Here is a 56998-nt window from a genome sequence, read left to right as displayed (position 1 = left end):
GCAAAGTTACGCAGCTGGGGGTTCGAGCCGCCGGTGGAATTCACGTCTGCGCTCCGGGAGTTTGCTGAGGCTTATATGAAGAATCGCGCCCGATGAAGGTCTTGCACGTGGCTGACGGCATTGATCCTTCTTCGGGAGGTGGCACTGCCGAGCGAACCTTTCAGCTCGCCAAGGCGCTTCAACGAGCAGGTGTCAGCTGCACGGTACTTTGCACTTCCGAAGGATTGGGCGCTAAACGCCATGCCGAGCTTGAGGGCATTCGCGTGGTGGCCGTGCGCTCACTCCTGCGTCGCTTTTTATTGCCCGCTATCTCCGGCAGACGCATCGCCGCGCTGGTGGCGGAGGCTGATGTCATTCATTTCACCGGTCATTGGAGCGTTCTGGGCGCTCGGGTTTGTCTGGCGGCGCTGCGGTTGAATAAGCCCTATGTGTATTGCCCGGCAGGCGCTTTACGCATCTTTGGCCGGTCGGTTTGGATCAAGCGGATTTATAACCGGGTCGTGGGCCGGCGCATCGTGAAAGGGGCGTCGCGGTGTTTTGCCGTGACGGAGTTGGAGCGCGAGCAGTTTCACGAGTACGGCGTGACTGATGAGCGCATCGTGCTTCTGCCCAATGGCGTCGATCCCGACAGCACCGCGGTGCCGGATGTCGTTTCTTTCAGGGCGCGATATGAATTGGATGGTAAGCAGGTCGTGCTGTTTCTAGGGCGGCTGAGTCCCATAAAAGGGCCTGATCTGTTGCTTGAGGCGTTCGCGGCGATTGCCGAACGTCATCCTGATGCGGTGTTGGTTTTTGCCGGCCCGGACGATTCGCTGGGTCTGCAACTCAGGGCGCAGGCCCGTGAAGTAGGGCTGTCCGAACGGGTGCGCTTTGTCGGTTTTCTAGCCGGTCAGGCGAAGCAGGATGCCCTGGCTGCAGCCGACTTGTTGGCCGTGCCCTCGCGCCGTGAAGCCATGTCGTTGGTGGCGTTGGAGGCGGGCCTGCAAGGCACGCCGGTCATGCTTACCGACCAATGTGGTTTTGACGAAGTGCAAGGCGCTGGCGGCGGTTTGGTAGTGGCTGCCCAGGTCGATGCGTTAGCAGCGGGGCTCGATCAACTGCTTGGCGAGCCACAAGCATTGCCCGTTTACGGCGAAAAATTGCGACAGCTGGTGTTGGCTCATTACACCTGGGATGTGCTGCTCGGTAGGGCTGGCCAGGTTTACGAACAACTCTCGGGCGTACCGTTTCAGCCGGCTTCGGCTCCAGTGAATAAGCAAAAGTGAGCCTGGCTTGAAAATCCTTATTTTGAGCCAGTACTTCTGGCCGGAAAGTTTCATCATCAACGACATCGTGCGCACGCTCGACGAGCAGGGGCACCAAGTGACCGTGGCCACGGGCAAGCCAAACTACCCGGACGGAAATGTGTTCGAGGGCTACCGCGCTTGGGGGCTTCAGCGCGAACGCTACCTCGACCGAGTCGATGTAGTGCGTGTGCCTCTCTGGCCGCGCGGGCAGGGCGGGGCGAAAAATCTGATACTCAACTACCTGTCTTTTGTCGTCGCCGGCTTGTTTTGCCTGCCCTGGATGCTGCGCAAGCTCGAGTTTGACGCCATCGTGGTATTCGCTCCGTCCCCGGTCACCCAAACGATTCCGGCGATTGCCTTGAAATGGATTAAAAAAGCCAAGCTGGCGTTATGGGTGCAAGACCTTTGGCCGGAAAGTCTCGCGGCGACTGGCTTCGTTAAAAACCCACACGCACTCAAAGCCGTTGGTTGGGTGGTGAAGCGTATTTATCACCATTGTGACTTGCTGCTCGTGCAATCCCGGTCGTTTATCGACTCGGTTGCGCACTACGCCGCTCGGGAAAAAATTCACTACTACCCCAACTCTATCGACGGCCAGCCGTCGACAGCCGAGGTCGCGCTAGCTCCTGAGCTGACGGAACTACTCGATTCGCATTTTTGCGTCGTGTTCGCCGGCAATCTCGGTACTGCGCAGGCGCTGGATACCTTAGTGCAGGCCGCCGTGCAGTTGCAGGACGATCCGCAAATTCGCTTGGTTCTGGTTGGCAGTGGCAGTCGCTTGGGTTGGTTACAGGCGCAAAAGCAGCTGCTCAATCTCGATAACTTGGCACTGCCGGGACGCTTTCCGATGGAGGCTATGCCGGCAATATTCGCGCGGTCTTCAGCGTTATTGGTCTCGCTCACCAACGAAGACATTTTTTCCAAGACTATTCCCAGTAAAGTTCAGTCCTATCTGGCCTCGGGGCGGCCGATTATTGCGTCGCTTAATGGCGAAGGCGCCCAGGTCGTGGAAGAAGCGAGCGCGGGATTCACCTCGGCAGCGGAACAGGTATTGCCTTTGGTCGCCAATATTCGGCGAATGAAAGCGCTCACGAAGGGCGAGCAAGACGCGATGGGACAATCAGGGAGAGAGTATTTTGAAGCAAATTTCAAAATGGATATGCAGGTGTCCCGTTTGGTTAACCTCCTTGGAGCGTAAGTTCTCGCTCCGCCGTTTTCTCGGGCCAAGCCGAGCAGCGAGCGTATGAGCCTGATCGTGTTTCCATTCGCCTTCATGGCCAATACGTTTGCCATGATGTTGGTGATGATTGGCTTGAGTGTGTTTGGCAAGCCGGAGCTGGCTGCTGATTTTGGTCTGATTCATGGCGCTACCGTGGCCATGTTTTATGCCTTTTCGGGCAATGCCCGAAGCCTGATATTGGGCGAGTCGGGGAAGATAAACGCGGCGCAGATTCTTCGTCTGCGCTTGATCATGCTCGTGCCCCTCGCGGTGTTGGCTTTTGTATTAAGCATCGGCGTTGTCGCCTTGAGCTGGGGGTTTGTTTTACTCCTCGTGTTGCGCCGGGCGTGCGAATGGGTGGCTGAGATCTTTCTCGGTGAACAGGAGTTACATCATCACCGGCGCGCCGCCGCGCTGTTCGCGCTGGTGCAAGGCGCGCTGAGCGCACTGCTGCTGTTGGCCCTGGTCCACGGCGGGCTAGAGGTGTTTCCGGTTCTGCTGATCTGGGCTATCTCGCCGCTATTCGGCAGTTTTGATGCCCAATTGGCCAAACGCTGCTTGGCTCGGACGGTAAGTCTGGTAGGCGCGGTGAAAGTGTTGATGCCACATGTGGGCTCGACGGCCATCATCGGCGTATCGGTGTATGTGTTTCGCTTATTTATCCTGTTAATTGCCGGCAAAGAAGAAACCGGTGATTTGTTCGCCAGTTTCGCAATGGGCGGAATTTTAGGCGCCGTTTTTTCTCAAGCACTTGGACCGACGATGGTTCGCCGCACCAACAATATGGGCGGTGGGCGTCTTAACCGGGTGTTTGGCAAGATCATGATTGGCTCCGCGCTGTTAGGACTCGTGCTGATCGTTGCTGTGAGCATTGCGCCCACGTCGCTGCAATGGACAAATAAAAGCCCGTTGTTCTGGCTCGCGGTAGGCTGTTCGCTCCTGGGCGGGCTGGTGATGGTACTGGCGCAGCGAATTCGTCTGGAGATCCTACAGAGCAGTGGGGGAGACGACGTCTTCGGTTCAGATATGCTTGCCAATTTGCTGCTGGTTTCAAGCATTCCGTTTTTCTATTACATTGCCGGGCCAACGTCGTTGGCGGCGCTGTATCTATTTGGAGCTGTACTTTCCCTAGGCTTTTACATGAGCGAACGGGAAGGATTATTAGGGAAGATAAAAATGTTCAAGGCGCATGAGCACCGCGTGCTGATTGTGTTGGCGATGTTGCTGTTTGTTCCGGTGTTTTTTCAGTTAAGCGCCGGACTGTACAGGACGGACATGCTTGGCGGCTCCGGGGGCAGCTTGGCGCTCCTGCCTATCCCGATATCGGTGTTTGCTTGTTACGGTGGCATCGTACTGCTAGGGAAATATTCCCAGGCCAGACTTTCCCTCACTTTCCTGTTTTTTGTTTTCATCTCCATGCTGCTGACGACCGCACTGTTAGTCGGCAGTGAGGGCAGCTATCAGGGCGCGAAGTTCATCTTGCTCGTGCAATTCATGCTGCCAATGTTCGCCTTGGTGTTAGGTCAACAATTTAGTGCGCGAGCGGGGGCCGCCAAGGCGATCCCAGACGTTATCTTTGTGACGCTAATGGTCTTTGTTTCATTGCAGCTGCTAGCCACTTATCTCAGCGGTGCCTTTACACTTTCGTCTTCAGTGTTTGTTTTTAAGATCTATCAGCATCTCCAGTATGTGTCCGTTATGTTTGCGGCCTTGTTTCTGGTCGCACTGTTTTCGCTTTTTGACAACGATAAACGTCGGCCCTGGCTTCTGCTGCTCGCTGCGGCGATGTCGATATATACACTGTTGTCAACTTCAATGCTCGGCACTGCCTTGCTGTTTGCGGGGCTCTTGGTCTTCTGCGTGCGTAACGTACTGTTGAAGCGCCATATTAAAACGTCGTTGTTCCTCGTGGTTCTCTCGTTGGGAAGTGCATTTGCGAGCTTCTTGTTTATTATCAAGGCCGAGTTTGTCCAATCCAAGCTGGGCGTATCCAGCGCAGGTGCATGGGAACACGCTCCGGCTAATGCTGTAGAACGACTCTCGTACTTACGTTTTTATCTAAGCGGTGTAGTAGAAAACGGGCAAAACTTCTTGCTGGGACACATGCAAGCCCCTGATCGGACGTTGTACCCCAGCGCGCATAACTATTATCTGGATCTGGTCTACAACTTCGGCTTTGTCGCCTTGCTGCCTTTTCTGGCGCTTATCGGCTTTACCGTTTATTCCGTATTGCGGAACTTCGCAATGTTATGGCGGCGCCCCTATGTATTGAGCGTGGCAGGTGTCGTGCTGTTCCTGGTGCTGGTTGACAATGTATTCAAGGTCGGGATGCGTCAGCCTTATCCGGGCATTGTCACGTTCTTCTTTTGGGGCGTTTTACTAACAGCATTAAACTCGTTGCCTAAGGTAGATAAAAAGGTGGAGGCGCGCGAGCTACCGCATCAGTGAATGCCGAAATTGCTTGGGCGGCATCGCTGTTTGTTTAGGCAAAATTATAACTATTAATTAATAAATGTAACCGTGGATAGATATGAACTGGAACGTTGTTGTAAGAACAATATGGTTGCTCGTGATGCTGGGTATTTCTGTAATCGGTGCTGTTGCGACAGCCGAATATCAAGGTAATGCCTGGATTTATCTTCTTTTTACAGCCCTCTCCTCGATGGTTTTGTTTTTTGGTTTTGGTCCGAAGGCGATTTTCTTCGATGGTTTCATCGGCGTGCTGCTCTGGATTGGTTTCTGGTTGAAGTTCAGCGTGCGGACAGCTTTTTTTGACGGGCAATTTGCCATTCCTGTGGGTGCCTTCGATGGCTCCCCGGCGTCTTTAGATCAGACGTTGATAACGGTGTCTTTTGCGCTCGCGGCGATTTTGCTTGCGCGTTTTATCCGTCAACTTTTTTTCAGTTATCCGAACGCATTGCCGGATATCGCATACACAGGGTTGTACGCGTTTTACCGGCGCCACCGTGTGCTCGTGTTGGTGGCGTTTGTGCTGGGCGTGCTGGGCATTTGCGTCTCGAACGCCTGGTTCGGTATCTATCAGCGGGGGCTGGTCGCGAAAGTGAACCTGCCGTTCGGCTTGAATGGCGTGTATGCCTGGCTGCTGATGTTCGGGATGGCATCGGTTTCGGCGGTGCTATTGCGCTTTGAGTTTGAGCTGAACCGTGACCGTTATTGGATTGCCGTCACCATTGCCTTGCTGGAGACCACGCTGTCCAACATATCGTTGTGGAGCCGAGGCATGATTCTGAATGGCTCATCGCTGCTCTATGGTGCGATCTCTCAGTTCCGCCGAAGCGAACCGCGCATGCGCCTAGGATTGACGACGTTTGTAGGTATCGCGTTTGTAGTCTTTTTTGCAGCTTCAGTGCTCACTGTTAACTATCTGCGTGCGAACGCCTTTTATGCGGGCGCCTCAGAGGAACTGAGAAAGAACGCTGTTATGGAGCAGACATCGGCGCTTTTTCTGGACCGCTGGGTGGGTATTGAGGGGGTGATGTCGGTCGTAGGCGCTCCGGATAAAGGCTGGGCGGTTTTTCGTGAGGCTCTGCAGGAACGCTTCGATGAGGGCGCCAACGCGTTCTATGACCAAAAATTCATAGCCTCTCCCTACGATAATTCCCGCAACGATGCGCTGCATTTCGTTTCCTTGCCGGGCTATCTCGCGTTCCTCTACTATCCGGGGTCGATTTTATTTCTGGTCTGCGCGGTTTTCGCATTTTCCATCGTGGCCTCGATTTTCGAGTTTCTCGTCTATAAATTGGGCGGCAAGAATCTGGTTCTCTGTGCGCTTATTGCGCAGGTAATAGCATTTCGCTACACCAGTTTTGGTTATGTTCCGATCCAGAGTTACATGCTGTTTGGCTCGATTGTATTGAATGTTTTAATTCTTTTTTGCTTGGACAGAGTTTTGCGTTCGTTCTACAAAGTTTGAAACTTAAAGGGTAGTAAGTCATGGCTCGAGTTTTAGTATTGGGCGTTACCGGCATGCTCGGTAATGCAGTGTTCCGGGTGTTCAACGCAGATGCTCGGTTCGAAGTGTGGGGCACGCTGCGTAGCGGGGCGGCCCGTAGCCACTTTCCCGAGGCGAGCCATGCGCGACTGCGCACAGGTGTCGACGTGCTCGACCAGGACTCGCTCGTTGCGGCGCTGGCTGCCATCAAGCCGGATGTGGTGATCAACTGCGTCGGCCTGATCAAACAGTTGGCCGATGCCAAAGACCCGCTGACCGCGCTGCCTATCAACGCCATGCTCCCGCACCGCCTGGCGAAACTGTGCCAACTGGTCGGCGCGCGGCTTATCCACGTCAGTACTGATTGCGTATTTTCGGGCAGCAAGGGCGGGTATCTGGAGAGTGACGTTTCAGACGCTGAAGACCTTTATGGCAAATCCAAGTACATCGGTGAGCTGACCGATATGCCGCATGCCGTCACTTTGCGCACGTCGATCATTGGTCATGAACTGAACTCGAACTACGCGCTGATCGATTGGTTCTTGTCTCAGGAAGGCAGCGTAAAAGGTTTTTCGCGGGCGATTTTCTCCGGCCTGCCTACCGTCGAGTTGGCGCGCGTGATGAAAGACTTTGTTATTCCGCACACTCAGCTCAGCGGCTTGTATCATGTCGCCGCTGCGCCGATCGCCAAGCTGGATTTGCTGCGTTTGGTGGCCTCGCAGTATGAAAAGCAGATTGAGATCCGCGCCGACGATTCGTTGGTAATCGACCGGTCGCTAAATGGTTCGCGCTTTAGCGCCGCCACTGGCTACGTCGCACCTGCTTGGCCCGAGCTTATTCGGGTGATGCACGCCGACAGCTAACTCATTTTAGGTTGCGCCTCGCTCCCGGCATTTAACGCGTCGGGAGCGGGGCCGTATTGATCGTTTATTCGCGTGTTCGTTTGGCGACACGCTCATGCTCTGGAAGGTTTTATGTTCGACGACAAGGTGTTGATGATTACCGGGGGAACGGGTTCTTTCGGCCACACGGTACTCAAACGGTTTCTCAATACCAACGTGCGCGAAATCCGGATTTTCAGCCGCGACGAGAAAAAACAGGAAGACATGCGCATCGCCCTGGCCAACGACAAGGTCAAGTTCTACATCGGTGATGTGCGCAACTACGACAGCCTGGCCCAGGCCATGGTAGGCGTCGATTACATCTTCCACGCCGCCGCTCTGAAGCAAGTGCCCTCGTGCGAGTTCTACCCGATGGAAGCGGTGCGCACCAACGTCCTTGGCACTGAGAACGTGCTGAACGCGGCCATCGCCACGGGCGTGAAAAGGGTCGTGGTGCTGAGTACCGACAAAGCGGTTTACCCCATCAATGCCATGGGTATTTCCAAGGCCATGGCGGAAAAACTCATGGTCGCCAAGTCGCGCATGATCCCGGCGAACGGCCCGGTGATTTGCGCGACGCGTTACGGCAACGTCATGGCCTCACGCGGCTCGGTTATCCCGCTGTTTGTGGAGCAGATGCGTTCGGACGAACCGCTCACCGTTACCGACCCCGACATGACGCGATTCCTGATGTCCCTCGAAGACTCGGTTGATTTGGTGCTGCACGCCTTCGAACACGGTCAGCAAGGCGATCTGTTTATCCAGAAGGCGCCGGCGTCCACGGTGGGTGATCTGGCCCAGGCGCTGAAAGAGCTGTTCGGCAAAACCAATACCGTCAAAGTCATCGGCACCCGTCACGGCGAAAAACTGTACGAGTCGCTGGTTTCGCGCGAAGAAATGGCCAAGGCCGAAGACATGGGCCGCTACTACCGCATTCCGGCTGATAACCGCGACCTGAACTACAAGAAGTATTTCGTCGAGGGCGAGCAGCGAATCTCCGAGCTGGACGATTACACCTCGCATAACACCGAGCGCCTGGATGTGGCGGGCATCAAGACGTTGCTGCTGAAACTGGATTACATCAAGGACGAACTCAATGCTTAAGGTTATGACCCTGGTCGGCACGCGCCCTGAGCTGATCAAAATGAGCCGGGTGATCGCCGAGTTGGACCGGCAGGTTCAGCATGTGCTCGTGCATTCCGGCCAGAACTACGATTACGAACTCAACCAGGTCTTTTTCGATGACCTGGAAATTCGCAAGCCGGACCACTTTCTGGGTGCGGCAGGCGAAACAGCGGCTCAGACCATCGCCGAGGTGATCGCCAAATCCGACGCCATCTTCGAACTCGAAAAACCTGATGCATTGCTGCTCTACGGCGACACCAATACCTGCTTGGCGGTGATTGCCGCCAAGCGTCGCAAGATTCCGGTGTTCCACATGGAAGCGGGCAATCGCTGTTTCGATCAGCGCGTGCCGGAAGAGCTGAACCGTAAGGTTCTGGATCACCTCAGCGACATCAACATGGTGCTCACCGAGCACGCGCGCCGCTATTTGATCGCCGAAGGCATTCGCCCGGAAACCATCATCAAAACCGGCTCGCACATGCAGGAAGTGCTGGAGTACTACAAGCCCAAGATCGACCAGTCCGATGTGCTGGCCCGTACCGGTCTGGAGCAGGACAAGTTTTTTGTCGTCAGCGCCCATCGTGAAGAAAACGTCGATACGCCGGATAACCTGCGAGACCTGCTCGGCAGCTTGCGCGCCCTGGCTGATCAGTACGGTTTCCCGTTGATCGTCTCGACTCACCCGCGCACGCGCAAACGCCTTGAAGCCCTGGGTGAGTCGCTGGATCACCCGTTGATTCGCTTTGTGAAGCCGTTCGGCTTGCTGGATTACATCAAGCTTCAGCAGTCCGCGTTCTGTGTGCTCTCGGACAGCGGCACTATTACTGAGGAAGCTTCGCTGCTGAATCTTCCGGCCGTCACCTTGCGTAATGCCCACGAGCGTCCTGAGGGCATGGACCAAGGCACGCTGATCATGAGCGGTCTCAAGCACGACTCGGTGCTCGATGCCGTGCGCGTGGTGACCAGCCAGCATTCGCGTGAGCGTCGGGCGATTCCGGTGGTGGCCGATTATGAAGGCGGCCCGGTGTCGCTGCAGGTTGTGCGCGTGGTGCTCAGTTACACCGATTACATCAACCGCACCGTGTGGCGCAAAGACTAAGCCTGGTTATGAATGTCTTATTAACCGGAGCAAGCGGCTTTGTGGGACGCGCGGTGCAGGAGCGCTTGTTGGCTGACGGCGTTCACCAGGTTCGCGCGGCATTTCGCGTGCTTCCTACGTCAACTCCGGATCGGCTTCAGGTGTGCCATGCGCCTGACCTCGGTCCGCAAGGCGACTGGCGTGAGGCGTTGTCGGGTATCGATGCGGTGATTCACTGTGCGGCCCGCGTGCACGTGATGCATGAGCAGAACGACGATCCGTTGGAAGCGTTTCGCCGCGTTAACGTGGCCGGCACCTTGCAGCTCGCTCGCCAAGCGGTAGAGGCGGGCGTTCGGCGCTTTATCTACCTCAGCTCCATCAAAGTGAACGGCGAGATGACCCGACCGGGCCAGCCTTTCCGTGCCGATGATCCTGCCACCGCAACCGACCCCTACGGCATTTCCAAATGGGAAGCCGAGGAGGGCCTTTTCGCGCTCGCCCGTGACACAGGGTTAGAAGTGGTGGTGGTTCGACCGCCCTTGGTTTACGGCCCGGATGTGCGCGCGAATTTTCTGAGCATGATGAATTGGCTCAAAAAGGGCGTGCCGTTGCCGTTCGGTGCAATCCGAAATCAGCGCAGTTTGGTCGCCTTGGGCAATTTGGCGGACTTGCTGCGCGTGTGCCTGGATCATCCTGCTGCTGCGGGCCAACGGTTTCTGGTCAGTGATGGCGACGACCTTTCCACGTCTGAGTTGCTGCGCCAGTTGGGCGTTGCGCTGCGACGTCCAGCCAGGCTCGTGCCGGTGCCTCAGGCTTGGCTTGAAATGGCGGCTCGGGTTCTTGAGCGTGACGATATCGGCCGTCGGCTGTGCGGATCGCTGCAAGTGGATATCGCAAAAACCCGTACGCTGTTGAATTGGACTCCACCGTTAACCGTGGAGCAGGCCCTGGCGCTGACCGCCACGCGCTTTTTGGATAGCCAAAGCCGATGAATATTTCTGTTGTATTGGTGGTGGTGGCTATCGCCTCGTTGTCACTGACCTGGGCGGTTCGCCGTTATGCCCTAGCCGCCAGCGTATTGGATATTCCCAACGCGCGAAGCTCCCACACCCAACCGACCCCACGCGGTGGCGGCGTGGCGATAGTGCTGAGTTTTCTCGTCGCGCTGCCACTGTTGGCGTGGCTCGCCGGCCTCGGTTGGTCGGCGGTTTGGGCCATGGTCGGCGGCGGTGGTTTGATTGCACTGGTAGGTTTTCTGGACGACCACGGGCACATCGCGGCGCGCTGGCGATTGCTTGCCCATTTCAGTGGGGCCGTCTGGGCCCTGGCCTGGCTCGGTGGCGCGGCGCCCTTTACGGTGTTTGGCGCCACCTTCGACCTCGGCTGGATCGGCCATGGCCTGGCGGTTTTCTACCTGGTGTGGCTGCTCAATCTATTCAATTTCATGGATGGCATCGACGGCATCGCCGGGGTGGAAGCGGTCACCACGTGTGCCTCGGGGGCATTGTTGTATGCGGTGCTAGGGCGCTCCGACCAAGCGCTGATTCCGCTGCTGCTGGCCATCGCCAGCGCCGGTTTCCTGTACTGGAATTTCCCGCCGGCAAAAATTTTCATGGGCGATGCCGGTAGCGGTTTTCTAGGGTTGATGCTGGGCGTTTTGTCGCTGCAGGCCGCCTGGGTATCGCCGCCGTTGTTTTGGGCTTGGCTGATTCTGATGGCGGTATTCATTGTCGACGCCACCTGGACACTGCTGCGACGCCTGGTTCGCGGCGACAAAGTGTACGAGGCGCACCGCAGTCACGCGTATCAATACGCCGCGCGCCTTCATGGTCGGCACTTGCCCATCACGCTGGCGGTGCTGGTGATTAACCTGGCTTGGTTGCTGCCATTGGCCCTTCTGGTGACCACGGGCGCGCTGGATGGCGTGCTGGGCTTTGCGCTGGCGAGCGCACCGTTAATCTATCTGGCGATTCGCTACCATGCCGGGAAGCAAGAGTAATGAATACTATGGACGCAAGTGATCAGGGACGGACGTAACGTGGTGAGTCGCGAAGTAAAAAAACATATTCCGATGCGTGATCGCCTGGTAGGGCTGCGGCGTCGCTACAAGCGCCTTTTGCAAATAGCGGCCGACATCGTGCTGGTATGGGCGTCCCTGTGGCTGGCCTTTGTCGTGCGCCTGGGCATCGAGCGCCCAATCGACCCGTTCGGTGACTATGCGTGGTTGTTCTTGATCGCACCGATCATTGCCATCCCCGTTTTTATTCGGCTCGGTATGTACCGGGCGGTGATGCGTTATTTCGGTAACGAAGCGCTTGTCGCGATCTTCAAGGCGGTGTCGTTGTCGGCGCTGGTGTTGGGCGTTTACATCTACCTGTATCGCGCCGAGGTCTTGGTTCCGCGTTCGCTGGTCTTCAACTATTGGTGGCTTAGCCTGCTGATGATCGGCGGCCTACGTTTGTTCATGCGCCAGTATTTCCTTGGCGATTGGTTGCTGGCCGGGCAGCACGTGCCGTTTCTGCGCCAGGACGATGGCCTGTCGAAAGTCGCCGTGTATGGCGGCGGTGCGGCGGGCAATCAGCTGGTTGCGGCGTTGCGCATGGGCAAGGGCATGCGCCCGGTGGCTTTTATCGATGACGACGAGGGCATCGCCAACCGTGTGGTTGCCGGCCTCAAGGTTTACACCTCGCGCAATATTCAGTTGATGATCGAGGAAACCGGCGCGCAAGAGGTGCTGCTGGCGATTCCGTCGGCGTCACGTTCGCGGCGCCGCGAGATTTTGGCGGCATTGGAAGCCTACCCGGTGCATGTGCGCACAGTGCCGGGCTTTATGGACTTGGCCAGCGGGCGCGTGAATGTCAGTGACTTGCAGGAGGTGGATATCGCCGACCTGCTGGGACGCGACCCTGTGCCGCCGCGCGCGGATTTGTTTGAGCGCTGCATCCGCAATCAGGTGGTCATGGTCACCGGAGCGGGTGGTTCCATTGGGTCGGAGTTGTGCCGTCAGATTCTGGTCTCCGCGCCCATGGCATTGGTGCTGTTTGAGCACAGCGAGTACAACCTTTACAGCATCCAGAGCGAGCTTGAAGGGCGTATTCGCCACGAGGGATTGAGCATCAAGCTCATACCGATTCTGGGCTCAGTGCGCAGTCCGGAGCGCTTGCTCGACGTGATGCGTACGTGGAGCGTGAACACGGTTTACCACGCTGCGGCGTACAAACATGTGCCGATCGTTGAGCACAACGTGGCCGAGGGCGTATTGAACAATGTGTTCGGCACGCTGCAAACGGCCCAGGCGGCAATGCAGGCGGGCGTGGAACATTTTGTGCTGATTTCCACTGACAAGGCGGTGCGTCCTACCAATGTGATGGGCAGTACCAAACGCCTGGCGGAAATGACACTGCAGGCCCTCAGTGCTGAAAAGCAGCCGGTGTTGCTGGGCTCGAAAAACGCTCAGGCCAACAGAACGCGTTTCACCATGGTTCGTTTCGGCAATGTGCTGGGCTCGTCCGGCTCGGTGATTCCATTATTCCGCGAGCAGATAAAACGCGGCGGGCCCATCACGGTGACCCACCCCAACATCACCCGCTATTTCATGACCATCCCCGAGGCCGCGCAGTTGGTTATTCAGGCGGGCTCAATGGGGCAGGGCGGTGACGTGTTTGTGCTGGATATGGGCTCGCCGGTGAAGATCGCCGAACTGGCGGAAAAGATGGTGCATTTGTCCGGGCTGACGGTGCGCAATGAGGGCAATCCCCACGGCGACATCGAGATTGAGTTCACGGGCCTGCGCTCGGGTGAAAAGCTGTATGAAGAGCTGCTGATTGGCGACAACGTCAGCCCAACCGAGCACTCGATGATCATGCGAGCCAACGAAGAACACCTGCCCTGGGTGGTTTTCAAAGACGTGTTGGATGCGATCTTTCTGGCGGTCGAGCGTGACGATTATGAGCGAGTGCGAGAATTGCTCCGCGAGCACGTTAGCGGTTACCTACCAGAATGCGAAATCGTTGATTTGATTCATAAAAAGCGCCTGGAAACGCCCGCGCCGGGTGATTTGACACTCCACTGAGGCTGCCTCTAAGTTGGCCACCGCAGGGCGTATCGCGCCCTGCGTTACCCACTTAAGGAGCTTGATTATGCGTATCGGATACGTCTCTTCTCTGCTGTTTGCCACCCTCACGTTGTTCTCTGCCGGCACCTTTGCCGCTGAGCCAGTCAAAACCGAGCCCACCCAACCTGTTGCTTCTCAGCCGCTCAAAGCGCCTGAGGCGGGAACCGTCAACCTGAATACGGCCGACGCGGAAACGTTGCAGCAAGACCTCATCGGTATTGGTCAGGTCAAGGCGAAAGCGATCATCGACTATCGCGACGCCAACGGACCGTTTACGTCGGTAGACGAGTTGCTGGAAGTGAAGGGAATTGGCGCAGCAACCCTGGAGAAGAATCGCGCGAAGTTGAGCGTCGCCAACTAAGCGTTAAGCGGGAAATAAAAGAAGGCCGATCTCAGATCGGCCTTCTTTGTTTTCGGAGATAAAAAAGGGCGGCTTATAGCCGCCCTTTTTTGCGCCGTGGCGATTAACCGCGAGCTTGCAAGGCCGCGATGCGATCTTCCAGCGGCGGGTGGGTCATGAACAGGGCTTTCAGGCCGCCTTTCACGCCACCGTTGATACCGAACGCGGTCAGGGTCTCAGACATGTGCACCGGCACGCCCTGTTCGGAGCGCAGACGCTGCAGGGCGCCGATCATCGCGCTGGTGCCGGCCAAGCGAGCACCGGCTTCGTCGGCGCGAAATTCCCGGCGACGCGAGAACCACATAACGATGACGCTGGCCAGAATGCCCAAGACCATTTCGGCGAAGAACGTGGCGATATAAAAACCGATGCCGTTGCCTTCTTCGTTCTTGAGCAGAACCTTGTCGACGAAGTTGCCGAAGATCCGCGCGAAGAACATGACGAAGGTGTTCACCACGCCCTGAATCAGTGCCAGGGTCACCATGTCGCCGTTGGCAACGTGGCCAATTTCGTGGGCCAGTACGGCTTTCACTTCATCTGGCGAGAAACGCTCCAGCAGGCCCTGGCTAACGGCGACCAAAGCGTCGTTGCGGTTCCAGCCGGTGGCGAAGGCGTTGGATTCGTACGCCGGGAAAATGCCCACTTCCGGCATTTTGATACCGGCGTTGCGCGACAGCTCTTCCACGGTTTGCAGCAGCCACTGTTCGTGACGGGTGCGCGGTTGGCTGATGATTTGAGTGCCGGTGCTCATCTTCGCCATCCATTTGGACAGGAACAACGAGACCAGGGAACCGGCAAAACCGAACACGGCGCAGAAGACCAGCAGGCTGGTGTAATTCTGGCCAGTGAAGCGGTCCACCCCGAGCAGTTTGAGGGTGATGCTGGCGATTAACAGAACCGCCAGGTTGGTGGCCATGAACAACAGAATGCGCATCATGGTGTAAGGCTTCTCCTTTGAGCTAAGACGTTCGACTAGTGCGGGGTATATAAGGGCGGCCCCCCGCGCTATACAACTCGGCGACTATTTCAAACTGTGTCGTTTGCGCCGGTCAGCGTGCTGGTAAACAGCAGGCGGGTGAGGCGTGCAATGCGCTCGCTGTGCTGCTGTTGCAACGCCTCTCGCAGTTGGTGGGCGAGGGTGGAGTGCACGCGGCGAACACTGGGTGGCAAAGCATCGCCATCGGCCACGGCATGGGGAACGCCGCGTGACAGTCGCAGGAAACCTTTTTCGCTCAGCACCGCCTGGTCGAGCGCGTCGTAATGAATGGTCGACTCGTAGCGCAAATAGCCTTCATCAGCCAGCCACAGCAGGGCGCCGAGGCACGCTTGATGACGCTTGCTGGGCAGGCCGAATTCGTCCGCTTCTTCGCGGCCGATCAGGTCTTCGACGTACAGGCCCACCTTGCGCGGGAAGGCCTGGTACAGCAGCAGGAGGCCTGCTGCGGCATCTTTATAAAAGTCGTCGATTTGCAGGTCCATGGCGGCTTATTGGCTGTAGGTTTTGAGGAAGTTTCCAATGCGCCCGATGGCCTGGTCGAGGTCGTCAAGACGGGGCAGGGTGACCACGCGGAAGTGGTCTGGCCATGGCCAGTTAAAGGCGGTGCCTTGTACCACCAGCAGCTTTTCCGAGAGCAACAAGTCGAGTACGAACTTCTCGTCGTTGTGGATCGGGCAGACTTTCGGATCGATTTTCGGGAAGGCATACAGCGCGCCCATCGGCTTCACGCAGCTGACGCCGGGGATGCTGTTGAGCAGTTCCCAGGTGCGATTGCGTTGCTCCAACAGCCGACCTTGCGGCAACACCAAGTCATTAATGCTTTGGTAGCCGCCCAGCGCGGTTTGGATCGCGTGTTGGCTCGGCACGTTGGCGCACAGGCGCATGTTGGCGAGGATGTCGATGCCTTCGATGTAGCTTTGGGCTTTTTGCTTTGGCCCGGAAATGGCCACCCAACCGGAGCGGAAGCCGGCGACGCGGTACGACTTCGACAGGCCATTAAAGGTCAGGCACAGCACGTCCGGCGCGAGCGAGGCGGTGGAGATGTGCACGGCCTCGTCGTAGAGAATCTTGTCGTAGATTTCATCGGAGAACAGCACCAGGTTGTGCTGGCGAGCCAGCTCGACCATGCCTTCGAGCACTTCTTTGGAGTACACGGCGCCGGTGGGGTTGTTCGGGTTGATGATGACCATGGCCTTGGTGTTCGGCGTGATCTTGGCCTTGATGTCGTCCAGGTCTGGCCACCAGTTGGCCTGCTCGTCGCACAGGTAGTGCACCGGATTGCCACCGGCCAGGCTCACGGCGGCGGTCCACAGCGGGTAGTCGGGCGCGGGAATCAGCACTTCATCGCCGTTGTTGAGCAAGGCTTGCATCGACATCACGATCAGCTCGGACACGCCGTTGCCGAGGTAGATATCTTCGATGCCAACGCCTTCAACTTGCTTCTGCTGGTAGTACTGCATCACTGCTTTGCGGGCGCTGAACAGGCCTTTGGAGTCGCTGTAGCCTTGGGCGGTGGGCAGGTTGCGGATGACGTCCTGAAGAATTTCTTCCGGTGCTTCAAAACCGAACGGCGCCGGGTTGCCGATGTTCAGCTTGAGGATGCGATGGCCTTCCTCTTCCAGGCGTTTGGCGTGCTTGAGCACGGGCCCGCGAATGTCATAGCAGACGTTGGCGAGCTTGTTCGATTTGCTGACCTGCATGTGAGCGTCCTGAGTAAAGCGCTGACCCGAGACTGGGCAACGTGGCTTGGCAGCCTGTAACGCGGATGACAGACTGGCGTCTAAACACCTGTCTGCCGGACCTTGAAGTGCGGCAATCATACGTGTGGCCCGAACCTGGGAAAAGGTACAGGCCGGGCTTTTTTCAGCCAATGAGGTGACCCCATGGACAAGCTTGAAAAACCGCTGGACGCCTGGCGCGAGGAGCTCTCGGACGAGCAGTTCCACGTTTGCCGCATGGGCGGTACCGAGCGTGCCTTCACCGGCAAATACCACGACGATAAAACCCCTGGCGTCTATCACTGCGCGTGCTGCGGCGCGGCGTTGTTCGACTCCGAAGCGAAGTTCGATTCCGGCACCGGCTGGCCGAGCTATTACCAGCCAGCATCGAACGCGGCGATCGCCAGCAAGGATGACTTCAGCCACGGCATGCACCGTATTGAAGTGACCTGCGCCAAGTGCGACGCGCACCTTGGGCATCTGTTTCCTGATGGTCCGCCACCTACCGGGATGCGCTATTGCATCAACTCGGCTTCGTTGAAGTTGGAGCCGAGGTAGGGCGCTGATTTGTAGGAGCGGCTGGGCGGCATTCCGAAGCCGCGGTGCGTCGAAGAGCATCGCGGCTAAAGCCGCTCCTACAGGGCCGAGAGTTGTGTTTATTTAAATTGCACACAATTCAATTGTTAACTATCTTGTCGCTCGACCTATCCCTTTCGCGGAGCCCGCACCCATGAGCGACACCCTGTTCAGCATTCCCGCTACCACCATCAAAGGTGAGCAGAAAACCCTGGCCGACTTCGGCGGCAAGGCTGTTCTGGTGGTGAACACCGCCAGCAAATGCGGCTTCACTCCGCAATACAAAGGTCTGGAAGAGCTGTGGCAGACCTATAAGGATCAAGGCCTGGTGATTCTCGGTTTCCCCTGCAACCAGTTCGGCAAGCAAGAGCCGGGCAACGAAGGTGCCATCTCCGAGTTCTGCGAGCTGAACTTCGGCGTGAGCTTTCCCCTGTTCAAGAAGATCGACGTCAATGGCGCCGACGCCCATCCGTTGTTCGTGCAACTGAAAAAGCGCGCACCAGGTCTGCTCGGCAGCCAGGGCGTTAAGTGGAATTTCACCAAGTTTCTGATTGGCAAAGACGGCCAAGTGGTGAAGCGTTTTGCTCCGCTGACCAAGCCCGAAGAGCTGACCAGCGAGATCGAAGCGCTGCTCAAGTGAGCCTGGGTCGATGAGCCAACACGATGTTCTTCCAACGGCACCGCAGCTGGACGCCGCCACCGCGCTGCAGCTCGACAAGCAGCTGTGCTTCAAGCTGTACGCCGCCTCGCGCGCGGTGATTCGCGGCTACAAGCCGATGCTTGACCAGCTCGGGCTCACCTACCCGCAATACCTGGCCATGCTGGTGTTGTGGGAATGGCAGCAAACCCCGCCTGAGCAGCCGACGGTGAAGGCGCTCGGCGAGCGATTGCTGCTGGATTCCGGCACGCTCACGCCGTTACTCAAACGCCTGGAGCAGTTGGGCTTGGTGGTCCGGCAGCGCAGCGCTCGGGACGAACGCGAAGTGCATTTGGCCCTTACGGCTGAAGGCTTGGCGTTGAAGGCGCAGGTGCTGCCGCTCAAGCAGCGATTGCTGTGCGAAAGCGGGCTGGACCTAAATGAACTCGATGGCCTGCGCGAGCAGTTGGGCGGCTTGCTGGATCGTTTTATGACAGCGCCGTAGCGGGCAGCCATTGGTTGAGCAGGGCGAGCAATTCATCACGGCGGAACGGCTTGGCCAAGTAGTCGTTCATGCCGGCGGCCCTGCAGCGCTCGCGCTCGTCGGGCAGGGCGTTAGCTGTCAGCGCAATAATCGGCAAGTCGCTCCAGCGGGGCTGCTGGCGGATGCGCCGAGTGGCTTCATAGCCATCCATCACCGGCATGTTGCAGTCCATCAGCACCAGGTCGATGGCCTCGCGTTCCAATACCTCAAGCGCCTCCACACCATTGATAGCCAACAGCACCTCGCAGCCGGCTTTGCTCAGCATGCCTTTGGCCACCAGTTGGTTCACGGCGTTGTCTTCCACCAGCAGCACACGCTTTTGCTCCAAGGGCATCGGCGCGTTCGCGGGCGCTGGCGTGGAGACGGGCTCGCCGCCCGGTTCAAGAGAACGCTGTAAGGCTTTGTGCAGGGCGGCACGCGACAGCGGGCGCGGCAACTGCAGCACCGGCGCCAAGCTGGTGGCGAGGTCGCTGGGTAGAAAGCTGCCATAGGCGCTGATAAACAGCACCGTGTGGGCGAAGTGCTCGCGCAGGTTGGCCAGTTCTTCTGCGCGGTCGGTAATCACCAGGTCGGCGCTTTGCAGCGGTGGCGCCAAGCAGTCATCCAGGCGCTGATAGCTCAGCCCCCAACCCGGCAGAACCGTTTGCAGCAGCTCGGCCAAACCGGTCTGGGCCCCGCACAGCCCTACGACCCGCCCGCTCAGCGCCGGCAGCAAGGCCGGTGGTGCGGCCGCGGCCAGCGGCAGCTCAACGCAGAATTCGCTGCCCGCGCCCAACACCGATTTCAACGTCAGCTTGCCGTGCATGGCTTCACAGAGTTGGCGGGTAAGCGCCAGCCCCAGCCCAGTGCCGCCGTATTGCCGGGTGATGGTGACGCCGGCCTGGGCGAAGGGTTGGAAAATGCGCGCTTGGGCGTCTTCGGCGATACCGATGCCGCTGTCGGTCACGGTAATGCGGATGCCGGGGTCGGTGAAGGCGATGCGGATGTCGACGCGGCCGTTGTGGGTGAATTTCAGGGCGTTGGAAAGCAGGTTGCTGACAATTTGCCGAACCCGCGTCGGGTCGCCGAGCAGCAGGGCAGGCAGGCGCGGGTCGATCAGGCAGGTCAATTCAACATTGGCGGCGGCGTTTTGCGAGAGCAGGTTGGCGGTGTCTTCCACCAGTGTGGCGAAGTCGAACGGAATCGACTCCAGCTCCAGTTGCCCCGCTTCGAATTTGGACAAATCCAGGATGTCGTTAAGCAACTCCACCAGCACCTTGCCGGAGTTGTGGGCGATGCTCAGTTGTTGCCGTTGTTCGGCGCTCAGCGGGCTGTCCAGCGCCAACCCGAGCATGCCCAGCAGGCCATTGAGCGGCGTGCGGATTTCGTGACTCATGTTGGCCAGAAACGTGGCGCGGGCCAGGGCCATTTGGTTCGCGCGGGCACGGGCGCTTTCCAGTTCCTGGTTGGAGAGGGTCAGGCGGGTATTGCTGGCTTTGAGTTCGTTGGTGCGTGCCGAAATGATGTTTTCCAGCTCGCCCAGGTACTGCGTGAGTTGGTCTTCGGCTTTGCGCCGGTGCTCGACTTCCTCCGACAAACTCGACAGTTGCTGGTTGGTCACGTCGACCAAAATGCCGATTTCATCGTTTTCATGGCCAGACGGGCAGGGCAGCTTCTGCCGGGTTGGCCGGCGCAGGTCGCGGGCGCTGATGGCTTGAATCACGTCGGTGAGCGGCTTGGTCAGCATGAAATAAAACACCACCAGCAAAATCATCGACAGCAGCAGGCTATAGGCGAAGCCGCTCAGCAGCGTGACCAGCGCGCGTCGTAGAAAATTGCTGCCAAAGGCGAAGGTGTCGACTTCAAGGCGCAGCAGGCCGATGGTTTCGGTGGGCGAATGGTTAACGAATAGCGGGTCTTCGAAATGACGGCTCTGGCCGAACAGCCGGTCGCTGAACATCCGATAGGGGCTGTTGATGCGCGAGCGGGTGGCGCTGGCCAGGCTGGTGCCGGTGTCGTCGATGATTTGCGCGTTGATCACAGCGGGTGAGCGCAGCAGGCCGGCGACCAGTTCCTGCGCCAGTTCGGTGTCGATGTTGTAGGCGATGCGCGTCGCCGGGTTATGGCTGATCTCCAACAGCGCGCGTATCTCGCGGTTGATCGAGGCGTCTTCGCTGGCATAATCGCTGCTCACCTGCAGCAGGCTGAGCAAGGTGCCGAGGATCAACGCCACGAGAACCGTCAGGCTGGCCTGTTTGAACGACAGGCGATGGGTGAGCGTTATATCCATAAGGTCGTGAACCAGCCTCGTCTCTGAGCATTGGGCAAGCATAGCTGAATAGATTTGCTGCTTGCCCGGCCCACATTGAGTTTCCCTTCGCAAAAAAGGAGTAAATCGTGGACTCCCGTTTGAATGCCTTTCTGGAGCGTGCCGACGCGGTGTTGGCGCGCCTCGACCCGTTGTTGCCGACCTTGCGTGTTGAGGTGGACTGGTCGCAGACCGTCGCCGCGCGCTGGCATCGCGAAGGCCGTGGCGGCTATTTGCAGCCGCTGGAAGTCAGCCTCGACTTGCGCCTGACCGACCTGATCGGCGTCGACACCCAGCGCGATCACTTAGCCCGCAACACCCGCCAATTCGTCGCCGGCTTGCCCGCTAACCACGCCTTGCTGTGGGGCGCGCGTGGTACCGGTAAATCGTCGCTGGTGCGGGCGCTGTTGGCCGAGCTGGCGGGGCAAGGGCTGCGCTTGATCGAGATCGAGCGTGACTATCTGGCCGACCTGCCGCGCATTGTCGAGCTGATCGCCAAGCTGCCGCAGCGCTTCGTGTTGTTCTGCGATGACCTGTCGTTCGAAGCGGGCGAGGGCGACTACCGCGTACTCAAGAGCGTGCTCGACGGCTCGCTGGAGCGGGCGCCAGAAAACGTGCTGCTGTACGCCACCTCGAACCGCCGGCACTTGGTGCCGGAGAAAGAGAGCGACAACCTCGACAGCAAAATGGTCAACGGCGAACTGCACCCGAGCGAGGCGATTGAAGACAAAATCGCCCTGTCGGATCGCTTCGGTTTGTGGCTGTCGTTCTACCCGTTCACTCAGGAACATTTCCACGACGTGGTGCGCCACTGGATTGGTGTGTTGGCCAAGCAGGCCAACCTCGACTGGGCGTGGAGCGAAGAGCTCGGCGTACTTGCGGCCCGCTACGCCACCAGCCGTGGCAACCGTAACGGCCGTTGTGCCTATCAGTTCGCCCGCAATTGGGTGGGGCTGCAATTATTGGAGAAACAGTCGTGATCGATTTACAAAGCACCGGCGCTGGCCTGGAAGGCTACGGCCTGTTGACGGCGCAGCTGGAAGCACTGCTGGCGGATGAGCGCGACTTTGTCGCCAATGCCGCGCAATTTTCCGCGTTTCTTTATACCCAGCTGGACGACCTGAACTGGGCCGGCTTCTACCTGAATAAACAGGAACAGCTGGTGCTCGGGCCGTTCCAGGGCCAGGTGGCTTGCGTGCGCATTCCATTCGGCAAAGGCGTATGCGGCGCGGCGGCGGCCAGCCTGCAAACCCAGCGGGTGGAAGATGTGCACGCGTTTCCTGGGCATATCGCCTGCGACAGTGCGTCGAACAGTGAGCTGGTGGTGCCGTTGGTAAAAGAAGGGCGCTTGATCGGCGTGCTGGATCTGGACAGCCCGAAGCTGGCGCGCTTCAGTGAGGCGGATCAGCGTGGGATTGAAGCGTTGGCCGCGATATTTTTGCGGTTGACTGAGTGTTGAGCTGACGATGTGTTGGGCTTCGCTACGCTCAACCCAACCTACGGAGAAGTGATGTTCGCGTAGGTTGGGTTGAGCGCAGCGAAGCCCAACGCGATTAACGCCCAACAAAAAGCCCGGCATCGAGCCGGGCTTTTTGTTGGCGCTGAGAACACTCAGTCGTACATGTTCTTTTTCTTCCAGTCTTCGTCGCCCATCGAGCTGATGCCCTCGTTGAGCTCGTTTGTTTCGTCGGCCGCCGGCTTGTTGCTTTCCAGGACCATGGCATTGGCCCGTGCCAGTTGTTTTTCCAGTGTGCTGAGCGGTGCTTGATAACGCTTGGCGTCGGGCTGTTTTCGGATGTACTGCACGCCGCGTTCGAAGGCCAGTCGCGCATGGCCGGGTTGCCCTTGCTGCATCGCGCTCTGACCGGCGGTGGTAAACAGCTCGATATGCACCTGCACCAGAATGTGCCGAACTTCTTCCAGCCAGGTTTTCGCTTCGGCGGTGGGCAGCAGTTTGTCTTGCGCGGCGCGGGTGATCTGGCCGTGGAGAATCTCCAGCACCACGCGAACGTCTTTGGCTTTAGCTTCGTTGACGATCGGCTGCGGCGGGTTACGCACTACCAATGCATCGCCCTGGCCGATGAGGCCGCGTAGCTCTTCAATGCGGTCTTTAACGGCGGTCTGGCTCTTGTCGACGGCCAGCAAGCGTTCGGCAAATTGCAGCATCAACCGATTGAGCAGCTGCTTGAGGGCAGGGGACATGAACTGGCCGGGAAGGGAGTCGGAAACATCTGCACAACGGCGCAGACGGTCGCCCAAGTCGGCCTTTTGGCGGGCCTTCTCCAGTTTGCTGTTCTCTACCGTATGGTTGATGTAACCGATCACGAACAGAATCGCGATGCCCGCTACGATCAGTAGAGTGATTACGAGTGGGGACACCTTTAGAACCTCTCGACTGCTGGAGTTTCGGCCGAGTGTAGTGCCTATGTGCTATTGCGGATAGGCACCGACCAGCTTCTACACAGAAGTCATTGATTTAAATTAATTTTCACTCAAGTGTTGACGACCCTCAAAAGGCTCCCTAGAATTCGCGCCACTTCGCAGCGTAAGGCAATACGCAAGCGCAGCGAAGGTTGGAAAATGTGCGTCATGCACAACCTGTGTCCCCTTCGTCTAGTGGCCTAGGACACCGCCCTTTCACGGCGGTAACAGGGGTTCGAGTCCCCTAGGGGACGCCATTTTCCAGGCGGTAAAGACCAAGTTGTAGACGCGGGAATAGCTCAGTTGGTAGAGCACGACCTTGCCAAGGTCGGGGTCGCGAGTTCGAGTCTCGTTTCCCGCTCCAAATTTAGACGGCAGTGCTGTTAGGCGTTGCTGGTAAAAAAGGTTGATGTCCCCTTCGTCTAGTGGCCTAGGACACCGCCCTTTCACGGCGGTAACAGGGGTTCGAGTCCCCTAGGGGACGCCATTCAAGCTGTAGATGTATTGCGGGAATAGCTCAGTTGGTAGAGCACGACCTTGCCAAGGTCGGGGTCGCGAGTTCGAGTCTCGTTTCCCGCTCCAAATAAACAAAAACGCCGCTCATTGAGCGGCGTTTTTGTTTGTGCGCGATTTGTGGCCAAAGCCCAATCGGTTTCCTGTGGGAGCGGCTTTAGCCGCGATTGGCCGGGCCTGAAAACGGTGCCGCCCGGGCGATCGCATCGCGGCTAAAGCCGCTCCTACAGGTGTCGTAGAGGCATTTGCTTTAGTGCGTGCTGCCTTCACGCGGAATGGCCAAAAATTGCTTTTCACGCTCCCAGTCAAACGGCTCGTCGTTCTGTTCCGCTTCGTAGCGACGCTCATCGAGCGCCTGGAACAGGGTGATTTCTTCGTCCGGCATAAAGTGCAGGCAGTCGCCGCCGAAGAACCACAGCAAGTCGCGCGGCACCAGGTGGGCGATTTGCGGGTAGCGGTGGATGACCTGGCACATCAAATCCTGGCCCAGGTACAGGCTTTGCTCAGGCTCCTGCGGCAACAGGGTGAGCAATTCGTCGAAGCGTTCCAGAAACAGCGCGTGGCTTTCTTCCGGAACCTGTTCGGCTTCGCCCAGCGCAACCAGAATGCCGCGCAGGTGGGTCAGCAGCGCCAGGTGATGGTCGAGATAGGGGCTGGACATGGGCGATTCCTCAGCAACAAAAACGGGCGCGAAGTATAGAGGCCTTCGCGCCCGTTGTCGTGTTGCCGCCTGGGGTGGGCGTTAGCGGATCTTGCCTTCGCCCAGGGTCAGTTCTTCTTTGGCGTAATCGTCCACGTCGATCACGCGACGCCGTGCCGCTTCCGCGTCACGCAGGTTCTGCGCTTCCTCGGCTTGCAGCACGCCGGCCGCCAGTGCCGCATCAATCAAGCTTTCGCCTGGCTGCGGCGTGAGACGACCTTCTTTCACCGCCACATGCAGCTTTTTATGCAGCCCATGGCTGGCGCCCAGCAGGTTCACCGCATGTTGCAGCGCGCCCACGGCGTCGGTCGGGTCGGTTGGGCGGAAGCAGCCGGCCAGCACCGCTTCCAGTGCCGGGTCGCCGGCGGGGCGGGTGAGAATGCCAGCAATCTCGGCATCCAGCGCATCCGATGGGCCCTTGTGGCGACGGCCAAACGGAAACACCAGCAAGCTCAGCGCGCAGCCAAAGAAGCGGTTGGGGAAGTTTTCCAGCAAGTCGGCCAGCGCCTGCTCGGCGTTGCCCAGGCTTTCTTCCATCGCCCAGCTTACCGACGCACGCAAGTGCTCCGGGTAATCGAGGTCGTGGTAACGCTTGAGCGCTGCCGAGGCCAGGTACAGGTTGCTGAGCACATCGCCCAGGCGCGCCGACAAGCGTTCACGGCGTTTCAGCTCGCCGCCGAGCAGCATCATGCTGAAGTCCGCAAGCATGGCGAAGCCGGCGGCCAGGCGGTTAAGCGCACGGAAGTAGGGCTGGCTGAAGCTGTCGCCCGGCACGCGGCCGATTTTGCCGAAGGTCAGACTCAGAATCAGGCTGCTGGCGGCGTTGCTGATGGCGAAACCAATGTGCTGCATCAGCAGTTCATCGAATTCCACCAGCGCACGGTCGCGGTCTTCGCGGCCGGCCAGGGCCATTTCCTTGAGCACGTACGGATGGCAGCGAATAGCGCCCTGGCCGAAGATCATCAGGTTGCGCGAGAGAATGTTCGCCCCTTCCACGGTGATGAAAATCGGTGCGCCTTGCCACGAACGGCCCAAGTAGTTGTTAGGGCCCATGATGATGCCCTTGCCGCCGTGCACGTCCATCGCGTGGCTGATGCACTCGCGACCGCGCTCGGTGAGGTGGTACTTGAGAATCGCCGAGAGCACCGAAGGTTTTTCGCCCAGGTCGACCGCGTTGGCAGTCAGGATACGCGCGGCGTCCATCATCCAGGCGTTACCGCCGATGCGCGCCAGTGCTTCCTGAATACCTTCGAAGGCCGCCAGCGGCACGTTGAACTGCTCGCGCACCTGGGTGTACTGGCCGGTGACCAGACTGGTGTATTTGGCCGCACCGGTGCCCACCGCGGGCAACGAAATCGAACGGCCTACCGACAGGCAGTTCATCAGCATCATCCAGCCTTTGCCCAGCATCGGCTGGCCGCCGATGAGGTAGTCCAGCGGCACGAAAACGTCTTTACCCGAGTTGGGACCGTTCATAAACGCGGCGCCCAGCGGCAAGTGGCGACGGCCGATTTCCACCCCGGGGGTGTCGGTCGGAATCAGCGCCAGGCTGATGCCCAGGTCTTCTTCGTCGCCGAGCAAGTGGTCCGGGTCGTAGGCCTTGAACGCCAGACCGAGCAGCGTCGCTACCGGGCCGAGGGTGATATAGCGTTTTTCCCACGTCAGGCGCAGGCCAATCACTTCTTCGCCGTTCCACTGGCCTTTGCAGATGATGCCGACGTCAGGCATGGCCCCGGCATCGGAACCGGCCAGCGGGCCGGTGAGGGCGAAGCATGGAATGTCGTCGCCACGGGCCAGGCGTGGCAGGTAGTGCTGGCGCTGTTCGTCAGTGCCGTAGTGCAGCAGCAATTCCGCCGGGCCGAGCGAGTTAGGCACCATCACGGTGGAGGCCAGGTCGCCGCTGCGGGTCGCCAGTTTCATCGCCACTTGCGAGTGGGCGTAGGCCGAGAAGCCTTTGCCGCCGTACTCCTTGGGAATGATCAACGCAAAGAAGCCGTGCTCTTTAATGTGCTGCCAGGCCGCTTCGGGCAAATCCATGTGCTGGCCGATGTCCCAGTCAGTGACCATCGCGCACAGTTCTTCGGTGGGGCCGTCGAGAAACGCTTGTTCTTCGTCAGTGAGCGTTGCCTTCGGGTAGGCGAGCAGGGTGTTCCAATCCGGGCGGCCGCTGAACAGCTCGCCGTCCCACCAGACGGTGCCGGCTTCGATGGCGTCTTTCTCGGTTTCCGACATCGGCGGCAAGGTTTTCTGGAACCAGGCGAACAGCGGCGCGGTGAACAGCTTGCGGCGCAGTTCCGGCAGTACCAGCGGCACGGTGATGGCGATTAGCACCAGCCAGAGAATGGCCATCAGCCAGGTCGGTGCATGGCTGTAAATGCCCATGAGCACCAGGTAGACGGCGACGATGCCAATGGCAGGCAACGGCGAAAGGCGACGGTGGGCCAGAAAGGCCACGCCCAGCACCAGAACAACTAACCAGACAGCAAGCATGCAACGTCCTCCTTGGAACGGACCGGCTGAATGCCGACCGTGTCGAGCTTAGTAGGTGTGGCGAGAGAGGGACTGGCGAGAAGGGCGCCAAGCCAGGCTTGGCGTCATCGAATTGAACTCGGCACCCCCAGGAAACCCAGGTGAGTGAACACCTTGCCCCGGCCGCTTCAGTGATAGTGACCACCCTCGCGTTGTTCAGTTCGCACTGGATAACGGCCGCGCACGCCGCGGCTGGCGTGACTGCGCAGTCAGTCTTTACTGCTGCTAAGCGGGTGCAGGCGATGCGCTGGGGCAAAACCCCGGAACCATGAAGCGCCTCGATAGCTAACATCAATTTCCAAGTCTGTTTTCTTTGGCTCAGGCAGGTAGGATGCCTGAGCCAAAAAAAGCGAAATAGAAGGTAACAAACCGATGCTGACGATCTGGGGACGCAAGAATTCCGGCAACGTGCGCAAAGCGTTGTGGGCCGCCGAAGAAGTAGGGGTGCCCTACGAACGACGCGATGCAGGTGGCGCTTTCGGGGTGGTGAACGAACCGCACTACCGCGCCATGAACCCCAATGGTTTGGTGCCGGTAATTGAAGACGGCGACCTAGTACTGTGGGAATCCAACGCCATCGTTCGTTACCTCGCAGCCCAGTATGGCGACGGTGTGTTGTATCCACAGAACCCCGCCCAGCGCGCTGTTGGCGACAAGTGGATGGACTGGTCCACCTCGGTGTTTGCCGGCGCGTTCCGCGATTTGTTCTGGGGCACCGTGCGTACCCCGCCCGAACAGCGCGACGAAGCGCGTATCGCTGCCGCCTTGCAGCGCTGCGGTGAGCTGCTGGCCATGCCCAATGAGGCCTTGGCCAGCCAGCCGTATTTGTCCGGTGAGCAGTTCGGCATAGGCGACATCCCGCTCGGCGCCGGCATTTACGCCTGGTTTGAAATGCCCATCCAGCGCCCCGACCTGCCTCATTTGCAGGCCTGGTACGAACGCCTGAAACAGCGGCCCGCGTACCAGACAGCGGTGATGACGGCGCTAACCTGACCGATAAAAAAACAACCTGGGAAGCGGTTTAGCGGTCCACTGCCCGTGGCGCTAAACTGCGCGGCCCGCCGTAACGCCTGAGAACACGGCGGCCGCGTCTCCCGCTCCAATTTTCTTATTTAAGTGTGTATTTCCTATGAGTTCTGCCCTGTCTATCCGTGGCCTGACCAAGACGTACGGCAACGGCTTTCAAGCGCTGCACGGCATCGATCTGGATGTAGCCGAAGGCGACTTCTTCGCCTTGCTCGGCCCCAACGGTGCCGGTAAATCGACCACCATCGGCATTCTTTCCACGCTGGTGACCAAATCCAGCGGCACGGTCAACGTGTTCGGCCATGACCTTGACCGCGAGCCCTCGCAGCTCAAGCGTTGCCTGGGCGTGGTGCCGCAGGAATTCAATTTCAACCAGTTTGAAAAGGTCTTCGACATTGTCGTGACCCAGGCCGGTTACTACGGCATTCCCCAGCGCATCGCCAAAGAGCGCGCCGAGCAGTACCTCACCCAACTCGGCCTGTGGGACAAACGCAACTCGGCGTCGCGTGAATTATCCGGCGGCATGAAGCGCCGGCTGATGATCGCCCGCGCGCTGATTCACCAACCGCGCTTGCTGATTCTCGATGAGCCCACCGCTGGCGTGGACATCGAACTGCGCCGCTCCATGTGGACCTTCCTCACCGAGCTGAACGAGCAGGGCATCAGCATCATTCTCACCACTCACTACCTCGAAGAAGCCGAGCAGTTGTGCCGCAACATCGGCATCATCGACCACGGCCGCATCGTCGAAAACACCAGCATGCGCAGCCTGCTGAAAAAGCTGCACGTGGAAACCTTCCTGCTTGACCTGAAAGACTCGCTCACCGTGCTGCCCAACTTGCCCGGCTACCCCGCGCAGTTGATCGACGACCACACGCTGGCTGTGCAAGTGGAAAAAAGCCTGGGCATTAGCGAGCTGTTCCGCCAACTTGGCGAACAGCACATTCAGGTGCTGAGCATGCGCAACAAAACCAATCGCCTGGAGGAGCTGTTCGTGTCCTTGGTGGAAAAAAACCTGGCGAAGGTGGCGGTATGAAACACGACTATCTGAACAACGAACTGCAAGCCAACTGGGTTGCCCTCAACACCATCGTCTACCGCGAAGTGCGCCGCTTTATGCGGATTTGGCCGCAAACGTTGCTGCCGCCAGCGATCACCATGGTTTTGTACTTCGTCATCTTCGGCAACCTGATCGGCCGTCAGATTGGCGACATGGGCGGCTTCACCTATATGCAGTACATCGTGCCCGGCCTGATCATGATGTCGGTGATCACCAACGCCTACGGCAACGTGGTGTCGAGCTTCTTCGGCAGCAAATTCCAGCGCTCGGTAGAAGAGCTGATGGTGGCGCCGGTGTCACCGCACACCATCCTTATCGGCTACGTCATCGGAGGCGTGCTGCGCGGTCTGGCAGTGGGCGTGATCGTCACGATCCTGTCGCTGTTCTTCACCAAGCTGCAAGTTCACCACCTGGGCATTACCGTGCTGGTGGTGCTGCTGACCGCCACGGTGTTTTCGCTGTGCGGGTTTATCAACGCCGTGTTTGCGCGCAACTTTGACGACATCTCGATTATTCCGACCTTCGTGCTGACGCCGCTGACGTACCTGGGCGGGGTGTTTTACTCCATCAGCCTGCTGCCGCCGTTCTGGCAAACCGTGTCGCTGGCCAACCCGGTGCTGCACATGGTTAACGCCTTCCGTTACGGAATCTTGGGCGTGTCGGATATTCGCATCAGCATTGCCATCGGCTTTATGGTCGTAGCGACCACGGTGCTTTACATCGCCTGTGTGCAGTTGCTGAAGAGTGGGCGAGGCATGCGCCAGTAATCGCCTGTCTACCCCAACGTACGTCCCAAGACGCGGCAATTTGTATACAATTGCCGCGTTTTTTTTACCCTCAGGTCGCCGCCATGCATCCCGCCGTCGAACACTCTCCGTTAGGCAAGGCCAGCGAATACATCGCTACCTACACGCCGTCGCTGCTGTACCCCATTCCCCGCGCGCCAAAATGGGCCGAGTTGGGCCTTACGGCTGAAACCCTGCCGTATCAGGGCGTGGACTTCTGGAATTGCTTCGAGCTGTCGTGGCTGCTGCCCTCGGGCAAGCCGGTGGTGGCGATTGGTGAGTTTGCGATTCCTGCCGACTCGCCCAATATCATCGAGTCCAAGTCCTTCAAGCTGTATCTCAACTCCCTGAACCAGAGCGTATTTGCCACGGCGGGCGAGTTGCAGGCGGTGCTGGAAAAAGACCTCGGCGCCGCCGCCGGCAAGCCGGTCGGCGTGCGGGTGCGCAGTCTGGCCGAGGTCGAGGCCGAGGGCGTGACGGCGTTGCCCGGGCGCTGCATTGATGAGCTGGATGTGACCATCAGCAACTACGCCCAGCCGCAGCCCGAGCTGCTGCGTTGCGATACCGGCCGCGTGGTGGAGGAGAGCCTGCATAGCCATTTGCTCAAGTCCAACTGCCCGGTTACCGGCCAGCCGGACTGGGGCACTGTGGTGGTCAGCTACCGTGGGCCGGCGCTGGATGCGGCCAGTCTGCTGGCGTATCTGGTGAGCTTTCGCCAGCACGCCGACTTCCACGAGCAATGCGTGGAGCGCATTTTTCTCGATCTGCAACGTGTGCTGCAGCCAGAAAGCCTGACCGTTTATGCGCGTTACGTGCGTCGTGGTGGGCTGGACATCAATCCTTACCGCAGCCTCGGCCCTATTACCCCGGACAATCGACGCCTAGTCCGCCAATAACCGGTGCGTTTCGAGCTAGTACGGACGTACCCGTTGTTTCTGCCCATGCGCACGCTTTAGTCTTAGCCCCGACGACCATCGGGATAACAACAATGACTAAAACGTCCCCGTCAGCCGCGCCGTTGCGTGTGCTGATTATCGGTGCCGGCTTCGCTGGCATCGGCTTGGCAATTACCCTCAAGCGCGCCGGCATCGGCGATTTCGTCCTGCTGGAAAAGGCCGGCGACCTGGGCGGCACCTGGCGGGACAACCGCTACCCCGGCGCCGCCTGCGATGTGCCTTCCCATCTGTATTCCTTTTCTTTCGAGCCCAAAACCGACTGGACGCGCAAATTTGCGCCGCAGACGGAAATCTTCGCCTACCAGCAGCACTGCGCCGACAAGTACCAGTTGCGCCCGCATATTCGCTTCAACCGCGAAGTGGCCAGTGCCGTGTTCGACGCCGAAGCCGGTGTGTGGCAAGTCACCTGCACCGATGGCGAAACGTTTAGCGCTCAGGCACTGGTGAGCGCGTGCGGCCAACTGAATCGTCCGTTGCTGCCGCGCATCGCCGGGTTGCAGCAGTTCACCGGCGAAGCCTTCCACTCGGCCCGCTGGAACGCGGACTACGACCTCAGCGGCAAACGCGTAGCGGTAATCGGCACGGGCGCCAGCGCCATTCAATTTATTCCGCAAATTGCCCCGCAGGTGGCGCAGCTTCATGTGTTCCAGCGCTCGCCGGCGTATGTGCTGCACAAGCCAGATCGCGCCTATCGGCCTTGGGAAAGCGCGCTAATGCGCCGCCTGCCGTGGCTGCAAACCCTGGATCGCGGCCTCAAATACATCCAGCACGAGGCGCGGGTGCTGGCGTTTACCGTGGTGCCCAAGCTGATGAAACCCATGCAGCTGCGCTTTCGCCTGCATTTGAACCGCAGCATTGCCGATCCTGCTTTTCGTCAGCGCCTGTCACCCGATTACCCCATGGGCTGCAAGCGCATCCTCATTTCCAACGACTACTTTCCGGCACTGGCGCGGGCCAACGTCGAGGTGGTGGGCGAGGAGATCGAAGCGGTGACCGCCACCGGCATACGCACCGCCGACGGCCGCGAGCGCGAGGTGGACGCGATCATCTACGGCACCGGCTTCGCCGCCACCGATTTCCTCGCGCCCATGCACATCACCGGACTCAACGGGCGCGACCTCAATGCCGCCTGGAAGGAGGGCGCCGAGGCCTATCTGGGCATCAGCGTGAGCGGCTTTCCCAACCTGTTCATTCTGTATGGGCCGAACACCAACCTTGGCCACAACTCGATCATTTACATGCTCGAAAGCCAGTTCAGCTATGTGCTCGGCTGCCTTCAGCAACTGCAGCAGCATCAACTGCGCTACATGGACCTCAAACCCACGGTGCAGGCGCAGTTCAACCAGTCCCTGCACAAGGCCATCGACCGTTCGATCTGGCAGCAGGGCTGTGACAGTTGGTACAAGACCGCCAGTGGCAAGAACACCAATAACTGGCCTGGCTTCACCTTTACTTACCGCCACCAAACCCGTCGCCCGGAGCTTGCCCACTATGACTGCATTCGTTGAACCGCCGCGTTTGAGCCAGCGCGTGTTAGCCCGTGTGTTGCGTACCAGCATGATCCTGTTCTTTCGCGGCCTTATCCGCCCGGCCATGCCCATTGCCGGGCAGCGCATGGTGCTGCGCGTGCTGACCAAGTCGACCATAACGCCGCGCGGCGTGCGGCTTGAGTCTGCAACGCTGGCGGGGCGCGCCTGTGAATGGCAGCGCCCGGAGGAGGGCGGCGAGCGGGTGATGCTGTATTTCCACGGCGGTGGATACCTGATCGGCTCGCCTGCCACCCACCGCGCCATCACCGGCCACCTAGCCAAACGCGGAAAAATGGCGGTGTGCGCACTGGATTATCGGCTGGCGCCTGAGCACCCGTTTCCCGCCGGGCTCGACGATGGCCTGGCGGCCTATAAGGCGCTGTTGGCTCAAGGTTATGGCAGCGAGCAAATTATGCTTGGCGGCGATTCGGCTGGCGGCAATCTGGCGCTCGGCCTGGCCTTGCGCATCAAGCAAAACGGGCTGCCCATGCCGGCGGCGCTGGTGTGTTTCTCGCCGCTGACCGACGCCAGTCTCAGCCAGTTGCACCAGCCGCCAGCGGGCGATCCATTGCTGAGCCTGGCCTGGATCCACCAGGCCGGCTCGCTGTTTTGCCCGCCGAGTGTTGACCGTCGCGACCCGTTTCTGTCGCCGGTTTACGCCGACCTGAGCGGCTTGCCGCCCCTGCTTATTCAGGTCGGCGAAGACGAAGTGCTGCTCAACGACAGCCTGCGTCTGGCCGAGCGCGCCACCGCAGCCGGCGTGGATGTTCACCTGCAACGCTATCCCGGTTGTTGGCATGTTTTTCAGGCCCACGCCGGCTTGCTGGATATCGCCGATCTGGCCATGACGCGGGTTTCGAGTTTTATTCAGACGCGCTTTGCGGCCATCGCAGAACGCAAAGGTCTGTAACCAAAGCTGCACAAATGTGGGAAAGGCACTACGCTGAAACAGGGCGTCCTCGCTGGGCGCCCGCTAGCACACGCTCTACGCCGCAGTACGCAAATGCAACAAGCCTCGGGTGATGGGTCTTTCGGATCTGTCGCGACGTCAGCGCAGTCAGCTGGCAGCAGCAATGGGAAAGCGGTCAAACCATCCATCGCATGTGAGGGGGTCGCATCATGAGCACAGCAAGCCATAACGACATCAGCAGCAATGTGTTGCGCCGGATGAAAGAGGGCGGCTTCGACTTTGCCCGCATCCACCCAATCGAGTTCTACGCCATTTTTCCCGACGAGGAGCGGGCCCGCATGGTGGCGAAAAAATTCCGCAGTGAAGTACTCAATGCCCAGGTGAGCGAGCGTGATGACGGCGCCTGGCACGTGTTGATCAGCAAAGTCATGTACGCCACCTATGACGGCATTGGTGCGTTCGAACATGACTTGGAGTCGATGGTCGCCCCGTTGGGTGGCGTGCTCGACGGCTGGGGTGTTACGCAGGAACTCAAAGGGTTGCGGGTCTGACCCGCCAATAACAGGCGCCACACCGCGAATGCACCGGCCGGCCACAAGCGGGTCGGTGCCCGGCGACACTTTTCTGAAACGCTGACTCTGCCTCGGCACGAGGTTTGCCTGATCAGGTGGAAAAAAGAGGCGGTTCAGCGATGAGCGACATTCTGATTCTTACCCACGTCGACTATTGCCCGCCGGGCTACCTGGCGCGGGTGCTCGACGAGCGCCAGCTGGATTTTTCCGTGCTGCGCGCCGACCTTGACGAGCTTGACGGTTACGACCTGGAGCGGCCCAAAGCCGTGGCCATCATGGGCGGCCCCATGAGCGTCAATGATCCCTTGCCGTGGCTGGACGTAGAGATTGCGGCGTTGCAACGGTTTATAGCCCGCGACATTCCCCTGATCGGTCATTGCCTCGGCGGCCAACTGCTGGCCAGGGCGCTGGGCGCGCAAGTGCACCGCATGCCTTACCGGGAAATCGGCTGGCAGCCGCTGTGGCAGGCCATCCAGGCCGAGCCCAGCCCATGGTTGCAACATCTGCCGGACGAATTTCCGATTTACCAATGGCATGGCGACACCTTCGACCTGCCACCTGGCGCCCAGCGACTACTTTCCAGCCCGTGGTGCCCCAACCAGGCGTTTGCCTGGGGCGACAAGATTCTCGCCCTGCAGGGGCACCCGGAAATGACCGAAGAACTGGTGCGCCTGTGGCTGAACGACTTTGAGCATCTGCTGGATGAGACCCAGCCGAGTCAGCAGTCGAAACGCAAGATGCTTGAGGATTTGCCGGAGAAAGTGGCGGCGTTGAATGCGGTGGCGGAGGGGTTTTATCGGCGGTGGTTGGGGTTGGCGTTTGGGTGAGGTGGGGGGTGTTTTGTTTGTGGTTGTCGTGCTCCTTCGGTGTTTCAGTCGACACCCAGTCATCCCTCTAAACCTCCGTCATCCTCGCGAACGCGGGGATCCAGAGTCGTTCAGGGAATGGCGATTCCTCCGAAATACTGGATTCCCGCTTTCGCGGGAATGACGGGTGTATGTTTTTAGGGTGTCGTACACCTGCAATGCGTCAGTTGGCACACGGCCATCACCAAAACCTCCGTCATCCTCGCGAAGGCGGCGGTCCGACGATTCGGGATCCAGAGTCGTTCAGGGAAAGGCGATCCTTCCGAAATACTGGATTCCCGCTTTCGCGGGAATGACGGAGGTTTAGTTTGGAATTTCTGTACACCTGCAATGCGTCAGTTGACACACGGCCATCCCTCAAAACCACCGTCATCCTCGCGAAGGCGGCGGTCCGACGATTCGGGATCCAGGCTTGCATGGCGAGCACCATTACCTGAACGAACCTGGAACCCCAACCGTCGACCGCGCCGATCCTCGAAGCCATCCCCCATATTTAATTGCAATCAACCCCAACTCCACTGGTCATAAGGAAACACCCAAGCGAAGCGGCTATCTTCAAGGGTGCCGCGCAACAGGGCGTGGCCACGCACGGTGCGTCAAGGAATGCGCGATTATGGTGCGCAGGGTAAGTGTCTTATTTTCAAGTGATTGATATCTAACGAATAAGACGGATGGCTCGGGCTTTGCAATACCTATGCACGTCCGGGTGACAAGGAGTACGGCATGACCCGCACCTTTTATGACGAGATGTACCTGGCGAACGGCGAATGCCGTCCGCATTACCGGGAGTTCGCGCGCTGGTTGGCCGACACCCCGGATGAGTTGCTGGCGCAGCGCCGCCGCGAAGCTGATCTGCTGTTTCACCGCGCTGGCATCACGTTCACCTTGTACGGCGACGACCAAGGCACCGAGCGGCTTATTCCCTTCGACATCATTCCGCGCAGCATTCCGGCCAGTGAGTGGCGCATTGTCGAGCGCGGCTGCATCCAGCGGGTGCAGGCGCTGAACATGTTTCTCGCCGACCTCTACCACGACCAGCGCATTATCAAAGCCGGCATCATTCCGGCCGAGCAGGTGCTGGCCAACGAGGGTTACCAGCTGGCGATGCAGGGGCTGAATCTGCATCGCGATCTGTACGCGCATATCTCGGGCGTCGACTTGGTGCGCGACGGCGACGGCACGTACTACGTGCTCGAAGACAACCTGCGCACCCCCAGCGGCGTGAGCTACATGCTCGAAGACCGCAAAATGATGATGCGCCTGTTCCCCGAGCTGTTCGCCGCCCAGCGCGTGCTGCCCATTGACCACTACCCCAATTTGCTGCTCGACACCCTGAAAAGCTCCAGCCCGCTGGATAACCCCAACGTGGTGGTGCTGACGCCTGGGCGCTTTAACAGTGCATATTTCGAGCACGCGTTTCTGGCCCGTGAAATGGGCGTGGAACTGGTCGAAGGCGCCGACTTGTTCGTGCGCGACGACAAAGTCTTTATGCGCACCACCGCCGGCGCCAAGCAGGTGGATGTGATTTATCGCCGTCTCGACGACGCCTTCCTCGACCCATTGGCATTCAACCCCGACTCCATGCTCGGTGTGCCGGGTCTGCTCTCGACCTACCGCAGCGGCAATGTGGTGCTGGCCAACGCCATCGGCACGGGCGTGGCCGACGACAAATCCATTTATCCCTACGTCGGCGAGATGATCCGCTTCTACCTCGACGAAGAACCGATTCTGAAAAACGTGCCGACCTTCCAGTGCCGCAAGCCGGTGGAGTTGCAGCACGTGCTGGCCAATCTGGAACACTTGGTGGTCAAGGAAACCCAAGGCTCCGGCGGCTACGGCATGTTGGTGGGGCCGGCCGCCAGCAAGGCGGAAATCGAAACCTTCCGCGCCCGGTTGATCGCTCGCCCCGAGGCGTACATCGCGCAACCGACGTTGTGTCTTTCAACGTGCCCGACCTTTGTCGAAAACGGCATCGCCCCCCGCCATATCGATTTGCGCCCCTTCGTGCTGTCCGGCAAAGACACCCGTGTAGTGCCAGGCGGCTTGACCCGCGTGGCGTTGCGAGAAGGGTCGCTGGTGGTGAACTCGTCGCAAGGCGGCGGCACCAAAGACACCTGGGTGGTGGAGGACTAATTATGCTGAGCCGCACTGCCTCTGACCTGTACTGGATGTCCCGTTACCTGGAGCGTGCCGAGAACCTCGCGCGCATGTTGGAAGTGAGCTATTCGCTGTCGCTGATGCCGCAAGACGGGCGCGGCAACGGCCTGGAAGAGCTGGCGCTGCCGCTGTTGATCACCGGCACGCTGGACGAATACCTGGAGCGTCACGGCCCCTTGCACGCCGAGCGCATGCTGCATTTCTTTGCGCTGGATTCGGAAAACCCGGCGAGCATCTACTGCTGCCTGCAAGCGGCGCGTACCAACGCCCATGCCGTGCGCGGGCGTATCACCGCCGACATGTGGGAAAACATCAACGCCACCTGGCTGGAGATTCGCGGCATCGCCGAGCAGGGCCTGGGGCGTTATGGCATCAGCCGCTTCTGCGAGTGGGCCAAGGAGCGTTCGCACCTGTTCCGCGGCGCCACCTTCGGCACCATCATGCGCGGCGACCCGTACCGCTTTATTCGCCTGGGCACGTTTATCGAGCGCGCGGACAACACCCTGCGCCTGCTCGATGCCCGCTACGAAATGCTGGGCGAAGACATCGACGAAAACGACGGCCGCCCGGCGCGCAGTTATTACCAGTGGACCGCCTTGCTGCGGGCGCTGTCGTCGTTCGAGGCATTTGCCGAGATCTACCGTGGCTCGCCCGGCACCCGCAAGGTGGCCGAGCTGCTGTTGCTGCGTCCCGATGTACCGCGTTCCTTGCGCTCGTGCATGGACGAACTGCACCTGATGCTCGCCAGCCTGCCCGGTGAAAACGGCCGGCCGGCGCAGCGTCTGGCGGCGGAGCTGGAGGCGCGCCTGCGTTACACCAGCATCAATGAAGTGCTCGACGAAGGCCTGCATGGCTGGCTCACCGATTTCATCCTGCTGGTGCGCAAGCTAGGCCAGGCCATTCAAACGTCTTACCTGGAGGTCGCATGAGACTCTCAATCAGCCATGACACCACCTATCACTACGAAGATCAGGTGCGTAACAGCATTCAATACCTGCGCATGACGCCGCACGACAGCGAGCGTCAGCAGGTGATCAGCTGGGAACTGAACCTGCCGCGCCCGGTGCGCGCGCAGGTCGATCCGTACGGCAATATTCTTCACGTGCTGACCCTCGACGAGCCCCACGAAAGCATTCTGCTCGGCGCCCGTGGCCAGGTTGAAATCGACGAGTCGAGCGAGTGCGAACACGAAGAGCAGTCGCCGCTGCCGTTTTTGCGCACCACCCGATTGACCGAGGCCGACCAGGCCTTGCGCGAGTTCGCGATGGTGCAATGCAACAGCCGCCGCGACCGTTCCTGCATGATCGATTTGATGCACGGCCTCAACGCCCGCATCCGCTACCAGCCAGACGTCACCGATGTGCAGACCAGCGCCGCCGAAGCCTTCGCTGGTGGCAAAGGCGTATGCCAGGACCAAGCCCATGCGTTTATCGCCTGCGCCCGTAGCCTGGGCGTTCCGGCGCGCTATGTGTCGGGTTATCTGTTCACCGACCGCGACGACCACCTGTCCAGCCACGCCTGGGCCGAAGCCTGGCTGGATGGCGCTTGGTACAGCTTCGACGTGACCAATTGCCTGGCTAAACCTGAGCGTCATCTGAAGTTGGCGGTCGGCCTGGATTATCTCGACGCTTGCCCGGTACGCGGCATGCGCCGTGGCGGCGGGGTGGAGCAAATGCACGCGCACGTGGAAGTGTCGCCTGTGCGGGTGCAGCAGCAATAACCTCATAAGCCGCGCAATAAGCGGTTAACTCCTAACGCCCGACGCGGCTTCGCTGCTCGGGCGTCCTTGCCTGTGTGGACTCTGATGACTTATTGCGTTGCTCTGAACCTGGCCGAAGGCCTGGTGTTCGTCTCTGACTCGCGCACCAATGCCGGTGTCGACCATATCGCCACGTTTCGCAAACTGCATGTATTCGCCGTACCCGGCGAGCGCCTGATCGTGCTGCAAACCGCCGGCAACCTGGCCACCTCGCAAGCGGTGATCAACCTGCTGCGCACGCGCCTGAACCACGACGGCGTGCACCTCAACAACGTGGTCAACCTGTACGGCGCTACCACGCTGGTGGGCGACACCATGCGCGAAGTCATGGCGCGCGACGCCAACTCGCCGATGGCGGCGGGCGTCGACTTGAGCTGCTCGTTTCTGGTTGGCGGGCAAATCAGCGGTCAGCCGGCAGAGCTGTACAACATCTACCCACTGGGCAATTTCATCTCGGCCTCCGACGACACGCCGTTCTTCCAGATCGGCGAAAGCAAATACGGCAAACCGATCCTCGACCGCGCCCTGAACTACCACACCGACCTCGACAAAGCCTTGCGCTGCGCGCTGGTGTCGTTCGACTCGACCATTCGCAGTAACTTGTCGGTCGGCTTCCCGCTGGACGTGGTCGTCTACAAAGCCGACAGCCTGCAAGTGCCAGCCGGATTTCGCGTGTTGGAAAGTGACCCGTATTTTGAAGGGGTCCGCCAGCAATGGTCGCAGGGGCTGAGCCAGTTGCTGGACGAGTTGCCGCCGTTGCCGCCGGAGTATTCGGCGTAGGGCCAACAGCACGGCCCCTCACCCCAGCCCTCTCCCGCAAGCGGGAGAGGGGGCTTTAACGGAGTATCGGCTTCACATCCACAGTTCGGCCAACGTCACCCCTCGCCCGCTTGCGGGAGAGGGGCCGGGGGTGAGGGCAGCGGCAGACGCGATTGCTACGACCGCCAACCACCCCCCAACGCCTTGTACAACGCAATCGCCGCCTGCATCCGCGCTAACCGTAGTTGCACGCCACCTTCTTCGGCCTGAAACAACACACGCTGCGTTTCCAGCACGCTGAGCAAGGTCTCGGCGCCTGATTGGTAGCGGTTCTGCGCCAGTTCGAAAGCGCGCTGGGCGTGTTGGCGTTCCTGGTCTTGCCAGGTGCGTTGCTGGTCCAGTCCGGCGATGGCGGTGAGGGCTTTTTCGACGTCGGCCAACGCGGCGTCGATGGCGCCTCGGTAGCTGTGCAGCAGTTCTTCCTGACGAGCCTGGCTCAGGTCGCGGCCAGCGCCCAGTTTGCCGGCGTTGAAAATCGGTGCAGTGAGCCCGGCGGCGACGGTGTAGAACGGATTTTCCAACACATTCTTGAACGCATCGGCGCCCGTACCGAGGCTGGCGGTGAGGGTCAGGCTTGGCAGCATGGCGGCGCGCGCCACTTGCACATCGGCACTGGCGGCGGCCAGGCGCGCTTCGGCGCTGGCGATGTCGGGACGGCGGCTCAGCAACTCGCTCGGCACACCGGCTCCAATCTTCGGCCAATGAAGCTCGCTGAAGCGCTCATCGCCCATGGACAACCGCTGCACCGGCTGCCCCAACAGTTGGGCCAGACCGATGCGCGCTTCCATCGCTTGCTGGCGCAGCAGCGGCAATTGCCGTTGCTGCGCGGCGACCAGGCTGCCTTGTTGCGCCCGTTCCAGTTCAGTGGCGGCGCCCGCCTCGAAGCGTTGGTCGATAAGCGCGAGCACCTGCTGCGCGTTGGCCAGGTTCTGCTCGGCGATGCGCAACTGTTCCGCCAGTGCCAGGGTGTTGAGGTAGCTGCTGGCGACGCTGCTGAGCAGCGTCAGGCGCACGGTGTCGCGGTCATGTTCGCTGGCACGCTGAGCTTGTGTGGCGCTGTTGCGGGCGGCGGCGCGGCCGCCCCAGAAGTCCACTTCATAACTGGCGCTGAGGCTGGCGGTGTAGGTGTCGAGGAGGCGGTCGTCGCCGTCCGTGTCGCGCTGGCTGTAGCCGTCGCCGCCGAGCAGCTCTTCGCGCGCCGCATCGAACCCGCCTTTTACGTCCGGCAGCAGCGCCGCGCCGGCAATGGTGCTGCTGGCGCGGGCCTGGCGAACGCGGGCTTCTGCTGCGGCGAGGTCGTGGCTGCTGCGTTCGGCTTGGGCGACTAGCGCGGCAAGCTGCGGGCTGCCAAACGCGTTCCACCAGTCGCGCTGAACGCCGTCGCCAGCGCTCGATGTATGAGGCGATGCCCATTGCGGCGGCGCGGGCGGCGGTTCGATAGCGGCAGGCGGCGTGCTGCACGCACTGATGGCCAGGCAAACAGGCAGCAGGGCGGGAAAGACGTTTTTCATGGGCTGGTCAGCGCCGTTACCGGGTCGAGTTGGGCGGCTTTGCGCGCTGGCATAAAGCCGAACACCACGCCGGTGATCAGTGCGCAGAAAAACGCGCCGGCCATCGCCAGCGCCGAAAACACCACGGCAATCTCGCTCAGGTGCAGCAAGCCGCCGACCACTAGCGCCAGGACGATGCCTGCGATGCCGCCTACTACCGAGAGCAACACCGCTTCGGTAAGAAATTGGCGAAGGATGTCGCGCTGCCGCGCCCCGGTGGCCATGCGAATGCCGATCTCGCGGGTGCGCTCGCGCACGGTCATCAACATGATGTTCATCACGCCAATACCGCCCACTAGCAGGGAAATGGCGGCGATGGCGCCGAGCATCAGCGACAGGCTGTTCTGCGTGCGCGCTTCGGCCTGAATCATGGCGGCGTTGTTGGTCAGCTGAAAATCGCGCACGCCACGGTGCAGGCGCAGCATCAGGCGATCGATGGCCCGCTCGGCTTCGTGCACCCGTTTGGCATCGGCGGCGGCGATCACCACGAACTCCGGGTTGTGTTTGCCAAACAGGCGAATGCTGGCGGTGGAGTAGGGCACCACGATTTGCTTGTCGCTGTCGTCATCGCCGGAGCTGGCGCCTTTGGCGCTGAGAATGCCGATGACTTGAAACGGCACGTTCTGAATGAGGATGTAGCGGCCAATCGGGTTGGCGACGCCAGCGAATAGTGCATCGCGCACTTTCTGGCCGATAACCGCGACGGTGGCCGCGCGGTCTTCGTCCGCCTGGGTAAAGAAACTGCCTTGCGCCACCGGCCAATTGAGGATGGTGGGAAAGGCCACGCCATTGCCGCGGGTGTAGGCGTAGTAGTCGATATTGCCGTAGCGCACCACGGTGTCGCCGCCGTTTACCGGCATGATCTGCCGCACCTGTGGCAGGGTGCCGACGGCGGCGAGGTCGTCGAGGCTGACCACACCTTCCGGCGCGCGCGGCATGGGTGCGATGCCGGAGAGGTAAATAATGTTCGAGCCGAACGCGCCCATCTGCGCCATCACCTGCCGTTTGCTGCCCTCGCCAACGGCCAGCATCACCACCACCGACGCCACGCCAATAACGATGCCGAGCAAGGTCAGCGCGGTGCGAAAGCGGTTTACCCACATCACCCGCCAGGCGGCCTTTAACGCATCGACCACTTCGCCGCTCCACGAGGCGCTGCTGGTGCTCGGTTCGCGCAGGCGCCGTTGCAGCTGTTCGATTTGCGCTTGTCCTTGCGCGGCAGGCGCCGGACTGCTGGTGCTGTCGCTGATGATGACGCCGTCGCGCACTTCGATCACGCGGCGGGCACGGGCGGCGACGTCGCGGTCGTGGGTAATCAGCACCACGGCGTGGCCTTGCTCGGCCAGCTCGTCCAACAGCGCCATGACCTGCGCGCCGCTGTGGGTGTCGAGGGCGCCGGTGGGTTCGTCGGCGAGAATGATATGGCCGCCGTTCATTAACGCCCGCGCAATCGACACCCGTTGCTGCTGGCCGCCGGACAACTGATGCGGGCGGTTCTCCCGTCGGCTGCCCAGGCCCAGCCGCTCCAGCAGGGCGGCGGCGCGTGCCTGGCGTTCGCTGTGGCTGAGGCCGGCGTAGATGGCTGGCATCTCGACGTTTTCCTGGGCACTGGCTGACGGGATCAGGTGGTAGCCCTGAAACACAAAGCCGAATGCCTCGCGCCGCAGCCAGGCCAGTTCATCGGCGGGCAGTCGGGCGACGTCCATGCCGCTGAATTGGTAAGTGCCGGAACTGGGGCGGTCGAGGCAGCCGATAATGTTCATCAACGTCGATTTGCCTGAACCGGACGCACCGACGATAGCGACGAATTCACCGGGATAAATCGCCAGCGACACGCCGCGCAGCACCTCGACCACCGGCGCGCCGTTGCCGCCGTATTGCTTGCGGATGTCAGTGAGGGCGATCAGGGCAATGGCGCAGCCGGTTTCCTCAGCCGGCACGCTCATTCTCCGGCCCCGGCTGGCGGGCCGATCAACAGCCGTTCGCCTTCTTCCAGGCCGGCAAGTACCTGCACCGACATGCGGTCGCGCAGCCCGGTGCGCACCTCGCGCGTTTCGATTTGACCGTTGCCATTGAGCACCAGCGCCTTGTACGTGTCGGGCGTGGCGGTGGCGTCTTGCAGCGCGGCCACGGGAATGGTCAGCACGTTGTCGGCCTTGCCGGCGACGAAGAACACCTGCGCGGTCATCTCGGCCATCAGCGCGCCGTCGGCGTTATCGACGTCGAGCAGCACGGTGTAGAGCACCACACGGCCGCCGCCGTCGGCATTGGGGCTGCCGCCGCCCTGGTTGGCTTGGTCCAGCGGCGTGGGCGGTAGCGGCAGCACTTGGCGCACCGTGCCGTTCCAGCGTCGGCCGTCGCCACTGAGGGTGGTAAACCAGGCGTGCATGCCGGGCTTGATGCGACTGATATCGGCCTCGGACACCTGCGCCCAAACCGTCATGGGCGACAGCTTGGCGATGCGCATGATCAACGGCGTCTGCTGCTGGGCATTGAGCGTCTGGCCCACGCGGGCATCGACGGCCACCACGGTGCCGGCCATGGGCGCGTAAATGCGCGTGTAGCCCAGCTCGGCTTCGTCGCTGCGCAGGCTGGCTTCGGCCTGGCGAATACGCGCTTGGAACATGGCGATACGGGCCTGGCTGGCGCGCACTTGGGCGGTGGCGATTTGCACGTCCTCGGTGCGGGTGGCGCCGCCTCGGGCGAGGTGTTGCTGGCGCGTGAGCTGCTGGTTGGCCAGCTCATTCTGGGCGCGCTGTTCGGCCAATTCGGCTTTAAGTTGGTCGATCGAATAGCGGCTGGCGTCGACCTTGGCTTGCTGGGTGGAGGGGTCGATTTCCACCAGCAGTTGGCCTTCTTCAACGTGCTCGCCGGGCTCGGCATGCAGTTTCAGAATTTGCCCGGAAGCCTGGGCGCCGACATCCACATAACGCCGTGGTTGCAAGGTGCCCAGTGCGCTCACGCTGCTCTCGATACTGCCGCGCGCTACCGGCACGCTAGGCAGTTGGTCACCGCGCAACGGCAATGCCTGCCAAGTGGCAACGGCCATCAGCGGCGTCAGGCACAGCAGGGTGAGAAGAAGGCGGCGAGGGGTAATCAGGGCGCTCATTGGCAGGCTCGTGAGGGTCTGCCAAATGAACGAGTGACTGCGGCGGAAATTTAGCCGTTAGAGCGGGGCGGGGCGGTTGCGAATCAGCGTGGTGCCATCGCTTTGCGGCTCCAGCTTGATCGGCAGCACTTTGGGCAACGCTTTCACCAGGCTGGCGACATCGCGGGTGCTGTAGATGCCGCCGATGCGGATGTCGGCGGTGCTCTGGTCGGCGAGTAACAGCGGCTCGTCGAGGTAGCGATTGAGCAGCGGCACGGCCTCGCCAAGGGTGATGTCGTTGAGGATCAACTTGCCGTCGCGCCAGGCGAGGGCGGTGGCGGTGTCGACCGATTTCACCGTGGGCTTGAGGTCGCCCGGTTTAAAGCTGGCCTGCAGGCCAGGCGTGAGCGTGCTGTCGTTGCCTTGACGGTCGCTTTGCACACGCACCGAGCCTTCGGTGACGGTGACCACCACGCTGTTCTGGTATTTCCATACGTTGAAGCGCGTGCCGGTGACGGTGATCGAGCCTTCGCCGGCGGTCACCACAAAGGGGTGCTCGCTGTCGTGGGTGACGTGGAAATACGCCTCGCCGCTGCTCAGCCGCACGCGGCGCTGGTCGCGGTAGTTGCTGAAGCTGAGGTCCGAGTTGCTGTTCAGTTCGACTTCGCTGCCATCGCTCAGGGTGATGCGGCTGATGTTTTGCGCCGTGTCGAACTGCTCATAGGAATTGGGAAGCCAGCCCATCATCCAGCCGCCGTAAGCCGCTAACGGCAGCGCCACGATGGCCAGGGCGATGGCCCGGGCTTGCGGACGCCAACCGCGACGGCGCGCATGGGTGGGGCGGTTCGCGGCGCTTGCGGACGTAGGCAGGGAAGGGCGTGGGGCGGTAACGGTAGCGCTGGCCGGGAGCTGTTCGCTGAGGTCCCAGATTTCCAGCATGGCGACGTATTCGATGGCGTGGCTGGGGTGCGCGTCGAGCCAGCGCTTGAATTGCTCGCGTTCTTCTTCCGTGCAATCGGGCGCATGCATGCGCATACACCAATGTGCAGCCACCTCAACCAGAGGGTCGTCGTTGGCAGGGGAAGGCGCATTGTTCATCAAGGAATACCGGTTACCGGGTACTGAAAAAGTGAAATCGCTGGCAGATGAGATTAGATGCTTGATGAGAATTATTATAAAATGAATAATTCCATACTGCCAGTATGACGGTCAGGGGTGGTCAACCTTATCGCAATGTTCGCCGTCACGTCTGTGGCCGGGAGTCGTTTTGGAGATTTATTACCGGGAGCTGGTGCGCTTTTTGAGCGCCAAGCTGGGGGACCGACACGTGGCGGCCGACGTTGCCCACGACGCGTACCTGCGTGTGATGGAACGGGCCGGTCAAGCGCAAATCGAGTCGCCGCGCGCGTTTTTGTATCGCACCGCGCTTAACCTGGTCATCGACGAACACCGCCGCAACGCCCTGCGACGCACCGAAACCCTCGACGTGCTCGATCAGGAAGAAGAGTTTTTCACGCCCTCGCCACACCGTGACCTGGCGCAAAATCAGCGCCTGCAACTGTTGCAGCGCGCCCTCGACGAGTTGCCGGCCCTGTGCCGCGACGCGTTTTTGCTGCGCAAACTTGAAGGCCTGAGCCACGACGAAATCGCCGAGCGCTTGAGCATTTCCCAAAGCCTTGTAGAAAAACACATCGTCAACGCCATGAAGCATTGCCGCGTGCGCATGCGCGAGTGGGATGCCGAATAGACCCACCGCCACGAGCCAACCTGTAGGAGCGACTTCAGTCGCGATTCCTGCAAAAGGTGCTCCCAAGCCAGACTGAATAACCCCCCATCGCGACTAAAGTCGCTCCCACAGCTTTCAACCACGCGCCTTTAAATTTAATTCCCTTGTCCTCGTTCCTACACAACAGGCGATCTCTGCTCGCCACCCGATTCGCTCGCCACCCGTTGTGCGTGGCTTTTCCAGAGGACACTGGACCATGACTGCATCCGTTGCACCTGCCGCCATTCACGACCTGATCGGCATTGGGTTCGGCCCGTCCAACTTGGCGCTGGCCATTGCCCTGCGTGAGCGCGCTCAGCATCAAGGCGCGTTGGATGTGCTGTTTCTGGATAAGCAGGCCGACTACCGCTGGCACGGCAATACGCTGGTGACGCAGAGCGAGTTGCAGATTTCCTTTCTTAAAGACCTGGTCACCCTGCGCAACCCCAGCAGCCCGTATTCATTCGTGAACTACCTGCACGCCCATGACCGCCTGGTGGACTTCATCAATCTGGGCACCTTTTACCCGTGCCGCATGGAGTACGACGACTACCTGCGCTGGGTCGCCGCGCAGTTCAGTGAGCAGAGCCGGTATGGCGAAGAAGTGCTGGCGATCGAGCCGCTGCTGCATCACAACCGGGTCGAGTCGCTGCGCGTGGTGTCGCGTGACAGCCAGGGCGAAACCTTTGTGCGCCAGACCCGCGCCGTGGTGGTCAGCGCCGGCGGCACGCCGCGTATTCCCGAAGCGTTTCGTAGCCTCAAAGGCGAGCCTCGGGTGTTCCATCACGCCCATTATCTGGAGCGCATGGCGCAGCAGCCATGTGTGAGCGGCAAGCCGATGCGCGTGGCGATTATCGGCGGCGGGCAAAGCGCGGCGGAGGCGTTTATCGACCTGAACGACAGTTTCCCGTCGGTGAAGGTCGACATGATTTTGCGCGGCTCGGCGCTAAAACCGGCGGACGACAGCCCGTTCGTGAACGAGGTGTTTTCCCCCGAATTTACCGACCTGGTCTTCAGCCAGACCGGCGCCGAGCGCGAGCGGTTTATCCGCGAGTACCACAACACCAATTACTCGGTGGTGGACATCGATTTGATCGAGCGCATCTACGGCATTTTCTACCGGCAGAAAGTCTCGGGCATCCAACGCCACGCCTTCCACCACTTGCGCACCGTGGAACGCGCCACCGTCCATGCCGACGGCATCGAATTGGCCCTGCGTCATAGCGCCAGCGGCGAATTGGACGTGCACCGTTACGACGCCGTGGTGCTCGCCACGGGCTACGAACGGCAAAGCCACCGCCAACTGCTGGAGCCGCTGGCGCCGTACCTGGGCGATTTCGAAGTGGATCGCGACTACCGCATCGTCACCGACGAGCGCTGCCAGGCGGCGGTTTACATGCAGGGCTTCTGCCAGGCCAGCCACGGGTTGAGCGACACCTTGTTGTCGGTGCTGCCGATTCGCGCCAACGACATCGCCAGTTCGTTGTACGGCTACCTCGGGCATCAGTCCTTGAGCGATGTGCAGCGCGCGCCGTTGTTTGCCACGGCGAGTTAATCGAGCAGCAACCCGACCTGGCGAATCTTCGGCAACTTGCGCACCACCAGCTGGTGCGAGCGTGTCAGCAGGTCTTGCAGTTCGGCGGTGCTGATGGTCTCCGTGCTGTCCAACCGAACCCAGTGAGCCCGCGCCAGATACGGCGCCGGGCTAAAACCTGGGCGGTCGACGTAGCCGAGAAACAGGTCGCTATCGACCTTGAAGGCGATGCCGCGGCCCATAAAGTTGATCACCGCCACCATCTTGTTTTGCGCCACCGAAAACACGCGGTTGTCACCCCATTTCAGGTCTTCGCGCACGCCCGGCAGTTGCAGCAGAAAGTCGGCGGTTTGGCTGGCATTCATGTTCATCTCCTTTGCCGAGAGGGCGTTAAACCGGGTGCGGCCAGTCGCCGCGAAAGTGTTCGGTCACGTGGTCGAGCCAGGCGCGCACGGCGGGCAGCATGCCACGGCGGTGCGGGTACACGGCCTGCAGAAAGCCGCCCGGCAGCGCCCACTCCGGCAACAGACGAATCAGGCGGCCGTCAGCCAATTCCTGATGGCAGTTCATCAACGGCAGCATGGAAAAGCCCAGGCCGGCCAGCGCTGCGTTTTTGCGTACGGAAAAATCTTCGATGGCCAGGCGCGGTTCAAACGCGATTTCACGCTTATTGCCGTCAGCGTCCACCACCCGATAGCGCACCTTGCGGTCGGTATCTACGGCGCCGAGCACCGGCAGTTCGCGCAAGTCGTTCAGCTCATTGATCTGCCGACCAGCCAGCAGCGCAGGGGAGGCCACCAGCACGGCGACGGCGGGGCGCAGCTTGCGAGCGATCAGGTTGGGGTCTTCGTCGCCTTCATCGCGCACCCGCAGCGCCACGTCGAATCCTTCGGCCAGCACGTCGACGCGGCGGTTCACCAGCACCACCTCGAGTTGCACCTGCGGGTAGGTGCTGAGGAAGTCGTTGATGATCGGCGACAGGTACGACTCGGCCAGCGCAGTAGGGCACGACACCCGCACCCGGCCGCGCGGTTCGCTGGAATGCGTGGCCACGGCTTCGTCGGCCATGTCGGCGGCGATGATCATGGTCTGACAGTGGCGAAAGTAATGTTCGCCGATTTCGGTCAGCGCCAAGGTGCGAGTGCTGCGTTGCAACAGACGTGCGCCCAGGCGTTCCTCCAGCTCGGCAACGCGCCGCGACAAGCGCGACTTCGGCACGCCAAGTAGACGCCCGGCGGCGGCGAAACCGCCGGCTTCCACCACTTTGGCGAAATAGAACAGGTCGTTGAGATCTTGCATGGCGGGTTCTGGCTGTCGTCATCGTCCTATAGGTGGGACGAACTATCACATTTTTGCTGGCTAATGCGCTATTGGAATCATCGGTAGGCTTAGCTCCATCGGATTTCAACCCACTTTTAACGCCGCTACGGCCCCCCTTGATTCGGAGAACCACCATGAAACTTCTGCACCTCGACTCCAGCATCCTTGGCGACAACTCGGCCTCGCGCCACCTGAGCAAAGCCGTGGTCGACGCCTGGAAAGCCGCTGACTCCAGCGTTCAGGTGAGCTACCGCGACCTGGCCGCCGATGCTTACAGCCACTTCTCCGCTGCCACCCTGCTTGCCGGCGGTACGCCTGCCGAACTGCGTGACGCGGCGCAAAAACACGAAGCGGAACTCGGCGAAGCGACGCTGAACGAATTCCTGGCCGCCGACGCCATCGTTATCGGTGCGCCGATGTACAACTTCTCCGTTCCAAGCCAATTGAAGGCCTGGATCGACCGCATCTCGGTCGCCGGCAAAACCTTCGCCTACGACGAGAACGGCCCGAAAGGCCTGGCCGGTGGTAAAAAAGTGATCATTGTTTCCACCTCGGGTGGCATCCACGCCGGCCAAGCCAGCGGCATCGCCCACGAAGACTACTTGCAACTGCTGCTGCGCTTCCTCGGCATCACTGACATCGAAGTGGTGCGCGCAGAAGGCCTGGCTTACGGTGAAGAACCGCGCGCCAAAGCACTGGCCGCCGCCAACGAGCAAGTGGCGGGTCTGTTTGTGGCTGCGTAACGGCTGAACGGCACTTAGAAAAATCCCCGCTTCGGCGGGGATTTTTTTGGCACGCCACATGCTTTTGTCATCTCACTGTGTTTGCGAAGCGGCCGCTGCGGGTTCATGCTCGGCGCTGCGGCAGGCGAAAGTGGGCGGCGGTGGTATTGAGGAGGTGGGCGTGAGCACCTTTTTTGCGCGTGTGATGGTGGTGTTGCTCGGTTTAGTGGCCGGCGCGTTGCCTGCTTCGGCCGGCACGGTGGGTTCGCGCCTGACCGTCGGCTTTCACCGCATGACCCTGCAAGATCCTCTCGACCAACAACCCATGCAGGCCGTCGCGTTCTACCCGGCCTATGCCCGCACCACGGTCAGCCAGATTGGCCCTTATCACATCGCCGCTGGCGAAGACCCGCCGGTCGCGCCCGGCCACTATCCGATGCTGGTGCTGAGCCACGGCAACAGCGGCAGCCCCCTCGCTCAACACGACCTCGCGACGTATCTGGCCAAACATGGTTTCGTCGTGCTGGCGGTGATTCACCCCGGCGACAACTACGCCGACCAAAGTCGCCTCGGCACGCTGAGCAATTTGTACGGCCGGCCGATGCAGGTGTCGCAAGCCATCACCGACGCCCTGCAAGACCCCTGGCTTGAACCCTTTGTGGATGAGCAGCGCATCGGCATGATCGGCTATTCAGCCGGTGGCGAGACGGCGTTGATCGTCGGCGGCGCGCAGCCCCAACAGCAGTTGCTGCGCGATTATTGCCAGGCGCACCCAGCGGACGAAGATGCCTGCCGCAGCCACGGCGAGCTGGTGGTAGACCGCGATGACCTGGTGGCCGAGAGCGACCCGCGCGTGAAAGCCCTGTTATTACTGGCGCCGCTGGGCCTGATGTTTGGCAAGGAGGAACTGCAAGACGTGCAACTGCCGGTGCTCATGTACGCCGGTGATAACGACCAGTTGCTCTCCGTGGAAACCAACGCCCTGGCCCTGAGCCGCAGCCTGCCGCAACGGCCGAACTACCGGCTGCTCGATGGCGCCGGGCATTTTATCTTCATGTCGCCATGCTCGCCCGAGCAGGAACAGATGATGCCGATGCTGTGCAAAGACGCCGACGGCGTCGACCGCCAGCGCATTCATCGGCGCATGAACGCCGAGGCGGTGGAGTTTTTCAGCACCGTGCTGGGGCCGGATTTGCGCGACCACCAGGCTTCGTTGCATTGACGCTATTGCGGTGAATGCGCCCGTCGCGCCAGCCAAAGGCTCAGGCTTAGGCCGGCCACGGCGAGCAGGGCGGCGGCGAGGAAAATGCCGTTATAGCCGACGCCATACGCCACCGCGCCCATCAGCGGGCCGGCAATCGCCAGGGCCAAATCGAAGAACACCGCATAGGCGCTGAAACCGGCGCTGCGGCTGCTGTCTGGCACGCGCTTGATGGCTTCCACGCCCAGCGCCGGATATACCAACGACAACCCACAACCGGTCAACGCCGCCCCAGCCATCGCCCAGGCCGGCGTCGGTGCGTACCACAGCAGCAACAACCCCAGGGTTTCGATGGCCATGCAGCTGATCGCCACGTTGTAGCCGCCGTAGCGCTTGATGGCATCGATCAACAGCACCCGCGCGCCGATAAACGCCACGCCAAAGGCCGACAAGCTATACGCCGCGCCGCTCCAACCTTTGCTGGCGAAATACAGGGCAACGAAGGTGGTCAGCGTGCCGTAGCCGATAGAGCCCAGCGCCAAGCCGACGCCATAGGGCGCAATACGGCCCAGCACCGTGCTGAAGGGCAGGCGCTCGCCCTTGAGCACGGGCGCCGACGGGCGTTTCCAGATCAGCAGCAACCCCAGCGCCGCTATCGCCATCAGCGCGGCGCCCAGGGTCCAGTAACCCCACGCGTCGACCATCAGCACGCCGGCCGGCGCGCCGATGGCGATGGCGCCATACGCGGCGATACCGTTCCAGGAAATCACCCGCGCGGTGTATTCCACGCCCACCCGGTTGATGCCCCAGCTAATGGTGCTCACGCCCAGCAACCCTTGCGTCACGCCCAACAGCAAACGCGCCGCCAGCATGATCGACAGGCTGACTAGCGGGTACGCGCTGAGTTGCGTGGACAACAAAGTGAGCAGGCCACTTACGGCGATTCCGCAAAGCCCGTACACCAGCGCCGGCTTGGTGCCGAGGCTGTCGGCCAGGCGGCCGGCCAGCGGGCGACTGAGCAGGGTGGCGAGGTATTGCGAAGCGATGGTCAGGCCGGCGATGACCGCGCCGTAACCCAACTGGTCATGGACAAAGCCCGGCACCACGGCAATGGGAATGCCGATGCAGAGAAAGCCGAGAAAGGTAAAAAACACCACGGAAACAATTTGCCCCGTGATGGCCAGAGAGCTGGGCGTTTGGGTGTGCATGCTGAAAAAACTTCGCCAGAAAACCTGCGGCAATCATGGCCAGTGAGCGGGAAGAAGGGAAGGTAGCTAACGATTATTCCTGCTACGCCGTTCTCAGCCCGATGCGCGGCTGAGAACGGCGGACGCCGGTTTACTACGGGTTATTGCGTTCGTGCCGGTAGGCGCTTACCGCCTCATACACCGCTTTGCGCAGACGGTTGATGCCGCCCAATGGTCGGTGTTCTGGCAGCGCATGCCAGGGGTTGAACGACTGGTTATCGCAGGCGAGGGTTTGCTCGGTGCTGTCGAAATCCTGCGCCGGTACCTTGATGGTGGCCACGGTTTCGAACGGCGAAACCTTCTCGCTCCATTCGATGCTGGTGTCTTCCAGAGGCATATAGAACGCCGGGTTCTGCCGTTGCACTTGCAGCTCGAAACAGGCCGGCATGCGGTCCAGCGACAGCTGCTGGTACAGCGCGTCGTGGAGGAAATTCGGCATGTCGGTGTTCACTGCCGGCAAGGTGTACGCCGGGCAGCGCTGCGGCGCGGGTACCACGCGGTACTTGATGTTATGCGGGCCGAATTTGAACGGCGCGACCGAGTCGTAGGTGGTGGCCACCGGGCTGTCGGGCGCGGGGGCGAGGGTTTTCAGGGCGATAGTCAGGTGGCGGATTTGCCAGGTGCGCGGATCCAGGCTGGGGAAGAACGCCAACACGGTTTTGCCATCGGCCTGGGCTTTGAAGTTGCTCTGGTATTCAGCCACGTCGCTGACGAAGAACGAGGGATGGTTGAACATCACAAAGTCTTGCTCACCGGCCACCGCCGGGGAGGTCATCAGCTTGGCGCCCGGCACGTCGAACAGCTTGATCGCCATGCCGCGCGCATCGCGAACGCGGTCAAATTGCGGGTATGCGTTGCCGTTGGACAGGCGCATCAGCGCTTGCCAGGTTTTGCCCGGTTCGCTGAATACGCCTTGGCGCAGCTCATCGTTGAGTTCGGGCAACACGGTCACTTCGGCCTTTACGCAGCCATGGGCTTTGGCGTGGGCGTCGCGCAGTACACGGGTCTGGTCTTTGTGCTGCTCGACCACGCGAATGGCATCTTCGATGATGCCGCGCGTCATGGCCGCTTCGCCGGGCGGAATCTGCTCCTCGGCCGACACCGGGCCGGAGAATTTCCAGGCGTAGTACAGCTCGGCGATGGCCCAGCCACCGAGGCCGACCACCGCCACAATCAACAGCAATTTGCCGAGCACACGGCCCAGCCAGAGCCAAAAGCGTTTAAGCATGAAGCGCGTCCTTATGTGTGTCCCACGGTAGGGATCATCCCTGGCAGCTTGGGCCTGGCGTCCAGGCGGCGGGTGTAACCGGTTGCAGCTGACTTTCCAGCGGCGCATTGCCAAGCACCTTGAGGTATTCGATCAACGCCAGCCGCTCGTTCGGGCTCAGGCCTCGGCCAATCACGCCTTGCTGACGGCAGCCGTCGCGGAACTCATGGCCTTGGTTGCCGTTGCCGGTGACGCTGGTTTTGAACAGGAAACCGCCGTCGAATTTCTCGCTGCGGTAGCCGGCGCGCTCGGGGTCGTACTCGTGGTTGCCGACCCAGAATTCAGCCCGCCGCTCATACACCGGCGACAGCAGTTCAAACAGCGTGGGCACCGAGCCGTTGTGCAGGAACGGCGGGGTGGCCCAGATGCCGTCCAAGGGCCGCGCTTTGTAGCCGCGCTTCTCTTGAACGCCGATGGGCAGGCCATAGCCGTCCATTTTCCAGCGCTCTTCACCGCTGATGCCGGCGTCTTGGTACGCACGGTTTTCCACGTAAGCGGTGATATAGGCCAGGCCCTTGGCGCTGGAAATGCTGCGGAAATTCAGGTCTTCCAGCTTGCCGTCGAACAGCTTCACGCCCAGCGTGCTGAGCTGCTCTTTGCTCCAGCCCAGCTTGCTGATGTTGAAGCGGTGGTCGGCGATGTTGTCGGCGGTGGTCGGGTCGGTGCCAACGATGCTGACCGGCACGATGCGCATCCGCCATTCCGGGTCGCGGGTGGGGGCCAGGCGTTTGTCCGGCGCTTTTGGGTCCGGCGCGTGGCAGTAGGCGCAGTTTTCCTGATACAGCGCGCGGCCCTGGCTGGCCATTTCCAGATTGACCTTGCCCAGCACGGGCTCGGGCCAGGTCGGTGGTTTCAGCTGTTTCAGGGTTTCTTCCAGGGTGTAGAGATCACGCACCCGCACGCTGGAGGCGTAGCGTTCGGCCACGGGCACGCGGCCCTGGTTGTCTTCGAACAGCCGGACGGTGGCGCCCACGCCCAAGGCTTCGCCGATATTGCGCGCCATCGGTTGCATGGCCGAACCGTTCCACTGCACCCAGTCGAATTTCCAGATATCCCACAACTGCGGGTAGCTCACCGGGGCATTGCCGACGCGGTAGTTGCTGGGGTCGATGGCGTCGCCGAACACGCTGTTGGCGATGCGGCCGAAGGCGTCGGTGCGACCAAAGCCTTCTTCGGTGGGGTAGAGGCCGCGATGGGTGTCGTTCCAGGCTTGGGACAGAATGCGGTTGAGCGTGACCTTGAGGTCGGTGCGCAGTTGGTCGCGGCCTTCGGGGTACTTGTCGCCCAGCACGTTCTTGGCGAAGCGGGTGAATTTCAGCGGGTTGTAATAGGTGAACGCCAGGCTCATGCCGAGCGCCTGCCCGAAGCTGCCGCCTTTCAACGTGGGCACCGTGGACGCCAGCGAATGCAGGGCCGCGCCGCCGTCGATGCGCACCGAGTTGCCGTTGAAACGCAGCTCTCCGGTGTGGCACGCCGAGCAGGTGATATCCAACAGTTGCGCGCCGGTTTCTTCTTCTAGATGGCGAGCAAAACCAACCGGCAAATTTCCAGGGTTCAGCGAGGTGGGTTGTTGGTTCGGTTCGGTGAGAAAGCCAAAGCGGGCGAGGTAATCCGGGGTGGCGAATTTGTCTTCGGAGAAGGGCAGCTCCAGCGCGGTAAACCAGTCATAGCGCAGGCCTTTCACTTCCGTGCCCTGGGGCGTGTAGTAATAGGTTTGGCGCGCCTCGGGGCTCCACTGCTCCAGATAATGCAGCTGCGTGGGCGCTTGGTACGCCGGCAAATTCGGGTTGGCAATGTAGTAGAGGGCAATAGCCAGAACCGCCAAGACGGCGAGTACGACGAGAAGCAAAATCCGCTTCACAACCTTCATGGGTGACGGTCCTTGTGCATTGTTATTGGCTGAGCGTTTATGCCAAGCAATTACAGGCTTGGCAAGACGCTAATCACCTATTGTTCTTATGGCTTTGGGCAACCATTCATGCAGCGAGGCGGCGTCGCTTAGAAGAAATCCGTCCTAAGCGCGTCAAAAAACTTGCTACGGTTGAAAACAGGGCAGGAAAAGGATTGTTTTAACTCAGAAAATTAAAACGGATGCCAGGGAGCAGAACGCCATGCTCGATATGCTCGACAGAGACACCTCGCCAACGCTCGCCACGCTCGATGTCTACAAAAGCAACGCCGAACGCCAGGCGCTTTGCGACGCCTTGGCCCGTTACGGCGACAACATGAGTGTGGCCGCGCGCATGCTCGGCATTTCCAGGCCGACGTTTTATCGCCTGTTGCACAAACACCGGCTGCGCTGACGGCCTTGGCGGGCGGCGCGAACGGCGGGCTTAAGCCAACCTACGACGCATTGTTCGCAACCGTTCGGCTGCGCCAGGCCATCGGGTTCACCCCTTCGGTTCGGGTGAAGGTGCGGCAGAAGTGGGCTTGGTCGCAGAAGCCGCATTCGGCGCTGATCTGCGTGAGGGTCATGTCGGATTCTTGAATCAGGCGCTTGGCCTGGTTGATGCGCTGTTGGTGAATCCAGTCTTGCGGCGACATGCCGGTGCTGCGCTTGAAGGCGCGGGAGAAGTGACTGCGTGACAGCGCGCAGGCTTGCGCCAGTTGCGGCACGGTGATTTTTTCGCCAATCAGGTTGTGGATGAGCGCCTTGACCAGCTGTTCACGCCAGCGTGTAAGACCCCCGGTTACCAGCGTTTCGCCGTCCTTCTCGTCGCTGGGTGTGAGCGAGCGGCGGGACATCCAATGGATACTGGCCATGATCCTTCCTTTGTGCATGAAAACCTGACCTGAGTGTGGGCAGGTGCTGCACGGCGAACAAGGTTCAAGGAAGGCCGGTTCCGGCCAACGAGGTGCGCAATACGGACACCTCTAGCACGATGGTTTCAACCAAACTGCTGGCGGTACTGAACGGGTGTAAGGCCAAGCTTCTCGCTGAACAGAAAACGCATGTGTCGCGTACTGCCCAAGCCGGCCCGATAGGCCACGGTTTTCAGCGGCAAATCGGTGCTCTCCAGCAGGCTGCGAGCACGGTCGATACGGGCGTGTTGCAGAAATTCCATGGGCGTCATGTTCACTTCGCGGCTGAACACGCGGGCGAAGTGGCGTGCGCTCATGCCGGCCAGGCTGGCCATGCGCTCCACGGAAAAGTCTTCGTCAAGGTGGGCCAGCACATAGGTTTGCACCTGGTTGATGGGCGAATCCTGTTCGGCCAGCGCGGCCAACATGGGGCTGAACTGTGCCTGGCCGCCTTGGCGCTTCATGGCCACCAACAGCACTTTCGCGACATCCACCGCCACCTTTTTGCCGTGGTCTTCGGCCACCACCGCTAACGCCATGTCGATGCCCGCTGTGACGCCGCCGGAGGTCAGCAAGCGGCGGTCTTTCACGTAAATCTGGTCGGTGCCCACGCGCGCTCTGGGGAACCGTTTAATCAGGCGGTCGGTGTAGTTCCAGTGGGTCGTGACCTGATGATCATCAAGCAAGCAGGCCTCGCCCAGAATGAACGCACCGGTGCAGATCGAGCCGTACATTTTGCAGCGCTGAACCGCGACGTGCAGCCAGGCCGACACTTCGGGAAACCGCTCGTTGTAAGCGCCGGGCCCGCCGGGCACCAAGAGCAGGTCGTAGGGCTCGCAGCCGTCGGCGAGGGTCAGATTGGTCTGCACCGTTACGCCGTTGGAGGCGGGTACCTGACGTTGCTCGGTGCCGATGGTCAGTAAGGTGTAGCCATCCTGCTCCGGCAGAAACCGATTCGCGACGGAAAAAACTTCGAACGGACCGGCCATGTCGAGCAGCAAAAAGTTGGGGAACAGCACCATCGCAACCGTTTTCATGGGCGTAACTCGCGGCTTGCTGAATGTAGGAAGAAACTTACAGCGAAGC

The 56998-nt window shown here is 60.5% G+C and carries 51 protein-coding genes, 4 tRNA genes and 1 pseudogene (1 of these 56 running past the window's edge); 38 read left to right on the top strand and 18 right to left on the bottom strand.

The features are described 5' to 3' along the window. From ACZZZU_RS05125 to ACZZZU_RS05070, 12 genes are all read left to right on the top strand, one after another. Positions 1–96, top strand: the end of a protein-coding gene (locus tag ACZZZU_RS05125) for an NAD-dependent epimerase/dehydratase family protein (RefSeq protein ID WP_463549955.1). The gene continues 894 nt to the left of window position 1, outside the view; only the last 96 of its 990 coding nucleotides appear in the window; its start codon lies beyond the left edge, outside the window; its stop codon occupies positions 94–96. A gap of 11 nt (positions 97–107) precedes the next feature. Beyond that, entirely contained in the window at positions 108–1265 is a 1158-nt protein-coding gene (locus ACZZZU_RS05120; RefSeq protein WP_463549954.1) for a glycosyltransferase, read from the top strand. A 7-nt stretch (positions 1266–1272) separates the two neighbouring features. Beyond that, entirely contained in the window at positions 1273–2484 is a 1212-nt protein-coding gene (locus tag ACZZZU_RS05115; RefSeq protein ID WP_463549953.1) for a glycosyltransferase family 4 protein, read from the top strand. A 45-nt stretch (positions 2485–2529) separates the two neighbouring features. After that, on the top strand, positions 2530–4953 hold the full coding sequence (locus ACZZZU_RS05110; protein ID WP_463549952.1) for a hypothetical protein: 2424 nt from the start codon (positions 2530–2532) through the stop codon (positions 4951–4953). A gap of 82 nt (positions 4954–5035) precedes the next feature. Continuing rightward, a complete protein-coding gene (locus tag ACZZZU_RS05105; RefSeq protein ID WP_463549951.1) occupies positions 5036–6439 on the top strand; it encodes a hypothetical protein in 1404 nt (467 codons plus the stop codon). Positions 6440–6459: 20 nt separating this feature from the next. After that, a complete protein-coding gene (locus tag ACZZZU_RS05100) occupies positions 6460–7320 on the top strand; it encodes a dTDP-4-dehydrorhamnose reductase family protein (RefSeq protein WP_463549950.1) in 861 nt (286 codons plus the stop codon). Positions 7321–7431: 111 nt separating this feature from the next. Continuing rightward, the gene (locus ACZZZU_RS05095; RefSeq protein ID WP_122497927.1) at positions 7432–8442 is read left to right on the top strand and encodes a polysaccharide biosynthesis protein; all 1011 of its coding nucleotides are present in this window, start codon (positions 7432–7434) and stop codon (positions 8440–8442) included. Further along, on the top strand, positions 8435–9562 hold the full coding sequence (gene wecB, locus ACZZZU_RS05090) for a non-hydrolyzing UDP-N-acetylglucosamine 2-epimerase (protein ID WP_463549949.1): 1128 nt from the start codon (positions 8435–8437) through the stop codon (positions 9560–9562). Before ACZZZU_RS05095 ends, wecB begins: the two co-directional genes overlap by 8 nt. Positions 9563–9570: 8 nt before the next feature. Further along, positions 9571–10533 (top strand): UDP-glucose 4-epimerase family protein, encoded by a 963-nt coding sequence (locus ACZZZU_RS05085; RefSeq protein WP_463549948.1) that lies wholly within the window; start codon positions 9571–9573, stop codon positions 10531–10533. After that, complete coding sequence (locus tag ACZZZU_RS05080) at positions 10530–11540, top strand: MraY family glycosyltransferase (RefSeq protein ID WP_463549947.1); 1011 nt, start codon at positions 10530–10532, stop codon at positions 11538–11540. Before ACZZZU_RS05085 ends, ACZZZU_RS05080 begins: the two co-directional genes overlap by 4 nt. A 72-nt stretch (positions 11541–11612) precedes the next feature. Beyond that, positions 11613–13613, top strand: coding sequence for a polysaccharide biosynthesis protein (locus ACZZZU_RS05075; protein ID WP_463552106.1), 2001 nt, complete (start codon positions 11613–11615; stop codon positions 13611–13613). Between the two features lie 67 nt (positions 13614–13680). Next, positions 13681–14016 carry a ComEA family DNA-binding protein gene (locus ACZZZU_RS05070; protein WP_122497935.1) on the top strand — a complete coding sequence of 112 codons (336 nt, stop codon included), beginning with the start codon at positions 13681–13683 and terminating at the stop codon, positions 14014–14016. A gap of 103 nt (positions 14017–14119) precedes the next feature. Here ACZZZU_RS05070 and htpX read toward each other — a convergent pair whose 3' ends face one another. The 3 genes from htpX to ACZZZU_RS05055 form a co-directional block, all read right to left on the bottom strand. Next, positions 14120–14992, bottom strand: coding sequence for a protease HtpX (htpX, locus tag ACZZZU_RS05065; RefSeq protein WP_122497937.1), 873 nt, complete (start codon positions 14990–14992; stop codon positions 14120–14122). A gap of 89 nt (positions 14993–15081) precedes the next feature. Continuing rightward, on the bottom strand, positions 15082–15534 hold the full coding sequence (locus ACZZZU_RS05060; RefSeq protein WP_122497939.1) for a hypothetical protein: 453 nt from the start codon (positions 15532–15534) through the stop codon (positions 15082–15084). Between the two features lie 6 nt (positions 15535–15540). Continuing rightward, complete coding sequence (locus ACZZZU_RS05055) at positions 15541–16752, bottom strand: pyridoxal phosphate-dependent aminotransferase (RefSeq protein WP_122497941.1); 1212 nt, start codon at positions 16750–16752, stop codon at positions 15541–15543. A 183-nt stretch (positions 16753–16935) separates the two neighbouring features. Here ACZZZU_RS05055 and msrB point away from each other — a divergent pair, with 183 nt between their 5' ends. From msrB to ACZZZU_RS05040, 3 genes are all read left to right on the top strand, one after another. Next, positions 16936–17328 (top strand): peptide-methionine (R)-S-oxide reductase MsrB, encoded by a 393-nt coding sequence (gene msrB / locus ACZZZU_RS05050; protein WP_122453283.1) that lies wholly within the window; start codon positions 16936–16938, stop codon positions 17326–17328. A 172-nt stretch (positions 17329–17500) separates the two neighbouring features. Beyond that, positions 17501–17986 carry a glutathione peroxidase gene (locus tag ACZZZU_RS05045; protein ID WP_122497943.1) on the top strand — a complete coding sequence of 162 codons (486 nt, stop codon included), beginning with the start codon at positions 17501–17503 and terminating at the stop codon, positions 17984–17986. Positions 17987–17996: 10 nt separating this feature from the next. Next, on the top strand, positions 17997–18488 hold the full coding sequence (locus tag ACZZZU_RS05040; RefSeq protein ID WP_463549946.1) for a MarR family winged helix-turn-helix transcriptional regulator: 492 nt from the start codon (positions 17997–17999) through the stop codon (positions 18486–18488). Here ACZZZU_RS05040 and ACZZZU_RS05035 read toward each other — a convergent pair. Then, positions 18472–20796, bottom strand: coding sequence for a hybrid sensor histidine kinase/response regulator (locus ACZZZU_RS05035; RefSeq protein ID WP_463549945.1), 2325 nt, complete (start codon positions 20794–20796; stop codon positions 18472–18474). The genes ACZZZU_RS05040 and ACZZZU_RS05035 overlap by 17 nt on opposite strands. 107 nt (positions 20797–20903) lie before the next feature. Here ACZZZU_RS05035 and ACZZZU_RS05030 point away from each other — a divergent pair, with 107 nt between their 5' ends. After that, positions 20904–21794 carry an ATP-binding protein gene (locus ACZZZU_RS05030; RefSeq protein WP_122497949.1) on the top strand — a complete coding sequence of 297 codons (891 nt, stop codon included), beginning with the start codon at positions 20904–20906 and terminating at the stop codon, positions 21792–21794. Further along, complete coding sequence (locus tag ACZZZU_RS05025; protein WP_122497951.1) at positions 21791–22273, top strand: GAF domain-containing protein; 483 nt, start codon at positions 21791–21793, stop codon at positions 22271–22273. Before ACZZZU_RS05030 ends, ACZZZU_RS05025 begins: the two co-directional genes overlap by 4 nt. A 152-nt stretch (positions 22274–22425) precedes the next feature. Here the strand turns inward: ACZZZU_RS05025 and ACZZZU_RS05020 are convergent, their stop codons facing one another. Further along, entirely contained in the window at positions 22426–23193 is a 768-nt protein-coding gene (locus ACZZZU_RS05020; RefSeq protein ID WP_122497953.1) for a hypothetical protein, read from the bottom strand. 223 nt (positions 23194–23416) lie between these two features. Between ACZZZU_RS05020 and ACZZZU_RS05015 the strand changes: the two genes are divergently transcribed. From ACZZZU_RS05015 to ACZZZU_RS05000, 4 genes are all read left to right on the top strand, one after another. Next, positions 23417–23492 (top strand) — tRNA-Glu (locus ACZZZU_RS05015). Positions 23493–23523: 31 nt separating this feature from the next. Continuing rightward, positions 23524–23599 (top strand) — tRNA-Gly (locus ACZZZU_RS05010). Between the two features lie 47 nt (positions 23600–23646). Beyond that, positions 23647–23722: transfer RNA gene (locus tag ACZZZU_RS05005), tRNA-Glu, on the top strand. Positions 23723–23741: 19 nt separating this feature from the next. Further along, a tRNA-Gly gene (locus ACZZZU_RS05000) sits at positions 23742–23817 on the top strand. A 181-nt stretch (positions 23818–23998) separates the two neighbouring features. On the opposite strand, the gene ACZZZU_RS04995 is transcribed toward ACZZZU_RS05000, so the two are convergent. Both ACZZZU_RS04995 and ACZZZU_RS04990 read right to left on the bottom strand, forming a co-directional pair. Then, positions 23999–24409, bottom strand: coding sequence for a PA2817 family protein (locus ACZZZU_RS04995; protein WP_122453276.1), 411 nt, complete (start codon positions 24407–24409; stop codon positions 23999–24001). Positions 24410–24490: 81 nt separating this feature from the next. Next, entirely contained in the window at positions 24491–26938 is a 2448-nt protein-coding gene (locus ACZZZU_RS04990; protein WP_463549944.1) for an acyl-CoA dehydrogenase, read from the bottom strand. 411 nt (positions 26939–27349) lie between these two features. Between ACZZZU_RS04990 and ACZZZU_RS04985 the strand changes: the two genes are divergently transcribed. The 12 genes from ACZZZU_RS04985 (at position 27350) to ACZZZU_RS04930 (ending at position 39377) form a co-directional block, all read left to right on the top strand. Next, complete coding sequence (locus ACZZZU_RS04985) at positions 27350–27970, top strand: glutathione S-transferase family protein (RefSeq protein WP_463549943.1); 621 nt, start codon at positions 27350–27352, stop codon at positions 27968–27970. A 136-nt stretch (positions 27971–28106) separates the two neighbouring features. Continuing rightward, positions 28107–29039 (top strand): ATP-binding cassette domain-containing protein, encoded by a 933-nt coding sequence (locus ACZZZU_RS04980; protein ID WP_463549942.1) that lies wholly within the window; start codon positions 28107–28109, stop codon positions 29037–29039. A gap of 11 nt (positions 29040–29050) precedes the next feature. Beyond that, complete coding sequence (locus ACZZZU_RS04975) at positions 29051–29830, top strand: ABC transporter permease (RefSeq protein WP_463552105.1); 780 nt, start codon at positions 29051–29053, stop codon at positions 29828–29830. Between the two features lie 83 nt (positions 29831–29913). Then, positions 29914–30744, top strand: coding sequence for an NADPH-dependent 7-cyano-7-deazaguanine reductase QueF (gene queF, locus ACZZZU_RS04970; protein WP_463549941.1), 831 nt, complete (start codon positions 29914–29916; stop codon positions 30742–30744). Between the two features lie 92 nt (positions 30745–30836). After that, entirely contained in the window at positions 30837–32312 is a 1476-nt protein-coding gene (locus tag ACZZZU_RS04965; protein WP_463549940.1) for a flavin-containing monooxygenase, read from the top strand. Continuing rightward, positions 32296–33243, top strand: a complete 948-nt coding sequence (locus ACZZZU_RS04960; RefSeq protein ID WP_463549939.1) for an alpha/beta hydrolase — start codon at positions 32296–32298, stop codon at positions 33241–33243. Before ACZZZU_RS04965 ends, ACZZZU_RS04960 begins: the two co-directional genes overlap by 17 nt. Positions 33244–33452: 209 nt before the next feature. After that, on the top strand, positions 33453–33794 hold the full coding sequence (locus ACZZZU_RS04955) for a ribonuclease E inhibitor RraB (protein ID WP_122453269.1): 342 nt from the start codon (positions 33453–33455) through the stop codon (positions 33792–33794). 140 nt (positions 33795–33934) lie between these two features. Further along, a complete protein-coding gene (locus tag ACZZZU_RS04950) occupies positions 33935–34642 on the top strand; it encodes a type 1 glutamine amidotransferase (protein ID WP_463549938.1) in 708 nt (235 codons plus the stop codon). A gap of 762 nt (positions 34643–35404) precedes the next feature. Continuing rightward, on the top strand, positions 35405–36814 hold the full coding sequence (locus ACZZZU_RS04945; RefSeq protein ID WP_122453267.1) for a circularly permuted type 2 ATP-grasp protein: 1410 nt from the start codon (positions 35405–35407) through the stop codon (positions 36812–36814). 2 nt (positions 36815–36816) lie between these two features. Next, entirely contained in the window at positions 36817–37767 is a 951-nt protein-coding gene (locus ACZZZU_RS04940) for an alpha-E domain-containing protein (RefSeq protein WP_122497968.1), read from the top strand. Further along, complete coding sequence (locus ACZZZU_RS04935) at positions 37764–38558, top strand: transglutaminase-like domain-containing protein (protein ID WP_122497970.1); 795 nt, start codon at positions 37764–37766, stop codon at positions 38556–38558. The genes ACZZZU_RS04940 and ACZZZU_RS04935 overlap by 4 nt, the downstream gene beginning before the upstream one ends. An 84-nt stretch (positions 38559–38642) precedes the next feature. Beyond that, complete coding sequence (locus ACZZZU_RS04930) at positions 38643–39377, top strand: proteasome-type protease (protein ID WP_122497972.1); 735 nt, start codon at positions 38643–38645, stop codon at positions 39375–39377. 155 nt (positions 39378–39532) lie between these two features. Here the strand turns inward: ACZZZU_RS04930 and ACZZZU_RS04925 are convergent, their stop codons facing one another. Genes ACZZZU_RS04925 through ACZZZU_RS04910 form a run of 4 tightly spaced genes read right to left on the bottom strand, consistent with a single transcriptional unit; the run spans position 39533 to position 45152 of the window. Beyond that, positions 39533–40927 carry an efflux transporter outer membrane subunit gene (locus ACZZZU_RS04925; RefSeq protein ID WP_463549937.1) on the bottom strand — a complete coding sequence of 465 codons (1395 nt, stop codon included), beginning with the start codon at positions 40925–40927 and terminating at the stop codon, positions 39533–39535. Next, positions 40924–42879, bottom strand: a complete 1956-nt coding sequence (locus tag ACZZZU_RS04920) for a MacB family efflux pump subunit (protein ID WP_463552104.1) — start codon at positions 42877–42879, stop codon at positions 40924–40926. The genes ACZZZU_RS04925 and ACZZZU_RS04920 overlap by 4 nt, the downstream gene beginning before the upstream one ends. A 29-nt stretch (positions 42880–42908) precedes the next feature. Continuing rightward, positions 42909–44075, bottom strand: a complete 1167-nt coding sequence (locus ACZZZU_RS04915) for an efflux RND transporter periplasmic adaptor subunit (RefSeq protein ID WP_463549936.1) — start codon at positions 44073–44075, stop codon at positions 42909–42911. Between the two features lie 57 nt (positions 44076–44132). Continuing rightward, positions 44133–45152 (bottom strand): FecR family protein, encoded by a 1020-nt coding sequence (locus tag ACZZZU_RS04910; protein ID WP_463549935.1) that lies wholly within the window; start codon positions 45150–45152, stop codon positions 44133–44135. Between the two features lie 169 nt (positions 45153–45321). Here ACZZZU_RS04910 and ACZZZU_RS04905 point away from each other — a divergent pair, with 169 nt between their 5' ends. Both ACZZZU_RS04905 and ACZZZU_RS04900 read left to right on the top strand, forming a co-directional pair. Further along, positions 45322–45801 carry a sigma-70 family RNA polymerase sigma factor gene (locus tag ACZZZU_RS04905; RefSeq protein WP_463549934.1) on the top strand — a complete coding sequence of 160 codons (480 nt, stop codon included), beginning with the start codon at positions 45322–45324 and terminating at the stop codon, positions 45799–45801. A gap of 235 nt (positions 45802–46036) precedes the next feature. Then, complete coding sequence (locus ACZZZU_RS04900; RefSeq protein WP_463549933.1) at positions 46037–47374, top strand: lysine N(6)-hydroxylase/L-ornithine N(5)-oxygenase family protein; 1338 nt, start codon at positions 46037–46039, stop codon at positions 47372–47374. Here the strand turns inward: ACZZZU_RS04900 and ACZZZU_RS04895 are convergent. After that, complete coding sequence (locus ACZZZU_RS04895; protein ID WP_122497985.1) at positions 47371–47718, bottom strand: MmcQ/YjbR family DNA-binding protein; 348 nt, start codon at positions 47716–47718, stop codon at positions 47371–47373. The two genes, ACZZZU_RS04900 and ACZZZU_RS04895, sit on opposite strands and share 4 nt — an antisense overlap. Positions 47719–47743: 25 nt before the next feature. Further along, complete coding sequence (locus ACZZZU_RS04890; protein WP_122497987.1) at positions 47744–48652, bottom strand: LysR substrate-binding domain-containing protein; 909 nt, start codon at positions 48650–48652, stop codon at positions 47744–47746. A gap of 155 nt (positions 48653–48807) precedes the next feature. On the opposite strand from ACZZZU_RS04890, the gene ACZZZU_RS04885 reads away from it, so the two are divergent. After that, positions 48808–49416, top strand: coding sequence for an FMN-dependent NADH-azoreductase (locus ACZZZU_RS04885; protein WP_463549932.1), 609 nt, complete (start codon positions 48808–48810; stop codon positions 49414–49416). A 184-nt stretch (positions 49417–49600) separates the two neighbouring features. Further along, positions 49601–50617 carry an alpha/beta hydrolase family protein gene (locus ACZZZU_RS04880; protein ID WP_463552103.1) on the top strand — a complete coding sequence of 339 codons (1017 nt, stop codon included), beginning with the start codon at positions 49601–49603 and terminating at the stop codon, positions 50615–50617. A 2-nt stretch (positions 50618–50619) separates the two neighbouring features. Here ACZZZU_RS04880 and ACZZZU_RS04875 read toward each other — a convergent pair whose 3' ends face one another. The 3 genes from ACZZZU_RS04875 to ACZZZU_RS04865 form a co-directional block, all read right to left on the bottom strand. Next, a complete protein-coding gene (locus tag ACZZZU_RS04875) occupies positions 50620–51804 on the bottom strand; it encodes an MFS transporter (RefSeq protein ID WP_463549931.1) in 1185 nt (394 codons plus the stop codon). 133 nt (positions 51805–51937) lie between these two features. After that, positions 51938–53071: a catalase family protein gene (locus ACZZZU_RS04870; RefSeq protein WP_463549930.1), complete on the bottom strand. Its 1134-nt coding sequence runs from the start codon at positions 53069–53071 to the stop codon at positions 51938–51940. A gap of 34 nt (positions 53072–53105) precedes the next feature. After that, positions 53106–54980, bottom strand: a complete 1875-nt coding sequence (locus ACZZZU_RS04865; RefSeq protein WP_463549929.1) for a di-heme-cytochrome C peroxidase — start codon at positions 54978–54980, stop codon at positions 53106–53108. Between the two features lie 277 nt (positions 54981–55257). Between ACZZZU_RS04865 and ACZZZU_RS04860 the strand changes: the two are divergent. Next, positions 55258–55413, top strand: a pseudogene (locus ACZZZU_RS04860) (helix-turn-helix domain-containing protein); the annotation flags it as partial. Positions 55414–55453: 40 nt separating this feature from the next. Here ACZZZU_RS04860 and ACZZZU_RS04855 read toward each other — a convergent pair. Next, positions 55454–55855, bottom strand: coding sequence for a helix-turn-helix domain-containing protein (locus ACZZZU_RS04855; RefSeq protein ID WP_241000679.1), 402 nt, complete (start codon positions 55853–55855; stop codon positions 55454–55456). Positions 55856–55998: 143 nt separating this feature from the next. After that, positions 55999–56949, bottom strand: a complete 951-nt coding sequence (locus tag ACZZZU_RS04850) for a GlxA family transcriptional regulator (RefSeq protein ID WP_463549928.1) — start codon at positions 56947–56949, stop codon at positions 55999–56001. Positions 56950–56998 lie beyond the last annotated feature (49 nt).

The sequence above is a fragment of the Pseudomonas sp. AC136 genome (genome assembly GCF_979258585.1).
The sequence above is the reverse complement of the archived record's forward strand: the minus strand, read 5'-3'. Positions and strand labels throughout refer to the sequence as shown.

Bases quoted from the DNA above. Each gene is read 5' to 3' on its own strand.
- ACZZZU_RS04965 (WP_463549940.1), top strand. From the start codon at position 30,837: ATGACTAAAACGTCCCCGTCAGCCGCGCCGTTGCGTGTGCTGATTATC.
- ACZZZU_RS05110 (WP_463549952.1), top strand. From the start codon at position 2,530: ATGAGCCTGATCGTGTTTCCATTCGCCTTCATGGCCAATACGTTTGCC.
- ACZZZU_RS04955 (WP_122453269.1), top strand. From the start codon at position 33,453: ATGAGCACAGCAAGCCATAACGACATCAGCAGCAATGTGTTGCGCCGG.
- ACZZZU_RS05060 (WP_122497939.1), bottom strand. From the start codon at position 15,534: ATGGACCTGCAAATCGACGACTTTTATAAAGATGCCGCAGCAGGCCTC.
- ACZZZU_RS05080 (WP_463549947.1), top strand. From the start codon at position 10,530: ATGAATATTTCTGTTGTATTGGTGGTGGTGGCTATCGCCTCGTTGTCA.
- ACZZZU_RS04985 (WP_463549943.1), top strand. From the start codon at position 27,350: ATGCTGACGATCTGGGGACGCAAGAATTCCGGCAACGTGCGCAAAGCG.
- ACZZZU_RS04910 (WP_463549935.1), bottom strand. From the start codon at position 45,152: ATGAACAATGCGCCTTCCCCTGCCAACGACGACCCTCTGGTTGAGGTG.
- ACZZZU_RS05045 (WP_122497943.1), top strand. From the start codon at position 17,501: ATGAGCGACACCCTGTTCAGCATTCCCGCTACCACCATCAAAGGTGAG.
- ACZZZU_RS04870 (WP_463549930.1), bottom strand. From the start codon at position 53,071: ATGCTTAAACGCTTTTGGCTCTGGCTGGGCCGTGTGCTCGGCAAATTG.
- msrB (WP_122453283.1), top strand. From the start codon at position 16,936: ATGGACAAGCTTGAAAAACCGCTGGACGCCTGGCGCGAGGAGCTCTCG.
- ACZZZU_RS05070 (WP_122497935.1), top strand. From the start codon at position 13,681: ATGCGTATCGGATACGTCTCTTCTCTGCTGTTTGCCACCCTCACGTTG.
- ACZZZU_RS04960 (WP_463549939.1), top strand. From the start codon at position 32,296: ATGACTGCATTCGTTGAACCGCCGCGTTTGAGCCAGCGCGTGTTAGCC.
- htpX (WP_122497937.1), bottom strand. From the start codon at position 14,992: ATGATGCGCATTCTGTTGTTCATGGCCACCAACCTGGCGGTTCTGTTA.
- ACZZZU_RS04930 (WP_122497972.1), top strand. From the start codon at position 38,643: ATGACTTATTGCGTTGCTCTGAACCTGGCCGAAGGCCTGGTGTTCGTC.
- ACZZZU_RS05035 (WP_463549945.1), bottom strand. From the start codon at position 20,796: ATGGATATAACGCTCACCCATCGCCTGTCGTTCAAACAGGCCAGCCTG.
- ACZZZU_RS04900 (WP_463549933.1), top strand. From the start codon at position 46,037: ATGACTGCATCCGTTGCACCTGCCGCCATTCACGACCTGATCGGCATT.
- ACZZZU_RS04950 (WP_463549938.1), top strand. From the start codon at position 33,935: ATGAGCGACATTCTGATTCTTACCCACGTCGACTATTGCCCGCCGGGC.
- ACZZZU_RS04855 (WP_241000679.1), bottom strand. From the start codon at position 55,855: ATGTCCCGCCGCTCGCTCACACCCAGCGACGAGAAGGACGGCGAAACG.
- ACZZZU_RS04895 (WP_122497985.1), bottom strand. From the start codon at position 47,718: ATGAATGCCAGCCAAACCGCCGACTTTCTGCTGCAACTGCCGGGCGTG.
- ACZZZU_RS05095 (WP_122497927.1), top strand. From the start codon at position 7,432: ATGTTCGACGACAAGGTGTTGATGATTACCGGGGGAACGGGTTCTTTC.
- ACZZZU_RS04885 (WP_463549932.1), top strand. From the start codon at position 48,808: ATGAAACTTCTGCACCTCGACTCCAGCATCCTTGGCGACAACTCGGCC.
- ACZZZU_RS04850 (WP_463549928.1), bottom strand. From the start codon at position 56,949: ATGAAAACGGTTGCGATGGTGCTGTTCCCCAACTTTTTGCTGCTCGAC.
- queF (WP_463549941.1), top strand. From the start codon at position 29,914: ATGCATCCCGCCGTCGAACACTCTCCGTTAGGCAAGGCCAGCGAATAC.
- ACZZZU_RS05055 (WP_122497941.1), bottom strand. From the start codon at position 16,752: ATGCAGGTCAGCAAATCGAACAAGCTCGCCAACGTCTGCTATGACATT.
- ACZZZU_RS04915 (WP_463549936.1), bottom strand. From the start codon at position 44,075: ATGAGCGCCCTGATTACCCCTCGCCGCCTTCTTCTCACCCTGCTGTGC.
- ACZZZU_RS05040 (WP_463549946.1), top strand. From the start codon at position 17,997: ATGAGCCAACACGATGTTCTTCCAACGGCACCGCAGCTGGACGCCGCC.
- ACZZZU_RS04990 (WP_463549944.1), bottom strand. From the start codon at position 26,938: ATGCTTGCTGTCTGGTTAGTTGTTCTGGTGCTGGGCGTGGCCTTTCTG.
- ACZZZU_RS04980 (WP_463549942.1), top strand. From the start codon at position 28,107: ATGAGTTCTGCCCTGTCTATCCGTGGCCTGACCAAGACGTACGGCAAC.
- ACZZZU_RS04935 (WP_122497970.1), top strand. From the start codon at position 37,764: ATGAGACTCTCAATCAGCCATGACACCACCTATCACTACGAAGATCAG.
- ACZZZU_RS05100 (WP_463549950.1), top strand. From the start codon at position 6,460: ATGGCTCGAGTTTTAGTATTGGGCGTTACCGGCATGCTCGGTAATGCA.
- ACZZZU_RS05085 (WP_463549948.1), top strand. From the start codon at position 9,571: ATGAATGTCTTATTAACCGGAGCAAGCGGCTTTGTGGGACGCGCGGTG.
- ACZZZU_RS04875 (WP_463549931.1), bottom strand. From the start codon at position 51,804: ATGCACACCCAAACGCCCAGCTCTCTGGCCATCACGGGGCAAATTGTT.
- ACZZZU_RS05075 (WP_463552106.1), top strand. From the start codon at position 11,613: ATGCGTGATCGCCTGGTAGGGCTGCGGCGTCGCTACAAGCGCCTTTTG.
- ACZZZU_RS05105 (WP_463549951.1), top strand. From the start codon at position 5,036: ATGAACTGGAACGTTGTTGTAAGAACAATATGGTTGCTCGTGATGCTG.
- ACZZZU_RS04995 (WP_122453276.1), bottom strand. From the start codon at position 24,409: ATGTCCAGCCCCTATCTCGACCATCACCTGGCGCTGCTGACCCACCTG.
- ACZZZU_RS04945 (WP_122453267.1), top strand. From the start codon at position 35,405: ATGACCCGCACCTTTTATGACGAGATGTACCTGGCGAACGGCGAATGC.
- ACZZZU_RS04940 (WP_122497968.1), top strand. From the start codon at position 36,817: ATGCTGAGCCGCACTGCCTCTGACCTGTACTGGATGTCCCGTTACCTG.
- ACZZZU_RS04865 (WP_463549929.1), bottom strand. From the start codon at position 54,980: ATGAAGGTTGTGAAGCGGATTTTGCTTCTCGTCGTACTCGCCGTCTTG.
- ACZZZU_RS04880 (WP_463552103.1), top strand. From the start codon at position 49,601: ATGGTGGTGTTGCTCGGTTTAGTGGCCGGCGCGTTGCCTGCTTCGGCC.
- ACZZZU_RS04925 (WP_463549937.1), bottom strand. From the start codon at position 40,927: ATGAAAAACGTCTTTCCCGCCCTGCTGCCTGTTTGCCTGGCCATCAGT.
- wecB (WP_463549949.1), top strand. From the start codon at position 8,435: ATGCTTAAGGTTATGACCCTGGTCGGCACGCGCCCTGAGCTGATCAAA.
- ACZZZU_RS04890 (WP_122497987.1), bottom strand. From the start codon at position 48,652: ATGCAAGATCTCAACGACCTGTTCTATTTCGCCAAAGTGGTGGAAGCC.